The 56320-nt window shown below is 71.2% G+C and carries 57 protein-coding genes (2 of these 57 only partly in view); 51 read left to right on the top strand and 6 right to left on the bottom strand.

Translation table 11 applies throughout. From position 1 onward, the window contains the following. The 3 genes in view from ACK4LS_RS03745 to ACK4LS_RS03735 are tightly spaced (at most 1 nt apart) and all read left to right on the top strand, a layout consistent with a single transcriptional unit that may run on beyond the window. A protein-coding gene (locus tag ACK4LS_RS03745) for a thymidylate synthase (protein ID WP_409713350.1) crosses the window boundary here: on the top strand, positions 1 to 716 show its 3' portion. Its footprint begins 94 nt before the window's first position; the window shows 716 of its 810 coding nt (coding positions 95-810); the start codon falls outside the window, past its left edge; it ends in the stop codon at positions 714 to 716. Beyond that, positions 713 to 1210 (top strand): dihydrofolate reductase, encoded by a 498-nt coding sequence (locus ACK4LS_RS03740; protein WP_409713347.1) that lies wholly within the window; start codon positions 713 to 715, stop codon positions 1208 to 1210. The genes ACK4LS_RS03745 and ACK4LS_RS03740 overlap by 4 nt, the downstream gene beginning before the upstream one ends. Before the next feature lies 1 nt (position 1211). Further along, complete coding sequence (locus ACK4LS_RS03735; RefSeq protein ID WP_409713344.1) at positions 1212 to 1970, top strand: SDR family NAD(P)-dependent oxidoreductase; 759 nt, start codon at positions 1212 to 1214, stop codon at positions 1968 to 1970. Between the two features lie 12 nt (positions 1971 to 1982). Here the strand turns inward: ACK4LS_RS03735 and ACK4LS_RS03730 are convergent, their stop codons facing one another. After that, entirely contained in the window at positions 1983 to 2519 is a 537-nt protein-coding gene (locus ACK4LS_RS03730; RefSeq protein ID WP_409713341.1) for an NUDIX domain-containing protein, read from the bottom strand. Positions 2520 to 2614: 95 nt separating this feature from the next. On the opposite strand from ACK4LS_RS03730, the gene dapA reads away from it, so the two are divergent. The 10 genes from dapA (at position 2615) to ACK4LS_RS03680 (ending at position 12906) form a co-directional block, all read left to right on the top strand. Next, entirely contained in the window at positions 2615 to 3592 is a 978-nt protein-coding gene (gene dapA, locus ACK4LS_RS03725; protein ID WP_409713338.1) for a 4-hydroxy-tetrahydrodipicolinate synthase, read from the top strand. 76 nt (positions 3593 to 3668) lie between these two features. Continuing rightward, the gene (locus ACK4LS_RS03720) at positions 3669 to 5345 is read left to right on the top strand and encodes a ribonuclease J (RefSeq protein ID WP_409713335.1); all 1677 of its coding nucleotides are present in this window, start codon (positions 3669 to 3671) and stop codon (positions 5343 to 5345) included. A 250-nt stretch (positions 5346 to 5595) separates the two neighbouring features. Then, positions 5596 to 6087, top strand: coding sequence for an N-acetyltransferase family protein (locus ACK4LS_RS03715; RefSeq protein ID WP_409713332.1), 492 nt, complete (start codon positions 5596 to 5598; stop codon positions 6085 to 6087). Between the two features lie 50 nt (positions 6088 to 6137). After that, positions 6138 to 8858, top strand: coding sequence for a DNA translocase FtsK (locus ACK4LS_RS03710; RefSeq protein WP_409713329.1), 2721 nt, complete (start codon positions 6138 to 6140; stop codon positions 8856 to 8858). Further along, entirely contained in the window at positions 8858 to 9445 is a 588-nt protein-coding gene (gene pgsA / locus ACK4LS_RS03705) for a CDP-diacylglycerol--glycerol-3-phosphate 3-phosphatidyltransferase (protein WP_409713326.1), read from the top strand. Before ACK4LS_RS03710 ends, pgsA begins: the two co-directional genes overlap by 1 nt. After that, the gene (locus tag ACK4LS_RS03700) at positions 9442 to 9969 is read left to right on the top strand and encodes a CinA family protein (RefSeq protein ID WP_409713323.1); all 528 of its coding nucleotides are present in this window, start codon (positions 9442 to 9444) and stop codon (positions 9967 to 9969) included. The genes pgsA and ACK4LS_RS03700 overlap by 4 nt, the downstream gene beginning before the upstream one ends. Positions 9970 to 10140: 171 nt before the next feature. After that, positions 10141 to 10449: a helix-turn-helix domain-containing protein gene (locus ACK4LS_RS03695; protein ID WP_409713320.1), complete on the top strand. Its 309-nt coding sequence runs from the start codon at positions 10141 to 10143 to the stop codon at positions 10447 to 10449. 12 nt (positions 10450 to 10461) lie between these two features. Continuing rightward, positions 10462 to 10686, top strand: a complete 225-nt coding sequence (locus tag ACK4LS_RS03690; protein ID WP_409713317.1) for a DUF3046 domain-containing protein — start codon at positions 10462 to 10464, stop codon at positions 10684 to 10686. A 286-nt stretch (positions 10687 to 10972) separates the two neighbouring features. Beyond that, a complete protein-coding gene (gene recA / locus ACK4LS_RS03685) occupies positions 10973 to 12178 on the top strand; it encodes a recombinase RecA (protein WP_409713314.1) in 1206 nt (401 codons plus the stop codon). A gap of 284 nt (positions 12179 to 12462) precedes the next feature. Further along, entirely contained in the window at positions 12463 to 12906 is a 444-nt protein-coding gene (locus ACK4LS_RS03680) for a regulatory protein RecX (RefSeq protein ID WP_409713311.1), read from the top strand. Positions 12907 to 13061: 155 nt separating this feature from the next. On the opposite strand, the gene ACK4LS_RS03675 is transcribed toward ACK4LS_RS03680, so the two are convergent. Beyond that, positions 13062 to 15632, bottom strand: coding sequence for a LuxR C-terminal-related transcriptional regulator (locus ACK4LS_RS03675; RefSeq protein ID WP_409713308.1), 2571 nt, complete (start codon positions 15630 to 15632; stop codon positions 13062 to 13064). Between the two features lie 200 nt (positions 15633 to 15832). On the opposite strand from ACK4LS_RS03675, the gene miaB reads away from it, so the two are divergent. The 4 genes from miaB (at position 15833) to dapF (ending at position 19804) form a co-directional block, all read left to right on the top strand. Continuing rightward, a complete protein-coding gene (gene miaB, locus ACK4LS_RS03670) occupies positions 15833 to 17380 on the top strand; it encodes a tRNA (N6-isopentenyl adenosine(37)-C2)-methylthiotransferase MiaB (protein ID WP_409713305.1) in 1548 nt (515 codons plus the stop codon). Beyond that, a complete protein-coding gene (miaA, locus tag ACK4LS_RS03665; RefSeq protein ID WP_409713301.1) occupies positions 17377 to 18306 on the top strand; it encodes a tRNA (adenosine(37)-N6)-dimethylallyltransferase MiaA in 930 nt (309 codons plus the stop codon). The genes miaB and miaA overlap by 4 nt, the downstream gene beginning before the upstream one ends. After that, entirely contained in the window at positions 18303 to 18767 is a 465-nt protein-coding gene (locus tag ACK4LS_RS03660; protein ID WP_409713299.1) for a GNAT family acetyltransferase, read from the top strand. Before miaA ends, ACK4LS_RS03660 begins: the two co-directional genes overlap by 4 nt. A 182-nt stretch (positions 18768 to 18949) precedes the next feature. Further along, positions 18950 to 19804: a diaminopimelate epimerase gene (gene dapF / locus ACK4LS_RS03655; RefSeq protein WP_409713296.1), complete on the top strand. Its 855-nt coding sequence runs from the start codon at positions 18950 to 18952 to the stop codon at positions 19802 to 19804. 93 nt (positions 19805 to 19897) lie between these two features. Here dapF and ACK4LS_RS03650 read toward each other — a convergent pair whose 3' ends face one another. After that, complete coding sequence (locus tag ACK4LS_RS03650) at positions 19898 to 20542, bottom strand: class I SAM-dependent methyltransferase (protein WP_409713293.1); 645 nt, start codon at positions 20540 to 20542, stop codon at positions 19898 to 19900. Between the two features lie 98 nt (positions 20543 to 20640). On the opposite strand from ACK4LS_RS03650, the gene hflX reads away from it, so the two are divergent. Continuing rightward, positions 20641 to 22158 (top strand): GTPase HflX, encoded by a 1518-nt coding sequence (gene hflX, locus ACK4LS_RS03645; protein ID WP_409713291.1) that lies wholly within the window; start codon positions 20641 to 20643, stop codon positions 22156 to 22158. A 141-nt stretch (positions 22159 to 22299) separates the two neighbouring features. Here the strand turns inward: hflX and ACK4LS_RS03640 are convergent, their stop codons facing one another. Together ACK4LS_RS03640 and lexA are read right to left on the bottom strand one after the other, a co-directional pair. After that, a complete protein-coding gene (locus ACK4LS_RS03640; RefSeq protein WP_409713288.1) occupies positions 22300 to 24192 on the bottom strand; it encodes a S9 family peptidase in 1893 nt (630 codons plus the stop codon). Positions 24193 to 24325: 133 nt separating this feature from the next. After that, positions 24326 to 25015 carry a transcriptional repressor LexA gene (gene lexA, locus ACK4LS_RS03635; protein WP_409713285.1) on the bottom strand — a complete coding sequence of 230 codons (690 nt, stop codon included), beginning with the start codon at positions 25013 to 25015 and terminating at the stop codon, positions 24326 to 24328. A 258-nt stretch (positions 25016 to 25273) separates the two neighbouring features. Between lexA and ACK4LS_RS03630 the strand changes: the two genes are divergently transcribed. Genes ACK4LS_RS03630 through ACK4LS_RS03605 form a run of 6 tightly spaced genes read left to right on the top strand, consistent with a single transcriptional unit; the run spans position 25274 to position 29608 of the window. Then, a complete protein-coding gene (locus ACK4LS_RS03630; protein ID WP_409713282.1) occupies positions 25274 to 25624 on the top strand; it encodes a LysM peptidoglycan-binding domain-containing protein in 351 nt (116 codons plus the stop codon). A gap of 45 nt (positions 25625 to 25669) precedes the next feature. Continuing rightward, positions 25670 to 26764, top strand: coding sequence for a histidinol-phosphate transaminase (locus tag ACK4LS_RS03625; protein WP_409713279.1), 1095 nt, complete (start codon positions 25670 to 25672; stop codon positions 26762 to 26764). Continuing rightward, positions 26761 to 27375: an imidazoleglycerol-phosphate dehydratase HisB gene (gene hisB, locus ACK4LS_RS03620; protein WP_409713276.1), complete on the top strand. Its 615-nt coding sequence runs from the start codon at positions 26761 to 26763 to the stop codon at positions 27373 to 27375. The genes ACK4LS_RS03625 and hisB overlap by 4 nt, the downstream gene beginning before the upstream one ends. Continuing rightward, on the top strand, positions 27372 to 28022 hold the full coding sequence (hisH, locus tag ACK4LS_RS03615) for an imidazole glycerol phosphate synthase subunit HisH (RefSeq protein ID WP_409713274.1): 651 nt from the start codon (positions 27372 to 27374) through the stop codon (positions 28020 to 28022). Before hisB ends, hisH begins: the two co-directional genes overlap by 4 nt. Before the next feature lie 46 nt (positions 28023 to 28068). After that, positions 28069 to 28815 carry a bifunctional 1-(5-phosphoribosyl)-5-((5-phosphoribosylamino)methylideneamino)imidazole-4-carboxamide isomerase/phosphoribosylanthranilate isomerase PriA gene (gene priA, locus ACK4LS_RS03610; protein ID WP_409713271.1) on the top strand — a complete coding sequence of 249 codons (747 nt, stop codon included), beginning with the start codon at positions 28069 to 28071 and terminating at the stop codon, positions 28813 to 28815. After that, complete coding sequence (locus ACK4LS_RS03605) at positions 28799 to 29608, top strand: SseB family protein (protein WP_409713268.1); 810 nt, start codon at positions 28799 to 28801, stop codon at positions 29606 to 29608. The genes priA and ACK4LS_RS03605 overlap by 17 nt, the downstream gene beginning before the upstream one ends. Positions 29609 to 29802: 194 nt before the next feature. Here the strand turns inward: ACK4LS_RS03605 and ACK4LS_RS03600 are convergent, their stop codons facing one another. Further along, a complete protein-coding gene (locus ACK4LS_RS03600) occupies positions 29803 to 30228 on the bottom strand; it encodes a DUF1844 domain-containing protein (protein WP_409713265.1) in 426 nt (141 codons plus the stop codon). A gap of 245 nt (positions 30229 to 30473) precedes the next feature. On the opposite strand from ACK4LS_RS03600, the gene infC reads away from it, so the two are divergent. The 27 genes from infC to cmk form a co-directional block, all read left to right on the top strand. Further along, on the top strand, positions 30474 to 31100 hold the full coding sequence (gene infC, locus ACK4LS_RS03595; protein WP_409713386.1) for a translation initiation factor IF-3: 627 nt from the start codon (positions 30474 to 30476) through the stop codon (positions 31098 to 31100). 47 nt (positions 31101 to 31147) lie between these two features. Continuing rightward, positions 31148 to 31342, top strand: a complete 195-nt coding sequence (rpmI, locus tag ACK4LS_RS03590; protein ID WP_013583375.1) for a 50S ribosomal protein L35 — start codon at positions 31148 to 31150, stop codon at positions 31340 to 31342. A 29-nt stretch (positions 31343 to 31371) separates the two neighbouring features. Further along, positions 31372 to 31755, top strand: coding sequence for a 50S ribosomal protein L20 (rplT, locus tag ACK4LS_RS03585; RefSeq protein ID WP_063257942.1), 384 nt, complete (start codon positions 31372 to 31374; stop codon positions 31753 to 31755). A gap of 102 nt (positions 31756 to 31857) precedes the next feature. Beyond that, on the top strand, positions 31858 to 32655 hold the full coding sequence (locus ACK4LS_RS03580; protein WP_409713260.1) for a TrmH family RNA methyltransferase: 798 nt from the start codon (positions 31858 to 31860) through the stop codon (positions 32653 to 32655). A 75-nt stretch (positions 32656 to 32730) separates the two neighbouring features. Continuing rightward, positions 32731 to 33492 carry an amino acid ABC transporter ATP-binding protein gene (locus ACK4LS_RS03575; protein WP_409713257.1) on the top strand — a complete coding sequence of 254 codons (762 nt, stop codon included), beginning with the start codon at positions 32731 to 32733 and terminating at the stop codon, positions 33490 to 33492. Positions 33493 to 33622: 130 nt separating this feature from the next. Then, positions 33623 to 34525: a glutamate ABC transporter substrate-binding protein gene (locus ACK4LS_RS03570; RefSeq protein ID WP_409713254.1), complete on the top strand. Its 903-nt coding sequence runs from the start codon at positions 33623 to 33625 to the stop codon at positions 34523 to 34525. A 63-nt stretch (positions 34526 to 34588) separates the two neighbouring features. Beyond that, positions 34589 to 35245, top strand: coding sequence for an amino acid ABC transporter permease (locus ACK4LS_RS03565; protein WP_409713251.1), 657 nt, complete (start codon positions 34589 to 34591; stop codon positions 35243 to 35245). Next, positions 35242 to 36192, top strand: a complete 951-nt coding sequence (locus tag ACK4LS_RS03560; protein WP_409713248.1) for an amino acid ABC transporter permease — start codon at positions 35242 to 35244, stop codon at positions 36190 to 36192. Before ACK4LS_RS03565 ends, ACK4LS_RS03560 begins: the two co-directional genes overlap by 4 nt. Before the next feature lie 11 nt (positions 36193 to 36203). Then, entirely contained in the window at positions 36204 to 37244 is a 1041-nt protein-coding gene (gene pheS / locus ACK4LS_RS03555) for a phenylalanine--tRNA ligase subunit alpha (protein WP_409713245.1), read from the top strand. Continuing rightward, on the top strand, positions 37244 to 39754 hold the full coding sequence (pheT, locus tag ACK4LS_RS03550; RefSeq protein ID WP_409713242.1) for a phenylalanine--tRNA ligase subunit beta: 2511 nt from the start codon (positions 37244 to 37246) through the stop codon (positions 39752 to 39754). Before pheS ends, pheT begins: the two co-directional genes overlap by 1 nt. Positions 39755 to 40035: 281 nt before the next feature. Then, positions 40036 to 41085, top strand: a complete 1050-nt coding sequence (gene argC / locus ACK4LS_RS03545) for an N-acetyl-gamma-glutamyl-phosphate reductase (RefSeq protein WP_409713239.1) — start codon at positions 40036 to 40038, stop codon at positions 41083 to 41085. After that, on the top strand, positions 41082 to 42239 hold the full coding sequence (gene argJ, locus ACK4LS_RS03540) for a bifunctional glutamate N-acetyltransferase/amino-acid acetyltransferase ArgJ (RefSeq protein WP_409713236.1): 1158 nt from the start codon (positions 41082 to 41084) through the stop codon (positions 42237 to 42239). The genes argC and argJ overlap by 4 nt, the downstream gene beginning before the upstream one ends. Next, positions 42236 to 43138 carry an acetylglutamate kinase gene (argB, locus tag ACK4LS_RS03535; protein ID WP_409713233.1) on the top strand — a complete coding sequence of 301 codons (903 nt, stop codon included), beginning with the start codon at positions 42236 to 42238 and terminating at the stop codon, positions 43136 to 43138. The genes argJ and argB overlap by 4 nt, the downstream gene beginning before the upstream one ends. Beyond that, positions 43135 to 44379 carry an acetylornithine transaminase gene (locus ACK4LS_RS03530; RefSeq protein ID WP_409713230.1) on the top strand — a complete coding sequence of 415 codons (1245 nt, stop codon included), beginning with the start codon at positions 43135 to 43137 and terminating at the stop codon, positions 44377 to 44379. The genes argB and ACK4LS_RS03530 overlap by 4 nt, the downstream gene beginning before the upstream one ends. After that, complete coding sequence (gene argF / locus ACK4LS_RS03525; RefSeq protein WP_409713227.1) at positions 44376 to 45299, top strand: ornithine carbamoyltransferase; 924 nt, start codon at positions 44376 to 44378, stop codon at positions 45297 to 45299. The genes ACK4LS_RS03530 and argF overlap by 4 nt, the downstream gene beginning before the upstream one ends. Positions 45300 to 45358: 59 nt before the next feature. Beyond that, entirely contained in the window at positions 45359 to 46444 is a 1086-nt protein-coding gene (locus ACK4LS_RS03520) for a heparan-alpha-glucosaminide N-acetyltransferase domain-containing protein (RefSeq protein ID WP_409713224.1), read from the top strand. A 9-nt stretch (positions 46445 to 46453) separates the two neighbouring features. Then, positions 46454 to 47884, top strand: coding sequence for an argininosuccinate lyase (gene argH / locus ACK4LS_RS03515; protein WP_409713221.1), 1431 nt, complete (start codon positions 46454 to 46456; stop codon positions 47882 to 47884). A 51-nt stretch (positions 47885 to 47935) separates the two neighbouring features. Continuing rightward, entirely contained in the window at positions 47936 to 48583 is a 648-nt protein-coding gene (locus ACK4LS_RS03510) for a SatD family protein (RefSeq protein WP_409713218.1), read from the top strand. After that, complete coding sequence (locus tag ACK4LS_RS03505; protein ID WP_409713215.1) at positions 48580 to 49287, top strand: hypothetical protein; 708 nt, start codon at positions 48580 to 48582, stop codon at positions 49285 to 49287. The genes ACK4LS_RS03510 and ACK4LS_RS03505 overlap by 4 nt, the downstream gene beginning before the upstream one ends. A gap of 112 nt (positions 49288 to 49399) precedes the next feature. Beyond that, positions 49400 to 50713: a tyrosine--tRNA ligase gene (gene tyrS, locus ACK4LS_RS03500; RefSeq protein ID WP_409713212.1), complete on the top strand. Its 1314-nt coding sequence runs from the start codon at positions 49400 to 49402 to the stop codon at positions 50711 to 50713. 1 nt (position 50714) lies between these two features. Then, positions 50715 to 51515 (top strand): DUF4184 family protein, encoded by an 801-nt coding sequence (locus tag ACK4LS_RS03495; protein ID WP_409713209.1) that lies wholly within the window; start codon positions 50715 to 50717, stop codon positions 51513 to 51515. Positions 51516 to 51842: 327 nt separating this feature from the next. Further along, a complete protein-coding gene (locus tag ACK4LS_RS03490) occupies positions 51843 to 52745 on the top strand; it encodes a ParA family protein (protein WP_409713206.1) in 903 nt (300 codons plus the stop codon). Continuing rightward, complete coding sequence (locus ACK4LS_RS03485) at positions 52729 to 53631, top strand: segregation and condensation protein A (RefSeq protein WP_409713204.1); 903 nt, start codon at positions 52729 to 52731, stop codon at positions 53629 to 53631. The genes ACK4LS_RS03490 and ACK4LS_RS03485 overlap by 17 nt, the downstream gene beginning before the upstream one ends. Then, positions 53621 to 54304: an SMC-Scp complex subunit ScpB gene (gene scpB / locus ACK4LS_RS03480; protein WP_409713201.1), complete on the top strand. Its 684-nt coding sequence runs from the start codon at positions 53621 to 53623 to the stop codon at positions 54302 to 54304. The genes ACK4LS_RS03485 and scpB overlap by 11 nt, the downstream gene beginning before the upstream one ends. After that, positions 54301 to 55107 (top strand): pseudouridine synthase, encoded by an 807-nt coding sequence (locus ACK4LS_RS03475; RefSeq protein WP_409713198.1) that lies wholly within the window; start codon positions 54301 to 54303, stop codon positions 55105 to 55107. Before scpB ends, ACK4LS_RS03475 begins: the two co-directional genes overlap by 4 nt. 55 nt (positions 55108 to 55162) lie before the next feature. After that, a complete protein-coding gene (locus tag ACK4LS_RS03470; RefSeq protein ID WP_409713195.1) occupies positions 55163 to 56296 on the top strand; it encodes a prephenate dehydrogenase in 1134 nt (377 codons plus the stop codon). Further along, positions 56289 to 56320 carry the start of a (d)CMP kinase gene (cmk, locus tag ACK4LS_RS03465; RefSeq protein ID WP_409713192.1) on the top strand. It continues 703 nt past the right edge of the window, so only the first 32 of its 735 coding nucleotides appear in the window; its start codon is at positions 56289 to 56291; its stop codon lies off the right edge, out of view. Before ACK4LS_RS03470 ends, cmk begins: the two co-directional genes overlap by 8 nt.

Here is a 56320-nt window from a genome sequence, read left to right as displayed (position 1 = left end):
CCAGCGTGTTCGGGCGTCAGATCCGCTTCGACCTCGCTCAAGGCTTCCCTCTCGTCACGACCAAGCGCGTGCACATGAAGTCGATCGTCCACGAGCTGCTGTGGTTCCTCCGCGGCGAGTCGAACGTCGCCTCCCTCCGCGACAACGGCGTCACCATCTGGGACGAGTGGGCCGACGCCGACGGCGAGCTCGGCCCGGTCTACGGCGTGCAGTGGCGTTCGTGGCCCACCGCCGACGGCGGCTCCATCGATCAGATCACCCAGGTGGTCGAGCAGATCCGGCGCGACCCCGACTCGCGCCGGCTCATCGTGTCTGCTTGGAACCCGGCCGACATCCCCGACATGGCCCTCGCCCCCTGCCACGCGCTGTTCCAGTTCTACGTGGCCGACGGCAAGCTGTCGTGCCAGCTCTATCAGCGCAGCGCCGACATGTTCCTCGGCGTCCCGTTCAACATCGCCTCGTACGCGTTGCTCACGCTCATGGTCGCGCAGCAGACGGGGCTGGAGCCGGGCAACTTCGTCTGGACGGGCGGCGACTGCCACGTGTACGACAACCACCGCGAACAGGTGTCCGAGCAGCTCTCGCGCGAGCCCTACCCGTACCCCACGCTCCGTTTCGCACGCAAGCCCGCGTCGATCCTCGACTACACCTTCGACGACATCATCGTCGACGATTACCGGCACCACCCCGCGATCCGCGCGGCCGTCGCCGTATGAGCTCGATCGGTCTGGTGTGGGCCGAGGCCCGCGACGGCGTCATCGGCGCCGACGGGGGGATGCCGTGGCACGTGCCGGAAGACATGGCTCACTTCCGCGAGGTCACCGGTGCCCACGACGTCGTCATGGGCCGGCGCACGTGGGAGTCTCTGCCGCCGCGGTTCCGGCCGCTTCCGGGGCGCCGCAACATCGTCGTGACGCGCTCCGCGGACTTCGCCCCCGAGGGGGCCGAACGCGCGTCGTCGCTCGACGAGGCCCTCGCGCTCGCCGGGGAGGGGGACGTCTGGGTGATCGGCGGGGGAATGCTCTACGCCGAGGCCATCCGCCGCGCCGACGTCCTCGAGGTCACGCGCCTCGACTTCGCGGTCGACGGCGACACCGTCGCCCCCTCCACCGACGGCTGGTCACGGGTTGGCTCCGACCCGGAGGAGGGCTGGCACACCTCGCGCGGCGGCATCCGGTACCGGTTCGAGACGTACCGCCGGGGGGAATGACATGGCGCGCACCGCGGTGATCACGGGAGCGAGCTCCGGCCTCGGCGCCGAGTTCGCGCGCCAGCTCGGCGCGCGCGGCGCCGACCTCGTGCTGGTCGCCCGGGATGGGGTGGCTCTCGATTCCGTCGCCGCGTCCGTGCGGGCCGAGCACGGGGTGTCGGTCGAGGTGCTCGTCGCCGATCTGCTGGACGCGCAGGGTCTCGCCGCCGTCGAGGAGCGTCTGGCGGCCGGCGGGATCGACGTGCTCGTGAACAACGCCGGGTTCGGGCTCGACCTCGGCTTCGAGCAGAACGACGTCGATGCCGAGGTGCGCCACCTCCGACTCCACGTGGAAGCGGCGATGCGGCTCATGCGCGCCGCCCTCCCCGCGATGCTCGCGCGGGGCAGCGGCCGGATCATCAACGTCGCCTCGGTCGCCGGGTTCGTCCCACGGGGCACGTACGGGGCCGCGAAGGGATGGCTCATCTCCTTCAGCCGGTGGGCCAACGTCGTCTACCGACCACGCGGCGTCACCGTCACGGCCGTGTGCCCCGGATTCGTTCACACGAGCTTCCACGAGCGCCTCGGGCTCGCCCCGGGGGAGGAGGGCGTCGCCCCCGGACTGTGGCTCGATGCCGCGGTGGTCGTGCGCGAGGGGCTGCGCGACGCCGCGCGGGGGCGTTCCGTCTCGATCCCGTCATGGCGCTACAAGCTCCTGGTCGCCGGCTCCCGGCTGCTCACCGACGCCGTCGTCGTACGGGCCGCCGGGCGGGGGCGCTGACCGGCGTGTTCCTCAGCGGAAGCGCCCGAGGCGGATCCCCGCGAGGGCGAGGGCCCCGATCGTCTCGCCGTCGGTGATCCCGCCCCCCGCCACGAGAGCGAGCGCCTCCGGGAACGGGATCCAGCGCACCGCGTCGATGCCCTCCTCGTGCTGCGAGGCCGTGGCATCCGTCGTCGACAGACCGCGCGCGAGGAAGACGTGCTCGGGCGCGTCGGCGATGCCGTTCAGGGCGTTCATGCGTCCCAGGTCGTGCCACTCGGATGCCGTGACCCCGGTCTCCTCGAGCAACTCGCGCTGCGCGGCCCGCAAGGGATCTTCTCCGTCGGAGCCGCCCGCGGGCACCTCCAGCGAGCGGCCCGTCGTGTAGCGCTCGAGCTCGACGAAGCAGATGCGCTCCTCGTCGTCGAGTGCGACGATGAACACCGCGGGGTGCTGCATGCGCACCACGCCGTAGATCCCCTCGCCGTGCGGACCGGTCACCTCGTCCTCGCGCACGTGAATCCAGCGGTTCTCGTACACGGTGCGCGTCGTGCGCGTCGTCCAGCTCACTCCGCCACCCTAGGCCGGGGCGCGGGTCACGGATTGTTCACATGTCGCGCGCCACCGGCCGGGGTGGAGGCCCACCGAACCGATAACCTGGAACCATGACGCACTCCGGCAATCCCTTCGGTCAGGTGCTCGTCGCGCTCATCACCCCGATGACCGCCGACGGCGAGGTCGACTGGCCCGCCGTCGAGAAGCACATCGACGACGTCATCACCGCCGGCGCCGACGGCATCGTCGTCACAGGCACCACGGGCGAGACCTCGACCCTCACCGACCCCGAGAAGCTCCGCCTCGTCGAGGTCGGCAAAGACGTCTCGGCCGGGCGCGCCAAGATCATCACGGGCGGCGGCTCCAACGAGACCGCGCACGCCATCGAGCTGTACAAGGCCAGCGAGAAGGCCGGCGCCGACGGCATCATGATCGTCACGCCCTACTACAACAAGCCCACTCAGGCCGGCATCCTGACGCACTTCCGCCTCGTCGCCGACGCCACCGACCTGCCGGTCATCCTCTACGACATCCCCGGTCGCACCGGCGTGCCGATCAAGTACGAGACCATCCTGCGACTGGCCAAGCACCCCAACATCCTCGCGATCAAAGACGCCAAGGGCGACTTCAGCGAGGTCAGCCGCGTGCTCAACCAGACCGACCTGCTGTACTTCTCCGGCGACGACGCCAACGTGCTCCCGCACCTCTCGATCGGCGCGTCCGGTCTCATCGGCGTCACGGCGAACATCGCCGCCGCCCCGTACCGCACCATCGTCGACGCCGTGAACGCCGGTGACCTCGCCTCCGCGACCGCGGCGCACAAGAGCCTCGAGCCGCTCGTGCGCGCCGTGATGACCCACGTGCCTGGCACGGTCGCGGCGAAGTACATCCTGCACGGCCTGGGCCGCATCGGCAGCCCGCGCGTGCGCCTGCCCCTGGTCGGCCCCGAAGAGTGGGAGGCCGCCGTGATCGAAGACGAGCTGGCCCTCGTCTCGAACGTCGCGGGCGCCGACTTCTCCAACTTCCGCCCCGACCGCAACGCGGCCGCCGGCGGTGCCCTGCCGAAGGTGCACGGCACCACGAGATAAGCACCGGCGTCCGCCGAACCGCGGCCTGGGACGCCACACGAAGGGATGCCGCGAGGCGGCATCCGAGGAGGCTCATATGCCCACTACCCCGTACGACCCGCCTGCGCTCGCCGCCGGCACCCTCCGCGTCATCCCGCTTGGCGGCCTCGGCGAGGTCGGTCGCAACATGACGGTCTTCGAGTACGAGGGCAAGCTCCTCGTCGTGGACTGCGGTGTGCTCTTCCCGGAGGAGCATCAGCCGGGTGTCGACCTGATCCTGCCCGACTTCGAGCCGATCAAGCACCGTCTCGACGACATCGTCGGCGTCGTGCTCACGCACGGCCACGAAGACCACATCGGAGCCGTCCCCTACCTGCTCAAGCTCAAGGGCGACATCCCCCTCATCGGCTCGGGTCTGACCCTGGCCCTCATCGAGGCCAAGCTCAAAGAGCACCGCATCCGCCCGTACACGCTCACGGTGAAGGAGGGCCAGCGCGAGCAGGTGGGCCCCTTCGACCTCGAGTTCGTCGCGGTCAACCACTCCATCCCCGACGCCCTGGCCGTCGCGATCCGCACGCCCGCGGGTCTCGTGCTCGCGACCGGCGACTTCAAGATGGACCAGCTGCCGCTGGACGGCCGCATCACCGACCTCCGCGCCTTCGCCCGACTGGGCGAAGAGGGCGTCGACCTGTTCCTGGTCGACTCGACCAACGCCGACGTACCGGGCTTCACCCCGACGGAGCGGGCGATCGGCCCCGTGCTCGATCAGGTCATCGCCCGCGCGCCCCGTCGTGTCGTGGTGGCCAGCTTCTCCAGCCACGTCCACCGTGTGCAGCAGGTGCTCGACGCGGCCCACGCGAACGGCCGCCGCGTCGCGCTGCTCGGGCGGAGCATGGTGCGCAACATGGGGATCGCCGCCGACCTGGGCTACCTCGACGTGCCCGACGGCGTGCTCATCGATTACAAGAAGGCGCGCGACCTCCCCGACGACAAGATCGTCTACATGTCGACCGGGTCGCAGGGCGAGCCGATGGCCGTGCTGAGCCGCATGGCCAACCTCGACCACGCGATCGAGCCGGGCGAGGGCGACACCGTGATCCTGGCGTCGAGCCTCATCCCGGGCAACGAAAACGCCGTGTACCGCGTGATCGACGGGTTGACCAAGCTCGGCGCGACCGTGGTGCACAAGGGCAACGCCAAGGTGCACGTCTCCGGTCACGCCGCCGCGGGCGAGCTGCTGTACTGCTACAACATCCTCAAGCCCAAGAACGTGCTCCCCGTCCACGGCGAGTACCGCCACCTGATGGCCAACGCCAAGCTCGCGCGCGAGACGGGCATCCCCGAGAAGAACACCATCCTCGGAGAGAACGGCACCGTCGTCGACCTGCGCGACGGCGTCGCCGAGGTGGTCGGTCAGGTCGACATCGGCTTCGTCTACGTCGACGGCTCCTCGGTGGGCGAGATCACCGACGCCGACCTCAAGGACCGCCGCATCCTCGGGGAGGAGGGCTTCATCTCGGTCATCGTCGTCGTGGACTCCGCCACCGGGAAGATCGTGTCGGGTCCCGAGATCCACGCTCGCGGATTCGCGGAAGACGATGCGGTGTTCAACAGCGTCAAGCCCAAGATCGCGGCGGCCCTCACCGAAGCCGCCACCTCCGGCGTTCGCGACAACCATGCGCTGTCGCAGGTCGTCCGCCGCGTGATCGGTCGGTGGGTCAACCAGTCGCTGCGGCGCCGGCCCATGATCGTCCCGCTGGTCATCGAGGCCTGAGTCGCACGGGAAGCGCCGCGGGTCTGCCCGCGGCGCTTCGTCGTCCAGCGGCGCGTGTTCCTCGACGGTTGGTCCATCGCTCCGCCCGCACGCTCCGCCGATGTGCACGAGGTGGCGCGGATCGCGCCGCGGAGCCTCGTGCGGTGGTTCCGTCGGGTTCCTGTTCGCGCCATCCGGCGAGGTGGGCGGCGGGTCACGGCGCCACGTTCCGCGCTCATCCCCGGTGCGGCGGTGTCGATATCATGCGGGCATGCCCGGTCTCCCGATCCGTGCGGCACTCCGGTCCGACGGCGTCTTCCTCGCCGACATGACCGTCGAGGCCGCCAACTGGCGTGCCGGCGCTGCGCGGCCGCGGCACGAGGTGCTGAGTAGTCCCGAGCACCGTCGCTACCTCGCCGGGTGGCAGCGGCCGGGGGACTCCGGCTTCATCGCCGAGTCGCCGACCGGCGAGGCGGTGGGGGCGGCGTGGTACCGCATGCTGCCGCGTGACGAACCCGGATTCGGGTGGATCGGGACGGGCGTGCCCGAACTGATCATCGGCGTCCGACCCGTGTGGCGTGCGCACGGGACGGGGAGGGCGCTGTTGCAGCGGCTCGTCGATCACGCGCGCGCGGAGGGGTACGCGCGGATCAGCCTGAGCGTCGAGCGCGACAATTTCGCGGTGTCGCTCTATCGCTCGGAGGGTTTCGCCGTGGTGCGGCGTGGGATGGGCCGCGACGTGATGGTCAAGCGCCTGCGTTGAACCCCGCGTCGGTACGGGCGAATGTCGGAGGTCCCGCCTACCGTGGAGGAATGGCCCGTACCTCGTCACCGTCCGGCGGTCGCGCCCCCGCGAAGGGGTCGTCGCGATCGAAAGCCTCGGCCCCCGCGCCGAAGCGTTACGTCGACGAGCCCGAGAAGCCCGCCGCGGCCGTCCGCGCCTGGATGGCGATCGCCCACGGCGTGGGCGGCATGTTCCGCGCCTTCGGCCCCGAAAACCTCGAGCGAGATCAGCGACGAGACGGCTTCCCCTTCTTCCTCGTGGTTCTCGCCGTCATCGGGGCGGTCGTGGAGTGGTTCTTCATCGGCGCCGAGGCCGCTGCGCTGATCAGCGCCTACAGCTTCGGGGCTCTCGTCGGCCGCGTCGCATTCGTGCTACCCGTGCTCCTGCTGCTGCTGGCGGGATGGCTCTTCCGTCATCCCGCTTCGGTGCACGACAACGGACGCGTCGGCATCGGCTTCGGCCTGTTCATCGTGACCCTCGCCGGGTTCTGCCACGTCGCGGGCGGGCGCCCCGTTCCGAACGAGGGCGGACTACCGGCCCTCAGTCCGGCCGGGGGGATCGCGGGTTGGATCGTGGGGGAACCCCTCGCGGTGACGCTGGGGTTCGTCCCGGCCGATGTCGGCGCGTACATCGTCCTGTCGCTGCTGGCCGCGCTCAGCGTGCTCATCCTCACCAAGACGCCGCCGAACCGGATCGGTCGCCGCCTCGGAGACCTCTACGCCTGGATGTTCGGAGTCGAAAGGGTCGAGGGTCCCGACCCGGCGACCAAGGTGCTGCCGGTCGACGACCCCGACGACGAGCCCGCCGAGAAGTCTCTGCCGTGGTGGAGGCGGAACAAGTCGGGCCGCGAAGACGACGCCGATGGCGCCCTCGGCTCCGATGACCTCACGACCCTGCTGACGCCCGGAACCCCGAAGGGGGGCTTCGAGTCCGCAGTGGTCGCTCCCGAACCCGCGACCGCCCCGGTCCCGCCGCCCCCTGTCCCTCCGACCCCTGATGCGCTGACCGAGGTGTTCGACGCGAAAGCGTTCGCCCACGCGTCATCCGGCCGCGGCCTGCTCGACGATTCGCCCCTCGAAGACGCCGTCGACGACGATCTCCCGGGCATCTCCGGGCTGGGGGGCGACCACGCCGGTGCGCCGCCCGCCGCCACCTACCGGCTTCCCGCCGTCACGGCCCTCGCCGCCGGCACGCCCCCCAAGGCGCGTTCGGCCGCCAACGACGCGGTCGTGAAAGCGATCGAGAGCGTGATGGAGCAGTTCAAGGTCGATGCCCGGGTCACGGGCTTCTCACGCGGGCCGACCGTCACGCAGTACGAGATCGAAGTGGGCCCCGGGGTGAAGGTCGAGCGCATCACCGCGCTGACCAACAACATCGCCTACGCCGTCGCGTCGAATGAGGTGCGCATCCTCGCCCCGATCCCGGGTAAGAGCGCGATCGGCGTCGAGATCCCGAACGCCGACCGCGAGATCGTCACCCTCGGAGACATCCTCCGATCGGATGCCGCGACCACCTCGACCCACCCCATGACCATCGGCGTCGGCAAAGACGTGGGCGGTGGCTTCGTCGTGGCCAATCTCGCGAAGATGCCCCACCTCCTGGTCGCCGGCTCCACCGGTTCGGGTAAGTCGAGCTTCGTGAACTCCATGATCACGAGCCTTCTCATGCGGGCGAAGCCCTCCGATGTGCGCATGGTCCTCATCGACCCGAAGCGCGTCGAGCTGACGTCGTACGCCGGGGTCCCGCACCTCATCACCCCCATCATCACGAACCCCAAGAAGGCGGCCGAGGCGCTGCAGTGGGTCGTGAAAGAGATGGACATGCGCTACGACGACCTCGCGTCGTTCGGCTTCCGTCACATCGACGACTTCAACAGGGCCGTCGTCGCCGGCGAGATCACGCTGCCGGCCGGGAGCGAGCGCGTGCTCAAGCCGTACCCCTACCTGCTCGTGGTGGTCGACGAGCTCGCAGACCTCATGATGGTGGCGCCGCGCGACGTCGAAGACTCGATCGTGCGAATTACGCAGCTCGCCCGCGCGAGCGGCATCCACCTGGTACTCGCGACGCAGCGTCCCTCGGTCGACGTGGTGACCGGCCTCATCAAGGCGAACGTGCCGTCGCGCCTCGCCTTCGCGGTGACCAGCGTCACCGATTCGCGCGTCATCCTCGACCAGCCGGGCGCCGACCGCCTCATCGGCCAGGGCGACGGCCTCTTCCTGCCGATGGGGGCGTCCAAGGCCGTCCGGGTGCAGGGAGCGTGGGTCAGCGAGCAGGAGATCGAGAAGGTCGTCGCCCACGTCACGCAGCAGGCTCGGCCCGAGTATCGCGCCGATGTCCAGGCCGCGGCCGAGAAGAAAGAGATCGACGCCGACATCGGAGACGATCTCGAACTCCTGCTGGCGGCCGCCGAGCTCGTCGTCTCGACGCAGTTCGGGTCGACCTCGATGCTGCAGCGCAAGCTTCGCGTGGGCTTCGCGAAGGCGGGCCGTCTCATGGACCTCCTGGAGTCGCGCGAGATCGTCGGACCCTCGGAGGGCTCGAAAGCGCGCGATGTGCTCGTGACCAATGAACAGCTCCCCGGGGTCATGGCGCGCCTTCGGGGCGACGACGCACCGGCGACCACCCCCGCCTCGGGGGCCGGAGACGACCGCTACGGCAGTGACCCGATCGAGGCCCAGTTCGAGGGCCTGCCCGTCGTCGAAGACGACGAGGACTCCGAAGACGCCTGGAAGCTGACGGGACGAGACTGATGGCCGTTCACCCGCAACTCCCCAATGCGATCACGATCGCGCGCATCCTGTGCGCGCCGGTGTTCCTCTGGTTGCTCTTGGCCGATGGGGGAGACGACGGCGGTCTGCGCTGGGCCGCGGCGGTGCTGTTCATCGTCGCGATCGCCACGGACGGGGTCGACGGGTACATCGCGCGCCGCTACAAGATCGTCAGCGACCTGGGTAAGCTCCTCGACCCCATCGCCGACAAGGCGCTCACCGGTGTGGCCTTCGTGGGCCTGTCGATCCTCGGGGAACTGCCCTGGTGGATCACGGTGATCGTGTTGGTGCGGGAGGTCGGCATCACGGTCTACCGCTTCCTCGTGGTCAGTGATCACGTGCTCGCGGCCGCCTGGATGGGCAAGCTGAAGACGGTCTTCCAGGCTCTCGCGCTGTCGATTGCGCTCATTCCCCTCGCGGGGGTCTCGGACGCCGCGGCGTGGCAGGGCGCCGTGTGGTGGGTGTCCGTCGTGACGATGACGCTCGCCGTGGCCCTGACCATCGCCTCGGGCATCGACTACATCGTGACCGAGGTGCGCGCGGCGCGGAAGAACCGGCAGGGCCGATGATCGACGGCGTCCCCGACGACCTCGACGAGACGCTCGTGCGCGACCCGCGAGAGAGCGCCGCGGTGCTGCTTCGCCGACTCGCGGAGCTCGGCTGGACCGTCGCCGTGGCGGAATCCCTCACGGGGGGACTGGTCGTCTCTTCGCTCGTCGACCTGCCGGGCGCATCCCGCGTCGTGCGCGGGGGAGTGGTCGCCTACGCCACCGACGTGAAACACAGCGTGCTGGGGGTCGACCAGGCCCTTCTCGACGCGCACGGCGCCGTGCATCCCCGCGTCGCGCGCCAGATGGCCCGGGGCGTGCGCGACGTCCTGGGTCGCGACGGCGTCGCGGCAGACGTCGGCATCGCCACCACGGGGGTCGCCGGGCCGCAGGAGCAGGACGGCCAGCCCGTCGGCACGGTGCACATCGCCGTGTCGACCCCGCTGGGCACCCGCGTGGACTCGCTCGTGATCGCCGGCGACCGCGATCGCATCCGCCGGGAGACCGCCCACCTGGCCGTCCGTCGGGCTCTCGCGGCGCTCTGATATCTCGACGCCGAGCGATGCCGGAGAAACGGGGAACAAATGATTCCACATCCCGGTTTCCTCCTGCGATTCCCATCCGGTGCACAGCGCGCGGCATTAGGGTGACCACAGACGGTGTTTACAGTCGCCCGCCCGGGCGGCGACGGAATCAGCAGTGAGGAGGGCCCCCAAATGATCCTGGTTCGTCAAGAGATCGGCGAAGTCCTGCGTGACCTCCGCCAGCAGAAGGGGCGCACCCTCCGCCAGGTCGCCAGCCGGGCGAGCGTCGCCCTCGGCTACCTCAGCGAGGTCGAGCGCGGTCAGAAGGAAGCGTCCAGCGAGATCCTGGCCTCCGTCGCCGAGGCCCTCGACGTGCCCATCTCGACCATCATGCGCCAGGTGGGCGATCGTCTCTCGGTCCTCGAGGGCCTGCAGACCTTCCCCGATGTCGTTCCCGACGACCTCGTCGCATCGGTCGAGCCCGAGCTCTCGCTTCGCTGACGCTGTCCCTCGATGCGCCGTAGCGAGTTCGAACGCGCCGTCGCCGACGAGTTCGGTGCGCGCGGCGGCTCGCTGCTGACCGACCTCGTCCTGTCGGCTTGCGGTGGTCGTACGGGCGTCGAGGCTCTCGCCGCCGGCGTGGATCCGCGTGAGGTGTGGTTGGCGCTCTGCGCGGAGACCGACGTGCCGCAGAACCGTCGTTACGGCGTCGGACGACTCGAGCCTCGCCGGTCCTGACCGTCGGTCGCACTCTTCGCGACGGGGCGCGCGGCTTGTTCGGACTTCGTCGCGCATTCAACGGCGTGTCCTCGAACCTACGTTCGATTCGGGCGTAGGCTCCTGCACAACAGAGTTCGTGACGCATCGATCCACAATCGGGCGGCCCTCCGGTGCCAATGTCGGAGGCCCTCCCTACGGTGAGAAACGTCGAACGACACTCTGAACGCCTTGTCGGGCACCCCCACCGTCGGTGGGGGGCGCGACAGCCTATAGGCGACCGGAACGCGAGCAGAAAGAAGACGTCATGCCCTCACCCGCAGAGCGCGAAAAAGCCCTCGAATCGGCCCTGGCCCAGATCGACCGGCAGTTCGGAAAGGGCTCGGTCATGCGACTGGGCAGCGACGATCGCGCGCCCATCGAGACCATCCCCACCGGCTCCGTCGCCCTCGACGTCGCCCTCGGCATCGGCGGCTTGCCGCGCGGCCGCATCATCGAGATCTACGGCCCGGAGTCGTCGGGAAAGACGACGCTGACCCTGCACGCCATCGCCAATGCCCAGCGCGCCGGTGGCATCGCCGCCTTCATCGACGCGGAGCATGCGCTCGACCCCGAGTACGCGAAGAAGCTCGGTGTCGACATCGACGCGCTCCTCGTGTCGCAGCCCGACACCGGTGAGCAGGCTCTCGAGATCGCCGACATGCTGATCCGGTCAGGCGCCATCGACCTCGTCGTCATCGACTCGGTCGCCGCTCTCGTCCCCGAGGCCGAGATCAAGGGGGAGATGGGCGACTCTCACGTCGGTCTGCAGGCGCGCCTGATGTCGCAGGCACTGCGCAAGCTCACCGGTGGTCTGAACACGACCAAGACGACGGCCATCTTCATCAATCAGCTGCGCGAGAAGATCGGTGTGTTCTTCGGCTCGCCCGAGACCACCGCCGGCGGAAAGGCGCTGAAGTTCTATGCGTCGGTCCGCCTCGACATCCGCCGTATCGAGACGTTGAAAGACGGCACCGAGGCCGTGGGCAACCGCACGCGCGTCAAGGTCGTCAAGAACAAGATGGCTCCCCCCTTCAAGCAGGCGGAGTTCGACATCCTCTACGGTGTCGGAATCTCCCGTGAGGGCAGCCTGATCGACTTCGGCGTCGAGCATGCCATCGTGAAGAAGTCGGGCGCCTGGTACACCTACGACGGCGAGCAGCTCGGTCAGGGTAAGGAGAACGCCCGCAACTTCCTCATCAAGAACCCCGATGTCGCCGCCGAGATCGAGTCGAAGATCAAGTCGAAGCTCGGTATTGGTGGGGCTCCGGCCGTCACCGCCGCGCCGGCCGAATCCGACGAGCTGGCCGCCCGGCGCCCGGCCTGTGGACCTCTGACGCCGGTTGGGGTCGCCCCCCGTTCGAGAAAACGGGTGGCGACCTCGGGTCGACGCGAGGTGGGGAACCGGCCGATACGGGTGTTCGCCGACTGCGCGGCATCCCCGCCTCCGTTGACGACTCGCTCGCACCGGTGATCCCCCTCTTCGGCGGCGCGCCGCGCACCGCGTCACCTCAGCAGCCCGCACGGGGGAGTGCTCGCGACGCGGTCGACGTGCGCGAGGATGCGGAGGAAGTTCCCCTCGTCGGCGAGCACGTCCGGCCGCGGCTCCGCGCGATTCGGGACGACGCGCCGGAGCCGGCAGACGACCTTCCGGCCGGGCCCGACGAGAACGAGGTACGCGAACGAGCCGAGGCGGTGCTGCTTCGAAAGTTGCGGTCCCGGTCTCTGTCGTTGTCGGAGGCGCGGACCGTCGCGCGCATGGTCGAGGGAGCCGATGACGTCATCGCAGAGGACGTCGTCGAGCGATTCGTCGATCTGGGCTACCTGGACGACGCGACATTCGCCGAACAACTGGTGATGTCGGCGATCGAAAAACGCGGGGAGGGGCGGCGGGCCGTCGCCGAGACCCTGCGGAAGCGGGGAATCCCCCGCGACATCGCCGACGCCGCTCTCGCGGAACTCCCCGACGACGACGCGGAGCGCGCCCTCGACTTCGCGCGGTCCAAGGTTCGCGGCGTCGAAGGGAAAGACCACGACGCTGCCCTGCGTCGCCTGGCCGGTCAGTTGGCCCGGCGGGGGTACCCGTCGTCTGTCGCTCTCACGGCCGCGCGGGCGGCGCTCGATGAGGTTGGTATGGGTCGTTCGCGGTCGTTCTCGCGTTCGTCACCCCCGTCGGGCGTCCGCTTCACGCCTGACGAGTAGTCGACGACGCGGGCGCGCTGCGACGGTTTCGCACGCATGCGCCGCCGCGCCTTGGCCGCGGCGCGGCGCGGCGCCGCGCTGCCGTGCCCTGGCCGCGGCTCCGGCTCCGGCTCCGGTGCCCTCGGTGTCGGTGCCGGCTCCCGCGCCTCCCGTGGTCAGGAGGGTGGGGCGCCGTCCGCGCCGGCGGTCGGCCCGCCCGGTGCCGCGGAGGTGGCGACCAGGTGACCGAGTTCGCGTCGAGACGCCGCCCCGACTTTCAGGCGTGCCTGGTACACGTGCGACTCGACGGTGCGGATCGACAGGAAGAGCCGTGCAGCGATCTGACGGTTGGTCAGTCCCTCGTCGGCCAGCAGGGCGATCTCGATCTCTCGAGCCGTGAGCTCCTCGGGGGCGTCGGTCGGCGACGTCGGACGGGGGAGCGATGGCAGCGAGGTCGTCGTTTCCGCCGGCGGGGGTGCATCCGCTGACCACAACGCGTGCAGGCGGAGCTCATCGACGGGGAGACACTCCTCCTCCCGCGTGTGCGCGGACGCCCGGCGGACGGCCTCGACGGCGAGGGGCAGATCGGTGGTGGCCGCCAGTTGGACCAGCTCGTCGATCTCGTGCGCTCGCGCTTCCTTGAGAGTCGCCAGCCGGAAGAGATCGCGGATGCGCAGGGCAGCGGCCGAGCTCCCGCGCGTGAACTCGGCCGTGGCACGAGCGGCGGCACGTGCCTCACTCCAACGGCCCTCCACGGCGAGGATGGTGGTTTCGACGTAGAGGAGCCCGCGACACACGATCGGGGCGCCGCGACCATCGATTCGAGCCAGGATCGTGCGAGCCTCCGCCAGCCGGCCCGCCATGGCGAACTCGTCGGCGACCCCGAGCTCGATCATCGTCGCATCGGGCCCGGAGACCGTCGCTCCCTCTCGCGTGAGCGCGGACATCAGCTCACGCTGCGACTCGGTCGGTCGCCCCGCGCCCGCGAAGGAGATGGCCGCGGCCGCTCCGACCAATGTCAGATCCGTCGGTTCCCCTTCGCGAGCCGACGTCGCGATCTCCCGCTCCAGCCGCCGATGCACGGCGGCGCCGTCGGCGCCGGCGATCTGATGCGCGCCGAGCAGGAACATCACCGCCGCGAGGCGGTCGCGGGTCCCGATCCCGTCGGGCCGCTGACGAGCGTCCAGGATCGCCTCGGCGCGGCGGTTGTGGTGCTGCGACGCGCGCCATCGGCCGCGCATCGCCTCCGCGGTCCCGGCGGCGATCAGGGCCTTGAGATGCGCCGCGGTGGATGCCGAGGTCTCGCTGACGGCGCGCGCGGCGGCCTCCGTCGCCCTCGCGGCATCCAACTGAGCGAGGGCGTGCGCCATGTCGGCGAGCAGGGTCTCGACGCGGGCGTCGGCTTCCGCCACGGCGCCCACGTCGTCGCTTGCGCCCGCCCGGCGTGCGAGCGGCCGGGCGAGCCGCCGACGCGCCTGCATGTCGTCGGCGGCTTCCCACGGCGAGCCCTGTCGGCAGGCGAGCGCCGCTTCGAGATGGAGCGCCGGGTCGTCGATCGCCTTGAGCCCGCGCGCGGCGTGCGCGGCCGCGTGCGCGAGGTCGCCGCGGTCGTTCGCGTCGCGGGCTGCGTGGAGAGCGACGCGCGCACGGACGCGGGGCGGGTACGCCGCCTCGCCCGAGGCCTCCGTGCCGAGGCGGTGCCAGCGCTCCGAGACGGCGACGGCGAGGGGGTGGCTCCACCACTCATCGGCCTCGGCGAGCATCCGCGTCGCGGCGGTCTCGATCATCGCGTCCACGTGCTCTCCGCCGAGTTGACGATGAGCTTCCTGCGCGACGAGCTCGTTGGCGGTCAGGCGCCGGTCGGCGGAGGTGTCGGCGTGCAGCAGGCCGCTGACGAGCAGAGCGCCCACGATCTCGGCGTCGAACAACCGTGTCGCGGCGGCGCGTTCGAGGTGACGCAGTCGGCGCACCCCCGCCAGGCACTCCAGATCGGGGCGGGGGATGTCCGAGACGTGCCGTTCGAGCGCGACCGCCAGCCGACTGTGCCGGGGGATCGATCCGAGCGCCGCGAGGGGGTCCTTGCCCGCCCGAGCCGTGGCCGTGGCCTCCAGGATGAGTTGGCGCAGCAGTGTGCGCGACCCGTCGGCACGCCATACCAACCCGGCACGGGTGGCGCTGTCGAGCAGATGCGCATCGGGGAAGAGGTCGATCAGACCCCCTGCGTCGTCGTCGCCCAGCTCTGCCAGGTCGATCCGGCGCAGGAGCCCGTCGAGCCAGAGGTCGAGCACCGTACGTCGCACCTCGCCGGAGTCGTCCGGTCGCTCGCCGGCACGCGCGCGGGCGGTCCGGAGGGCGAGGATCACGGTCACACGGCGCGACGCGACGGCACGCGCGAGCGCGTGCGTCGAGGCGACGTCCAGCGCGTCGACGTCGTCGATCACGACGACTCCGCTCACCGCGGCGGCCAGCGGGCGCCGACTCAGATCCGTCAGTTGCTCGTCGCCGATCGCGTCGAGGGCCCCATACGGCACCGCTGACAGCGAGGTGGCGGGACGGACCAGCGCCCGTAGCGCATCGTGCCGCTCCAGTTCCGCGGCGACGGCCCGCAGCAGGTAGCTCCGACCGCTGCCCCGCGGTCCCGCGATGACGAACGACGTCCCGGCCCGCGCACGATCGGCGAGCAATCCGGCATCCCGGTCCGTTCCGATCAGGCGCTTCGCCCACTCGTTCGACGGCTGTGTCCGCATGTCTTCTCCCCCCGAAGCACCCGCGACGACGCGGGTCACGACATGTCCCCCAAACTACCTACGCGGCACACGGGAACGCGTCTCGGAAACGAAGAATCCAGCCCGATTCGCGCCAAGGGTCCTTCGCCGACCGACGACGCGCACGCGCGGTCGCGTCCCCGTGCCCACGGGGGGAACCGCCGTTTAGACTTGCTCGCATCATGACGACCCCCGTTTTCACCCCGGCGCTCATCGCGCCCTCCGCCGCCGCCCAGGGCGTCGCGGGGGCGCGCACGTACGAAGTCCGCACTTTCGGATGCCAGATGAACGTGCACGATTCGGAGCGACTGTCGGGCTCGCTCGAGAGCGCGGGTTACGTGCGCGCCGAAGCGGGGTCGGAGGCCGACGTCGTCGTCATCAACACGTGCGCCGTGCGCGACAACGCGGCGGGCAAGCTCTACGGCACGCTCGGCCACCTCAAGTCCCGCAAGGACGCACGCGCCGGCATGCAGATCGCCGTCGGCGGCTGCCTGGCGCAGATGGACAAAGAGGCGGTGCAGCAGAAGGCGCCGTGGGTCGACGTGGTCTTCGGCACGCACAACATGGGTTCGCTGCCGGGCATGCTCGAACGAGCGCGTCACAACGGCGAAGCCGAACTCGAGATCCTCGAGTCGCTCGAGATCTTCCCCTCGACGCTGCCGACCAAGCGCGACTCGGTGCACAGCGGCTGGGTGTCGATCTCGGTCGGGTGCAACAACACCTGCACGTTCTGCATCGTCCCCAGCCTCCGCGGCAAGGAGAAGGACCGCCGTCCGGGCGACATCCTGAACGAGATCCGTCTTCTCGTCGACGACGGCGCCATCGAGGTGACCCTGCTCGGTCAGAACGTCAACTCCTACGGGGTCGAGTTCGGCGATCGCCTGGCCTTCGGCAAGCTGCTCCGCGCGGCCGGAGAGATCGACGGCCTCGAGCGCATCCGTTTCACCAGCCCCCATCCCGCGGCGTTCACCGACGACGTCATCGCGGCGATGGCCGAGACGCCCGCCGTCATGCCGCAACTGCACATGCCGTTGCAGTCGGGCTCCGACCGCATCCTCAAGGCGATGCGCCGGTCGTACCGCAGCGAGAAGTTCATCGGCATCCTGGACCGTGTGCGCGCGCGCATCCCGTTCGCCGCGATCACGACCGACATCATCGTCGGGTTCCCCGGCGAGACCGACGAGGACTTCGAAGAGACCATGCGGGTCGTCGAGGCGTCGCGTTTCTCGAGCGCCTTCACCTTCCAGTACTCCGTCCGCGCGGGCACTCCCGCCGCCACCATGGCCGATCAGGTTCCCAAGGCCGTCGTGCAGGAGCGCTACGAGCGCCTGACCGCCCTGCAGGAGCGCATCTCGATCGAGGAGAACCAGAGGCAGCTCGGCCGCACGCTCGAGGTGCTCGTCTCCGCGGGCGAAGGCAAGAAGGATGCCGAGACCCACCGCCTCACGGGCCGCGCCGAAGACAACCGCCTGGTGCACTTCGAGGTGCCCGCCGGCTCCGCCGTCCCCCGCCCGGGCGACGTGGTCTCGGTCACCGTGACGCACGCGGCGCCCTTCCACCTGCTCGCCGACGCCCCGGACGGAGGCGCGCTGCGCATCCGTCGCACGCGAGCCGGCGACGCGTGGGACCGCGCGCAGGCCGAGTCCTGCGCGGTCCCGACTCCCGCGGGGGAGGCGGGTGCTCCCCGCTCCGTCTCGCTGGGTCTGCCCACGCTCCGCGTCGGCGTGTGACCCCGACTCTCTGGGCGGTCGTCGGTGCCACCGGCACCGGCAAGACCGCTCTCTCGCTCGATCTCGCCGACGCTCTCGCCGCGCGCGGACGCCCCGCCGAGATCGTCAACTCCGACGCGATGCAGCTGTACCGCGGCATGGACATCGGAACGGCCAAGGTCCCCGTCGCCGAGCGGCGCGGCATCCCCCATCATCTTTTCGACGCGCTCGCGGTGACCGACGAGGCCGCGGTGGCGTGGTACCAGGATGCCGCCCGCGCGGCCATCGACGAGATCCACGGCCGAGGAGCCCATGCGATCCTCGTCGGCGGGTCGGGGCTGTACGTCTCGGGCGTGCTGTGGGACTTTCGCTTCCCGCCGCGCGACGAGGCGTTGCGTGCCCGGCTCGAGGCGGACCTCGAGCGGGAGGGCAGCGGGGCGCTGTTCGCCCGCCTCCGCGAGGCGGACCCGCAGGCGGCGGAGCGCATCGATCCGCGCAACGGCCGACGTGTCGTGCGCGCGCTCGAGGTGCTCGCTCAGGGGGGTGAGACGCACGGCGGCGCCCTTCCGGAGGCGCCGGTGCTGTGGCATCCCTCCACCCGCATCCTCGCGACCCACGTCGATCGTGAGCAGCTCGTGCCGATGCTCGACGCCCGTGTCGAGAGGATGTGGGCGGCGGGCCTCGTCGACGAGGTCGAGACGCTGCGCGGCGAGGGCCTCGAGCGCGGCGTGACCGCGGGGCGCGCCATCGGCTACGCGCAGGCCCTGGCTCAGTTGCGCGGCGAGATGACACGCGAGGAGGCGGTGGCCGAGACGCAGGCGCTCACGCGTCGCTACGCGCGCCGTCAGGTGTCGTGGTTCCGCCGGTACGGCTCGGCCACGACGGTCGACGCGCGAACGGTGGGTGCCGCCCACCTCGCCCGCGCGGCGGAGGAGGACGGATCGTGACCCTCACCGTGCGCGCTTTCGCGACGGCCGACGAGGACGCCGTCGTGGCGCTCTGGGAGGAGGCGGGACTGACCCGTCCCTGGAACGACCCGCACGCCGACATCCGCCGCAAGCTCGCCGTGCAGCCGGAGCTGTTCCTCGTCGCGGTCGACGGCAGCCGGGGCGGCGATGAGATCGTCGGGAGCGTGATGGCCGGATACGACGGGCATCGCGGGTGGCTCTCCTACCTGGCCTCGGCGCTCTCGCACCGCGGGCGGGGGATCGGGCGAATGCTCGTCACCGAGGCCGAACGCCTGCTGGAGGAGATGGGCTGCCCGAAGGTGCAGCTCATGGTGCGCCCTGACAACGTCGGCGCCCGCGGGTTCTACGAGGCGCTCGGCTACGAGCCGTTCGAGATCTGGGCGACGGGCAAACGGTTGATCGTCGACGGCCCGGGTCCGGCCGCCGGCCCCCTGCCCTGACCCGGGTCGCGGTCGCAGCCCGGACGGCGGGACGCGCTCGCACCCGTCTCCGCGCCGCCGCCGCGGGCCGCCCGCCCCGTCCCCGCGGTCCCGGATCCGAGCCGGCGCCGCGCCCACCGCGCCCGAGCGGGCTCGTGGAACGACCGGCCGGGGCGGCGCACGTCGCTCCCTAGACTGGACATATGGCGACTCTCGCGTTCACCAAGGGCCACGGCACGGGCAACGACTTCGTGGTGGTGGCCGACCCCGACGGCGAACTCGACCTCTCCGACGCCCAGATCGCGGCGCTCTGCGACCGGCACTTCGGTATCGGCGCCGACGGCCTGCTGCGCGTCGTGCGCTCGGCGGCGATCGGCGAGGGCGCCGATGCGGCGGCATCCGGGGCCGAGTGGTTCATGGACTACCGCAACGCCGACGGCTCGAAGGCCGAGATGTGCGGGAACGGGACGCGCGTCTTCGCCCGCTACCTCGACGACACCGGCCTCGCCACGATCGACGGGGGCCTGCGCATCGGCACCCGTGCCGGCGTCAAGACGCTCACCCGCAGCGACCGCGGCTTCGAGGTCGACCTCGGCGCGTTCACGGTGGATGCCGACGAGACCCTCGTCCGCGCGAAGGGACTGCCCGTCGCCCGCCCCGGGGTGGGCATCGACGTGGGGAACCCGCACGTCGTCGTCGCGCTGTCGTCGGAGGCTGAGCTCGAGGGTCTCGACCTCACGTATCAGCCGGTGCTCGACCCCGCTCCGCGCCACGGCGCGAACGTGGAGTTCGTGGTGCCGGCGGATCCGCTCGTGCGCGACGGCGTGGGGGCGATCCGCCTGCGCGTGTTCGAGCGCGGTGTGGGCGAGACGCTCAGCTGCGGCACGGGCGTGGCCGCTGCGGCGCTCGCCGTGCGCCACTGGGCCGGCGTCGCCGCCCCCGACCACTGGATCGTCGACACCCCGGGCGGCACGCTGGGCGTGCGCGTGGCCGAGGGCCGCGTCTTCCTGTCCGGTCCCGCGTCTCTGGTGTTCACGGGCGAGGTCGCGCTCAGCTGAGCCCGCAGCCGCAGCCGCAGCCGCAGCCTGCGGCGGTCGCGGAGCCCGCGGCCGGGCGGACACGGGCGAGCGGGCGGCAACCCGTGGCGCGCGTCAGGGGATGATGTCGATGAGCTCGCTCGGCGGGGAGCCGTGGCGGCGCACCCGGAGCACGCGATACCCGCGACCCGTGGCGGCACGCTGCACGCCGTAGCCGTCGGGGAAGGTCGCGGCGAGCCAGCGCTGCAGGGAGTCGGAGCCGAGGTTGCGCTGCACGACGAACCAGCCGTCGCTGCGTTCGGAGAGACGGGGGATCCAGTGCTCCAGCATGCCGTGCAGCTCGTTCTTGCCCACGCGGATCGGCGGGTTCGAGCGGATCGTGCGGAACGACACGTCGTCGGGAACATCCTCGGGGCGCACGGCGTTGATGTTGGTGAGGCCGAGCGACTCGGCATTGCGCCTCACGAGATCGAGAGCCCGCTCGTTGACGTCGACCGCCCACACGGTCGCGTGCGGTGACGCGAGCGCCAGCGACATCGAGATCGGACCCCACCCGCACCCCAGGTCGAGGAAGTGCCCGCCGGCGGGAGGGGGAGGCGTATGGGCGAACAACACCGACGTGCCGGCATCCAGGCGATCCGGACTGAAGACACCGCCCGCCGTGACGACCTCGAGTTCACGACCGGCGAGCGTCACACGGATGCGGCGGAGCTGTTCGGGACTCGACGGCGACGCGCTGAAATAGTGCTCGCTCCCCATCCCCTCAGGATATCCGACCGCGGCGATGACCGCCGGGCCGGATAAAGTGCCAGAACATCAGCGAACCGCGGGGATCGACCCGCGACCGAAAGGATCCCATGACCGAACAGACCACACCCCCGAGCACCGACGCGTCGCCGGTCGATCCGGTGGACCGCGTGCTCACGCGCGCCGAAGCGCACCGCGGGGTCCGGGTCTTCGGTGCGGCGCAGGCTCTGCAGGACTCCACGACGGCGTACGGCGGCGACTCCGACGGCGACCAGTGGGATCGCGAGGAGCGCGCCGCGCTCCGCCGCGTCGCGGGGCTCTCCACCGAGCTCGAGGATGTCACCGAGGTCGAGTACCGCCAGCTGCGCCTCGAGAACGTCGTGCTCGTCGGCGTGCACCCGCAGGGCGAGCAGGCGGATGCCGAGAACTCGTTGCGCGAACTCTCCGCCCTCGCAGAGACGGCGGGAGCCGTCGTGCTCGACGGCGTGCTGCAGCGTCGACCCCACCCCGATCCGGCCACCTACGTCGGTCGGGGCAAGGCGGCGGAGCTGCGCGACATCGTCGCCGCCGTCGGCGCCGACACCGTGATCGCCGACACCGAGCTCGCCCCGAGCCAGCGTCGAGCGCTCGAGGACGTCGTCAAGGTGAAGGTGATCGACCGCACCACGGTGATCCTCGACATCTTCAGCCAGCACGCGAAGAGCCGCGAGGGCAAGGCCCAGGTCGAGCTCGCCCAGCTCGAGTACCTCCTCCCGCGTCTGCGCGGATGGGGTGACTCGATGTCGCGGCAGGCCGGTGGACAGGTCGGTGCCGGCGGCGCCGGTATGGGCTCGCGCGGCCCCGGTGAGACGAAGATCGAGCTCGATCGCCGTCGCATCCGCACGAAGATGGCGCTGCTGCGCAAGCAGCTGCGTGACTTCGCGCCCGCGCGCGAGGCCAAGCGCGCCGAGCGCAAGCGCCACGTCATCCCCTCGGTGGCGATCGCCGGGTACACGAACGCCGGCAAGTCGAGCCTGCTCAACCGCCTCACCAGCGCGGGCGTGCTCGTCGAGAACGCACTGTTCGCAACCCTGGATGCCACGGTCCGCCGCTCCGAGACCACCGACGGGCGCGTCTACACGCTGACCGACACGGTCGGCTTCGTGCGCAACCTCCCGCACCAGCTCGTGGAGGCGTTCCGCTCGACGCTCGAGGAGGTCGGCGACGCCGACGTCATCCTGCACGTCGTCGACGCCTCGCACCCCGATCCGGCCGCGCAGCTCATGACGGTGCGCGACGTGATGGGCGATGTCGACGCCGACTTCGGACACGAGATCGTCGTCTTCAACAAGGCCGACCTCGTGAGCGAGGACGAGCGGCTCGTGCTGCGCGGGCTGGCCCCCGACGCGAGGTTCGTCTCGTCGCGCACCGGCGAGGGCATCGAGGAGCTGCGCGCGGCCATCGAGGACGCCCTGCCGCTCCCCGCGGTCGAGGTGCAGGCGGTGGTCCCGTACGACCGCGGCGACCTCGTGTCGGCCGTGCACGAGAGCGGCCTCATCGTCGCTCAGGAGCACCGCGAGCAGGGCACGTTCCTGCACGCGCACGTGGGGGCGCGCCTCGCGGCCGAGCTGGCGGCGTTCGCCTCCTGATCCGCGGCTCTCGGGCCCCGTCGACGTCCCGTCGGCGGGGCCCTTCGCTTTCGCGGGGGAGGGGCGGTCGCGCGGGACCGCCGCACCGGGGAAGGCGCCGTTCCCACGTCCACCCGTTGGGGTCGACGCGTGCCCGACCTCTCAGCCGAGGTCGAGTGGGGCGATCCCCGGGGTGTCGAATCCGAAGACCGCGCCGAGGAATCCGAGCTCGCGCTGCAGCGAGTCGATCACCGTGTCGGAGCGGCGGAACCCGTGGCCCTCGCCCTCGTACAGCACGTACGCGTGCGGCACGCCGTGCGCGGTGAGGGCGTCGCGGATGGCCTCGGCCTGCGACGGGGGCACGACGCGGTCCTCCGACCCCTGCAGGATGAGCAGGGGGACGCGGAAACGCTCCGGGTGGGTGAGCGGAGACCTCTCGAGGTAGACCGCCTCGGCCTCGGGCAGGGGCCCGATGAGGCCGTCGAGATACCGGGCCTCGAAGTCGTGCGTGTCTTCCGCCAACGCGCGGGCGTCGCCGACGCCGTAGCGCGAGATCCCGGCCGAGAACACCTCGGTGGTGGTCACTGCCGCGAGGACCGTCCAGCCGCCCGCCGAGCCTCCCGCGATCGCGAGGCGCGCGGGGTCGGCCAGGCCGGCCTCGGCGAGAGCGGATGCCGCGGCGGCGACGTCGTCGACGTCGACCACGCCCCACTGACCCTTCAGACGATCGCGGTACGCGCGACCGTACCCGGTCGAGCCCCCGTAGTTGACGTCGAGGACGCCGATGCCACGACTGGTGAAGAACGCCGCCTTCGCCGTGGGAGCGGGTCCCACGTGCGACGTGGGGCCGCCGTGCACCAGCACCACGTACGGGGGGCGCTCGCCCTCGGGGGCCGTCGCGTCGGGGTTGGTCGGGCCGTACGCGAAGGCGTGCACCGTGCCGTGGGGCCCCTCCGTCTCGAGGGCGCGCGCCGTCGGCATCCATTCATCGCCCCAGGCTCCGGAGCCACCCGTGACGAGCTCGACGGTGCCCGCGTCGAGATCGAGGATCCAGAGGCCGGATCGGCCACCGGCGTCGGTGCCCGAGACGATCACGCGATGACCGCGCACGTCGTCGACGGCGGAACCGGCGACCGTCGGCACGTCGAGCGGTCGTACCCCCGAGGGGGCGATCTCGACGATCTCGTCGCCGCCGTGCGTGCGGACGGCGACGATCCGCCCGTCGTCGGTGGCGGCGAACCAGCGCGTCCCGAGCACCCACAGCCCGCCTCCGGTGTCGGCGTCCGCCGCGGCGACCGGCTGCGGCTCGCCGCCGAGCAGGACGCGGTAGAGGTTCCATCGGCCGTCGGGGTCGTCGGCGTAGAGCAGTTCGTCATCGGCGATCCAGACCGGTTGCAGCGGAGCGCGATGCTCGCCGCCGGCGATCTCACGCACCTCCCGCGTGTCGAGGTCGGCGACGCGGATCGCGGTGGCGTCCCACGGCATGTCGGGGTGGTTCCACGCGACCCAGGCGAGGCGGCGGCCGTCGGGTGACAGAGCGGGCTGAGCGAGGAAGTCGCTGCCGTCGGCGAGGACGTCGACCGCTGCCGAATCGTCGGTCGCGATGCGGACGATCGCCCGCGCCGGCACGCGCGCGGTTCCGTGCGTCTCGCGCACGGCCAGGAGGACGCCGTGCTCCCAGCGCAGGCCGCCGTGGCGCACGGCGTCGTCGGCGGGCGTCAGCGGGCGCGCGGTTCCACCGGGTCGCAGGGCGTAGACGCGCTGATCGGTCTTCTCGACGTAGTAGAGCTCGCCGTCGTCGGACGCCGTCCACGCCCCGCCGCCGTACTCGTGGACGGCCGAGCGGGCGTTGGCCGGGGCGGGCAGCACGGTGTCGACGACGCCATCTGTGCGCCGGCGCTTGACGGCGACGCGCCCCGCCTCGCTCGGCACCGACTCGCCCCACCAGACCTCGCCCCCGACGAAGCGGGCGCCGTCGACGCGCGGAGACGACTGCGACACCGACTCCGCGGTGAGAGGGGAGGGCCAGGAACCGTAGGGGAGCGTGTTCGCCATGCCTCCAGCCTAGGGAGGGGCTCCGACATGCGCCCGGGGCTCGCGGATGCCGTGCGCGCGGCGTACGCCGCCGGAACGACGAAAGCCGGATGCCACCTCGCGGCGGCCATCCGGCTCGAGTCGGCGTGCGGGGTCAGACGGCCCGCAGGACCGCGACCACTCGCCCGAGCACCACGGCGTCGTCGCCGAGGATGGGTTCGAACGCACTGTTGCGGGGCAGAAGCCACGTGTGGCCATCGCGGCGACGGAAGGTCTTGACGGTGGCCTCGCCGTCGAGCATCGCGGCGACGATCTCGCCGTTCTCGGCGTTCGCCTGCGAGCGGATGACGACCCAATCGCCGTCGCAGATGGCGGCGTCGATCATCGAGTCGCCCGACACCTTGAGCATGAACAGCTCACCCTTGCCGACGAGCTGACGGGGGAGGGGGAAGATCTCCTCCACCTGCTGGTCGGCGGTGATGGGCACACCGGCGGCGATGCGACCGACGAGCGGCACCAGGGCGGCGTCGCCGAGGGCGGGGGCGGTGTCCGCGGGGTTCTCGGCGGCCGCGCCGGGCAGGTCGATCAGCACCTCCATCGCGCGCGTCTTGCCGGGGTCGCGACGCAGGTAGCCGCTCAGCTCCAACTGGTTCAGCTGGTGCGTGACGCTCGACAGCGACTTCAGACCCACGGCGTCGCCGATCTCGCGCATGCTCGGCGGATAGCCGTGACGCGCGATGGAGCGCTGGATCACCTCGAGGATCGCGAGCTGCTTGTCGCTGAGGTTCTTGCGCCGCCGGGTCTGCGGCCGTTCGCGGCCGGCGGCGGTCGTCGCGTCGGTCATCTGAGCTCCCCTCGCGCCGCGGAACGTGCGGCGGAAATTCGAATGTCGGAGGTTGGTGATGAGGTCTCCGTGTCGAAACCGTATCCGGTGGACGACCCGAATGACACGGAGCCCCGCGCGTGTCGCGTTCGATTGGTCTCCTACTCCCGCGGTGTTGACACCCGCACAGTATCGAAGATAGATTCGGAATACAGATTCGCACCACCGCCCTCCCGGCCGAGGGTGGGGTGCGAATCTCTCCCCACCAAGGAGCACACCATGAGCAGCATCGCCTTCACCGCCCCGACCACCCGCCTGCGCATCACCGCGCGCGGACGCCGCGTCTTCGCGTTCCTGGTCTCCCTTCCCCTCGTCGCCGCCCTCGCGGTGGCCGTCGTCGGAGGGGGCGCAGCCCTCGCGTCGGGAGAGCTCGGCGCTCCCGCCGGGTCCTTCACCGAGGTCACCGTGATGAGCGGCGACACCCTCTGGTCCATCGCCGAAGATCTGGCGCCCGCCGCCGACCCGCGCGACGTCGTCGCGGAGATCACGCGTCTGAACGCCCTGCCGGGTGGCTCGGTCACCGCGGGTCAGCGCATCGCGATCCCCGCCGAGTACGCGCCCGCGAGCTGATCACGACCCCGTTCGCGTGAGCCGGCGGCCCACTCGCCGCCTACGATGGGTGAGGTGACCGTACGCCTCGACGACCTCCCTCTTCGCGACGATCTGCGGGGTATGACCCCCTACGGAGCCCCGCAGGCCGCGCTGCCCGTGGCGCTCAACGTGAACGAGAACACGCATCCGGTTCCGTCCGAGGTCGCCGATGACATCCTCGATGCCGTCGCCCGAGCGCTGCGCGACGTCAATCGCTACCCCGACCGGGAGTTCACGGGCCTGCGCGAGGCCTTCGCGCAGTACCTCGGGCACGGCTTGAACCCCGAACAGATCTGGGCCGCGAACGGCTCGAACGAGGTTCTGCAGCACATCCTGCAGGCGTTCGGCGGCCCCGGCCGCACCGCCATGGGCTTCGCGCCGACGTACTCGATGTACCCGATCCTCACCCGCGCGACCGGTGCCCGGTGGGTCGCCGGCGCGAGGGATCACGATTTCACGCTCAGCGCGGAGTCGGCCGCTGCGCAGGTACGCGAGCAGCGCCCCGACGTCGTCTTCCTCTGCGCCCCCAACAACCCCACGGGGACGCCCCTGCGCCTCGACGTGATCGAGGCCGTGTACGACGCGACCGACGGGATCGTGATCGTCGACGAGGCCTACGAGGAGTTCGCCCCGCGCGACGAGCCCTCCGCCGTCTCGCTTCTGCCGGGCCGACCCCGCCTGGTCGTCTCGCGCACGATGAGCAAGGCGTTCGCCTTCGCCGGTGCGCGGGTGGGCTACTTGGCCGCCGACCCGGCGTTCGTCGACGCTCTGCGTTTAGTGCGCCTGCCCTACCACCTGAGCGCCCTGACCCAGGCGGCCGCGACGGCGGCCCTCGGCCACGCCGACACGATGCTGTCGATGGTCGACGAGATCGTCGCGCAACGCGACCGCATCTCGGCGACCGTGGCGGCCCTCGGGTACACCGCACACGAGTCCTGGACGAACTTCGTGCTCTTCGGCGGTGTCGACGACCCGGCCGCCACGTGGAAGGCGCTGTACGACCGCGGCGTGCTCATCCGCGACGTCGGCATCCCGCACCACCTTCGCGTCTCGGCAGGAACGGCCGACGAGACCACTGCGTTCCTTGACGCCCTCGCCTCGATAGGATCCCGATCATGACAGGCCCCGCCTCGCCCCGCACCGCCTCGATCACGCGCGAGACGAGCGAATCCCGCGTCGAGCTCGAGCTCGATCTCGACGGTCGCGGCGCCAGCGACATCTCCACCAGCGTGCCCTTCTTCGACCACATGCTGACGGCGTTCGCCAAGCACTCGCTCACCGATCTGCGCGTCCGCTCCACGGGCGACACGCACATCGATGCGCACCACACCGTCGAAGACACCTCGATCGTCCTCGGTCAGGCGATCCGGCAGGCGTTGGGCGACAAGTCGGGGATCGCCCGGTACGGCGACGCGCTGGTCCCGCTCGACGAGGCGCTCGCGCAGGCCGTGGTCGACATCAGCGGTCGCCCCTACCTCGTCCACACCGGCGAGCCGGCGGGCTTCGAGCACCACCTCATCGGCGGCCACTTCACCGGCTCGCTGGTGCGCCACTCGTTCGAGGCCGTCTCGATCCACGCCGGCCTCACCGTGCACGTTCGCGTGCTGGGCGGGCGCGACCCGCACCACATCGCCGAGGCCGAGTACAAGGCGCTCGCTCGCGCCTTCCGTCAGGCCAAGGCCCTCGACCCCCTCGTCGACGGCGTCCCCAGCACCAAGGGTGCGCTGTGACGGCCAAGCCCGTCGTCGCCGTGTTCGACTACGGCTCCGGCAACGTCCATTCGGCCGTGAAGGCGCTCGTCGAGGCCGGAGCGGACGCACGACTGACCTCCGACCGCACCCTGCTGCTCGAGGCCGACGGACTCCTCGTTCCCGGGGTCGGCGCGTTCAGCGCCGTGATGGGCGCCCTGAACACCAGCCGCGGCGGCGAGATCGTCGACCGACGTCTCGCCGGCGGTCGTCCGGTGCTCGGCATCTGCGTCGGCATGCAGGTGATGTTCGAGCGGGGCGTCGAGCGCGGCGCCGACACGCCCGGACTGGGGGAGTGGCCCGGCACGGTGGCCGAACTGGCCGCCCCGGTTCTGCCGCACATGGGCTGGAACACGGTCACGCCGGGACAGGGGTCGCGCCTCTTCGACGGCATCGAGCGGGAGCGCTTCTACTTCGTGCACTCCTACGCGGCGCAGGACTGGTCGCTCGAGGTGACCCCGCCGTTCCCCGAGCCGACGCTGACCTGGTGCACCTACGGCGCCCCCTTCCTCGCCGCCGTCGAGAACGGCCCCCTCTCGGCCACCCAATTCCACCCCGAGAAGTCGGGCGAGGCCGGCATCCGGTTGCTCGCCAATTGGATCGACGGCCTGCGCACGACTACTGTGTGACCTCGTGCCCAGGCACGGCGAGATGCGCCGAGGGGTGCGAGGAGCCATGAACGATTTCGCGTCCACGCCCGAACTTGTGCTGCTTCCCGCGGTCGACGTGGCCGGCGGCAAGGCCGTCCGCCTGACCCAGGGAGAGGCCGGTACCGAGACCAGCTACGGCGACCCCGTCGAGGCGGCCGCCGACTTCGCCCGTCAGGGTGCGCAGTGGATCCACCTCGTCGACCTCGACGCGGCTTTCGGTCGCGGCAGCAACGCCAGCGTCATGCGCAAGGTCATCAAGCAGGTCAAGGGTGTGCAGGTGGAGCTCTCGGGCGGCATCCGCGACGACCGCTCGCTCGAGGCGGCCCTCGAGAGCGGTGCGAGCCGCATCAACCTCGGCACCGCCGCTCTGGAGAACCCCGAGTGGGCGGCCGACGTGATCAACCGCTACGGCGACGCGATCGCCGTCGGCCTCGACGTGCGTGGCACGACCCTCGCCGCCCGGGGCTGGACCCGCGACGGCGGCGACCTGTGGACGGTGCTCGACCGCCTCGAAGACGCCGGGTGCAGTCGTTACGTCGTCACCGATGTGACCAAGGACGGCACGCTCCGCGGCCCCAACATCGACCTGTTGCGCGAGATGACCCAGCGCACTCCGAAGCCGATCGTCGCCTCGGGCGGGGTGTCGAGCCTCGACGACATCGTCGCCCTGCGCGACCTCGTGCCGCTGGGCGTCGAGGGAGCCATCGTCGGCAAGGCACTCTACGCGGGGCAGTTCACCCTCGCCGAGGCGCTGGATGTCGCCGGGCACTGACGGCCCGCACGGGGGTGGCCCTCACGATCACGGGCACCACGCCGACTCGGCCGGCGTCCCCTGGGAGGGGCGACGGTTCGAGTCGAATCCCCACTCCGGCGACGACGGCTCGGCCGACCCGGCCCTGCTGGCCGCGCTCGTCGCATTCCGCACGGACGACGGCGACGCGCGCGCCGTCATCGACGCCTACCGCACGGCGCGCCTGCTGATCCCGCTCGTCGCCGAGAAGGGCGACCACGGCGTCGGAGCCCACGGTCTCGAGGTCGACAAGACGCAGGAGCTGTCGATCGTGACGGTCGCCGCCCCCGACGGCCGCAAGGTGCTGCCCGTGTTCACGTCGGTGGCCGCTCTGCAGACCTGGGATGCCACGGCCCGCCCCGTGCCGGCCGACGGGCGTCGCACGGCACTGGCGGCGGCGTCGGAGGACACCGAGCTCATCGTCATCGATCCCGCGTCGGAGACGGAGTTCGTCATCCGGCGTCCCGCGGTCTGGGCGATCGCCCAGGGGGAGTCGTGGGAGCCCGCGCACACCTCGCCCACGGTCTTCACCGGCCTGCAGGAGAGCATCTCCGGTGAGCTCGCGGTGCTGGACCTCGCCGTCCAGCCCGGTGATCCCACCGGGCGCCTCCGCGGCCCCGAGCTGGTGGTTCACCTCCAGCTGATGTCGGGGCTGGAGCAGGAGGAGCTGGATGCCGTGCTCGCACGCCTCGCGCGCCGGTGGGCCGCAGACGACCGCGTCGCGGTGCTGGTGGATTCCCTGACGGTGAAACTCCACCGCAGCACCGACGCCTGACCCGCCCGCCGCGGCGCCGGGGGCGCGCGACCGTGCCGGGACAGGCGATCGTTCGCGAACAGGACCGCGGCGTGGCGGTACGGCCAGTTCTCGTGGCATCCCCTGTTCTCGTGGGGTGCCGGGGGGGGCGGATGCCGGCGCCTCGCGTCGATCGCGGAAGGGCACCGGGTCGCCGGAGCCCCAGGACGAACGACTCAGGTGACGGGACCCGTCCACTTCTCGCCCGGCCCCTTGCCGATCGGATCGGGGATGACGGAGGCCTCGCGGAATGCGAGCTGCAGCGACCTCAGCCCGTCGCGCAGCGACCGCGCGTGCATGTCGCTGATCTCGGGGGCCCCGGCGGTGATGAGCCCGGCGAGGGCGTTGATGAGCTTGCGGGCCTCGTCGAGGTCGACCTGCTGGCCCGGGTCGTCGGCCAGGCCGGTCTTCACGGCGGCGGCGCTCATGAGGTGCACCGCGGCGGTCGTGATGACTTCGACGGCGGGAACGTCGGCGATGTCGCGGGTCGCGGAGGCGGATGCGCGCTCCTGCTCCTCCCACCGGGCGAGACGCTCGTCCTCGCCTCCGTGGCGGTGCGCGGAGTGGTCGTCGGCGGGCTGGTCGGAGGGGATCGTGTCCACGTGAATCTCTCTGCTAGACTGTGGCGGGCTTCGGAGTGTTTCACTCCGTACGAAAGAGGATCACATCCCACCCGCGCTTGCCGCTCCAGGCTACCGGGTTCCCGCACTCCGCTCCGTGTTCCACGGGGTCGCCAGGGTGCAGAAGCCGGTGCCGACAGCACCGTGCCGGGTGGCGTGTCTCTCCTCTTCGCCCGCGATTCCGATGGATCGCGGCGGCCACCACCCGCATAAAAGAGGAGTTCCGCATCAGCGATCCCCGCACCAACGAGCGCATCCGAGTCCCGGAGGTCCGTCTCGTCGGACCCAACGGCGAGCAGGTCGGCATCGTCCGAATCGAAGCTGCGCTGCGCCTGGCCCAGGAAGCGGACCTCGACCTGGTCGAGGTTGCGCCGAGCTCGAAGCCGCCCGTGGTCAAGATCATGGACTACGGCAAGTTCAAGTACGAGGCCGCTCAGAAGGCCAAGGAGACGCGCCGTAACCAGGCGAACACGGTCCTGAAAGAGGTCCGGTTCCGCCTGAAGATCGAGGCGCACGACTACATCACCAAGCTCAAGCGCGCCGAGGGCTTCCTCCAGGCGGGCGACAAGGTCAAGGCGATGATCCTGTTCCGCGGTCGCGAGCAGTCGCGCCCCGAGCAGGGTGTGCGCCTGCTCCGCAAGTTCGCGGAAGACGTCGCCGAGTTCGGCACCGTCGAGTCCAACCCCACGATCGACGGCCGCAACATGGTGATGGTGGTCGCTCCTCACAAGAACAAGTCCGAGGTCAAGACCGAGCAGAACGCGCAGCGCGCGGCCAACCGCGAGGCAGCGCGCAGCGCTGCCCGTGGCGACTCGGGAGCCGACGACGAAGCTGCTCCGGCGCCCGCCGAGTAAGCCCCCCTGACTCCCGCTCCGCCGGGAACACCAACGAAGGAAGACAGATGCCGAAGCAGAAGACCCACTCGGGCGCCAAGAAGCGTTTCAAGTTGACCGGTAGCGGCAAGCTCATGAAGCAGCAGGCCGGCATGCGGCACAACCTCGAGGGCAAGGCCTCCAAGCGCACCCGTCGCCTGAACCAGGAGCAGGTCCTGGCCAAGGGTGACTCCAAGGTCGCCAAGAAGCTCCTCGGCCTCTGAGCGCCGACGCACGTTAGGAAAGAACAGAAATGGCTAGAGTCAAGCGGGCAGTAAACGCTCACAAGAAGCGTCGCGTCATCCTCGAGCGCGCCTCCGGTTACCGCGGACAGCGTTCGCGCCTGTACCGCAAGGCGAAGGAGCAGGTCACCCACTCGCTCGTCTACGCGTACCGCGACCGTCGCAAGCGCAAGGGCGACTTCCGTCGTCTGTGGATCCAGCGCATCAACGCCGCGAGCCGCCAGAACGGCCTCACGTACAACCGCTTCATCCAGGGCCTCGGCCTCGCGGGTGTGCAGGTCGACCGTCGCATGCTCGCCGAGCTCGCCGTGAACGAGCCGGCCGTGTTCGCTTCGCTCGTCGCGACCGCGAAGGCTGCGCTGCCCAGCGACGTCAACGCCGCGAAGACCGCGTAAGACACGTTCTCGGCGAACGGGCGTCCTCTTCGGAGGGCGCCCGTTTCGTCGTTCCTGCGCGGCATCCCGGGGTGCATGCCGGGGGCGTCATACACTGGGGTCGTGCTGGAGAACCCCCGTTCGCCGCGGGTGCGCGCCGTGGCCAAGCTCAGCAAACGCGCCGCTCGACAGGAGACCGGCCTGTTCCTGCTCGAGGGCCCGCAGGCCGCCCGCGAGGCCTTGGCCTGGGCTCCGGAGACGGTGCGGGAGCTGTACGCGACGCCGACGGCGATGGAGAAGCACACCGACGTGCGCGACGCCGCCGAGGCCGCCGGTGTCGACCTGCGGTACACGACCGAGGCCGTGCTCGACGCGATGGCCGACACCGTCACGCCGCAGGGCATCGTCGCCGTCGCGCGACAGTCGCCGACGGCCCTGAAGGACGTGCTCGCATCGGGGCCGCGTCTCATCGCGATCTGCGAAGAGGTGCGCGACCCCGGCAACCTCGGCACGATCATCCGGGCCGCGGATGCCGCCGGTGCCGACGCCGTGATCCTGACCGGCCGCACGGTCGACCCGTACAACCCCAAGGTCGTGCGCTCCACGACCGGCTCGCTGTTCCACGTGCCCGTGGTGGTCGACCTCGAGCTGGCCGACGTGGTCGGGCGCGTGCACGAGGCGGGCCTGCGCGTGGTCGCCGCCGACGTTGAGGGTGACGACTTCCTGGCCTCCCGCGACCTCCTCGCCGAGCCCACCGCGTGGCTGTTCGGTAACGAGGCGCGGGGTCTCGACGAGCCCGCCCTCGCGCACGCCGACCTGGCGCTGCGCCTGCCGATCTACGGCCGCGCGGAGTCGCTCAACCTCGCCACGGCCGCGAGCGTGTGCCTCTACGAGACGGCGTTCGCGCAGCGCGCGCGCTGAGACCGGCTGTTACAGAACGGTTAAGGCCTGCGCGGGAATGTGGTCGCCCGCCCATCACCCTCATAGGGTGATCACATGGCATCCGTTCCCCCGGCGATTCCCGAGCCCCTGGTCGTCGTGTCCGACGTGCAGAAGCACTACGGCCAGTTCCAGGCCCTGAAAGACATCGACCTGACCGTCGACCGCGGCGAGGTCGTCGTGGTGATCGGCCCCTCGGGGTCGGGGAAGTCCACGCTCTGCCGAACCATCAACCGTCTCGAGACCATCACGAGCGGTTCGATCACCATCGACGGCAAGGAGCTTCCCAAAGAGGGGAAGGGCCTGGCCGAGCTGCGTGCCGACGTCGGCATGGTGTTCCAGTCGTTCAACCTCTTCGCGCACCTGACGATCCTCGAGAACGTCACGCTCGGGCCGATCAAGGTCCGCAAGATGAAGAAGGCGGATGCCGAGAAGGAGGCGCGCGCGCTTCTGGACCGCGTGGGCGTCGGACACCAGGCCGACAAGCTGCCCGCCCAGCTCTCCGGCGGTCAGCAGCAGCGCGTCGCGATCGCGCGCGCGCTCGCGATGAAGCCGAAGGTGATGCTGTTCGACGAGCCCACCTCGGCCCTCGACCCCGAGATGATCAACGAGGTGCTCGACGTGATGGTCGGCCTCGCCGCCGACGGCATGACGATGATCGTCGTCACCCACGAGATGGGCTTCGCCCGGAAGGCCGCCAACCGCGTGGTCTTCATGGCCGACGGCCAGATCGTGGAGCAGGCGGCTCCGGAGCAGTTCTTCACCCACCCCGAGTCCGACCGGGCGAAAGACTTCCTCTCCAAGCTCATCACCCACTGACGCTTCCTCGACGGCGATGAACGAGGAGGTTCTCCCGCCGACCGCATCCCGACCGTTCCCCCCGGTCGATCTCGCGCGCCGTCGTCACCGACCCTTATCCGCACAGCACACGTAACCAAGGAGACATCACATGCGTAAGACACGTTTTCTCGCCGGCGCGAGCATCGTCGCCGCCGGCCTGCTGGCCCTGACGGCCTGCAACAGCGGCACCCCCGGAGCCGCTCCCGGTGCCGAGGGCGACGGAGCCGACACCACTCAGCTGTGGGAGGTCGCCTCCGACGTCTCGCTCGACGGCAGCCCCACGTACGAGCGCATGGTCTCTGCCGACAAGGTCGTCGTCGGCGTGAAGGAGGACCAGCCCGGTCTCGGTTTCAAGGACCCGGTGAGCAACGAGCGCGGTGGCTTCGACGTCGAGATCGCCCAGTGGATCGCAGCTTCGCTCGGCTTCGACGCCGACCAGATCGAGTACAAGACGATCCCCTCCGCCAACCGCGAGCAGGAGCTCGTGAACGGCAACATCGACTACTACGTCGGCACCTACTCCATCACCGACAAGCGCAAGGAGTCGATCGACTTCGCCGGCCCGTACCTGATCACCGGTCAGGGCCTGCTCGTCGCCGCCGACAACGAGGACATCACCAGCCCCGACGACCTCGCGGGCAAGATCGTCTGCTCGGTGACCGGCTCGACGCCGCTCCAGCGCATCCGCGACGAGTACGCCCCGGGCGACACCGTCGAGTACGACACCTACACGCAGTGCCTCGAGCAGCTGCGCGCCGGTTCCGTCGACGCCGTGACCACCGACCAGGCGATCCTCGCCGGGTACGTGGCGCAGGAGCCCGAGGCGTTCAAGATCGCCGGCGACACCTTCAGCGAGGAGCGCTACGGCGTGGGCCTGCCCAAGGGCGACACCGTGCTGAAGGACCACATCAACACCCTCTTCAACGACGGTGGCGACGTGTGGACGGCCCTGTTCGACAAGAACCTGGCTCCCTCCGGCATCAAGGGCGAGCAGCCCACCGCCGACGAGTGATCCGTTCGGGGGCGGCGCGATCGCGTCGCCCCCGAATCCCGTTCTCCGATCTAAGGACCACGCATGGGCGTCATCACCGACAACCTCGACATCTGGAGCCAGGCGCTCGTCGGCACGCTGCTGCTGTTCTTCGCCGGCGGAGCCCTCGCCCTGGTGCTCGGCATCATCGTGGGCGCGATGCGCGTCTCTCCGGTGCCGATCGCGCGCGGTGTGGGGACGTTCTACGTCAGCGTCATCCGCAACACCCCGCTCACCCTGGTGTTCTTCGCCTTCGTGTTCGCCCTGCCCCCGTTGCTGGGTCTGCGCCTCACCGGCGACGTCTCGCTGACGCTCGGCATCTGCGCCCTGGGCATCTACACCGCCACCTACGTCGCCGAGGCGATCCGCTCCGGGGTGAACACGGTCCCGGTGGGGCAGGCGGAGGCCGCACGCGCCCTCGGCCTGGGCTTCGGCCAGGTGATGACGCTCGTGGTCCTGCCGCAGGCGTTCCGTTCGGTCATTCCGCCGATGATGAGCGTGTTGATCGCCCTGCTGAAGAACACCACCGTCGCCGCCGGCTTCTCGATCGTCAACCTGGGCTCGGTGCGCAACTACCTCAGCGAGCGTGGTGAGAACGCGTTCATCGTCATCCTGTGGGTGATGGTCGCCTTCGTCGCGCTCGTCCTGCTGCTGTCGTGGCTGCAGCGAACTCTTGAGAACCGATGGAGGGTCGCCCGATGAGCAGCGTCCTGTACGACGTCCCCGGGCCGAAGGCCGTCGCCCGCAACCGCATCCTCGGTGTGCTGACGATCCTCGTCGTGCTCGCCATCGTCGGGTTCTTCGTCTGGCGCCTCGCCGACACCGGCCAGTTCACCGCGCAGAAGTGGTCGGCGTTCACCTACACGAACGTGTGGGTCCAGATCGGCGAGGCCACGATGCGCACCATAGCGGCCTTCCTCGTGGCCGCCGTCGGCGCGCTCGCGCTGGGGCTGCTGCTCGCGATCGGCCGCCTTTCCGACCACGCCTGGGTGCGCTGGCCGTTCACGGCCGTCATCGAGGTGTTCCGCGCCATCCCGGTGCTGGTGTTCATGTTCCTGCTGTACTACGGCTTCCCCGTGCTCGGCATCCGGATGGAGCCGTACTGGGCCGTGGTCATCGCCCTCGTCTGCTACAACGGCTCGGTGCTGGCAGAGGTCATCCGCGCCGGCGTCGAATCGTTGCCGAGCGGTCAGGCCGAAGCCGGCTACGCCGTGGGCCTGCGCAAGGCCGGGGTGATGCGCCTCGTGCTGCTGCCGCAGGCGATCCGCGCGATGATGCCCGTGATCATCGCCCAGCTCGTCGTGACGCTGAAGGACACCGCGCTCGGCTTCATCATCACCTACCCCGAGCTGCTGTTCTACGCCAAGTACATCGGCGCGCAGCCGACCGTCGGCTCGCCGATCATTCCGGCGACCATCGTCATCGGGGCGATCTACATCGCGCTGTGCCTGCTGCTCTCGCTCGTCGCCACCCTCGTCGAGAAGCGCCTGCGCCGCTCGCCCCGTGGCGCGGTCGCGGGGCCCGTTCCGCTGCTGCCGCAGGGGACGACCGACACGTCGCTGATCGTCGCCCAGCGCGGTCTCGGAAAGCACGACTCGACCCCCATCGGAACGGCCGAGGGGGGGGGGTGTGTCCCCGCCCGTCGGTAGACTCTCATCTCGTGTCCGACGCACCCGAGATCACCCCTGAGGCCGTCGCCTCCGCGGTCGATGAGGCTCTTGCCGCCATCGCCGCCGCCGCGACCACGGCCGAGCTCAAGTCCGCCCGCTCCGCGCACACGGGGGAGCAGTCCTCCCTCGCGCAGCTGAACGCTCAGATGCGCAACGTCGCCCCCGAGCACAAGGCCTCTTTCGGCAAGCTCGTCGGGCAGGCCCGCGGGCAGGTGAACCAGGCTCTCGCGGCCCGTGAGCGCGAGCTGGCGGAAGCCGAGACCGCGGCCCGGCTCGAGGCCGAGCGCATCGACGTCACGGCGCTGCCGCAGCGCGCGCGCGTCGGGGCACGGCATCCGATCTCTCTCCTCCAGGAGCAGGTGTCCGACATCTTCGTCGGCATGGGCTGGGAGATCGCGGAGGGCCCCGAGCTCGAGCACGAGTGGTTCAATTTCGACGCGCTCAACTTCGACGTCGACCACCCCGCGCGCCAGATGCAGGACACCTTCTTCGTCGATCCGGTCGCGCGCCACCTCGTGCTGCGCACCCACACCAGTCCCGTGCAGGTGCGGTCGATGCTCGAGCGCGACCTGCCCATCTACGTGCTGTGCCCGGGTCGGGTCTACCGCACCGACGAGTTCGACGCGACGCACCTGCCCGTGTTCACGCAGTTCGAGGGTCTGGTCATCGACAAGAACATCACGATGGCGCACCTCAAGGGCACGCTCGACCACGCCGCCCGCGTGCTGTTCGGGCCCGAGGCCAAGACGCGCTTCCGCGCCAACTTCTTCCCGTTCACCGAGCCGAGCGCCGAGCTCGACCTGTGGCACCCCACCTTCAAGGGCGGGGCGCGCTGGATCGAATGGGGCGGCTGCGGAATGGTGAACCCCAACGTGCTGCGCGCCGCCGGCATCGACCCCGAGGAGTACTCGGGCTTCGCCTTCGGCATGGGCATCGAGCGCACGCTCATGTTCCGCAGCGACGTGCAAGACATGCGCGACATGGCCGAGGGCGATGTCCGCTTCAGCGAGCAGTTCGGAATGGTGGTCTGATGCGCGTCCCGCTCTCCTGGTTGCGCGAGTACGTCGACGTGCCCGCGGAGGCCACGCCCGACGACGTCCTCGCCGCCCTCGTCTCGGTCGGTTTCGAAGAAGAAGACGTGCACCGCTTCGAGCTGTCCGGCCCCATCGTCGTCGGCGAGGTCAAGGAGTTCACTCCCGAGCCGCAGTCCAACGGCAAGACCATCCGCTGGTGCCAGGTCGACGTCGGCGCCGAGAACGGGGGAGTGCGCGGCATCGTCTGCGGTGCGGGCAACTTCTTCGCCGGCGACAAGGTCGTGGTGACCCTGCCCGGCTCGGTGCTGCCCGGTCCGTTCCCGATCGCCGCCCGCAAGACCTACGGCCACGTCTCCGACGGCATGATCGCCTCGGCCAAGGAGCTGGGTCTCGGCAGCGAGCACTCCGGCATCCTGCGCCTGGTCGACCTCGGGATCGACGCGCCCGTCGGAACGGATGCCATCGCGCTGCTGGGCCTCGACGACCTCGCCGTCGAGATCAACGTCACCCCCGACCGCGGCTACGCCTTGTCGCTGCGCGGGGTCGCCCGCGAGTACTCGCACGCGACGGGAGCCGACTTCCGCGACCCGGGCCTCGGCCACGACGAGGCCGCGGCGCGCACGCCCTCGGGCTTCCCGATCACGGTCGCTGACCAGGCGCCCATCCGCGGACGCCACGGCGCCACCGAGTTCGTCGCCCGCATCGTGCGCGACGTCGACCCCTCGCGTCCGACGCCGCCGTGGATGATCACGCGCCTCTCGCTCGCCGGCATCCGCTCCCTCGGTGTGCTCATCGACATCACCAACTACGTGATGCTGGAGCTCGGCCAGCCCATCCACGGCTACGACCTCGACCGTCTGCAGGGCGGCATCACGGTGCGCCGCGCCGAGCAGGGCGAGAAGCTCGAGACGCTCGACGGCCAGGTGCGCACGCTGAACGCCGAAGACCTGCTGATCACCGACGAGTCGGGCCCCATCGGTCTCGCCGGCGTCATGGGCGGCGGGCCCACCGAGATGAGCGCCACCACCCGCAACGTGCTGATCGAGGCCGCGACCTTCGACCAGGTGTCGATCGCACGCACCGCCCGTCGGCACAAGCTGCCCTCCGAGGCCTCGCGTCGCTTCGAGCGCGGCGTCGACCCGCTCGTGCCGTACGTCGCGGCCGAGCGCGTGGCATCGCTCATGGTCGAGCTCGCCGGTGGCACGCTCGACACCGAGCTCGGCGGTTCGCTGGGTGCGACCTATCGCCGCGACCCCCTCACGCTGCCCGCGGGCTTCGTCCCGGGTCTCATCGGCGTCGCGTACACCGACGAGGAGATCGTCTCGGCGCTGCGCCTCATCGGGTGCACGGTCGAGGAGCGCGAGGGCGGCTGGTCGGTGACCGCGCCGTCGTGGCGCCACGACCTCAGCGACAAGTGGACGCTCGCCGAGGAGGTGGCGCGCATCGAGGGCTACGACCGCATCCCCTCCGTGCTGCCGACGCCTCCGTCGGGTCGCGGCCTGACGCCGGCGCAGCAGGGTCGTCGTCGCGTGGCGAACGCCCTGGCTTCGGCGGGCTTCGTCGAGACCCCGTCGTTCCCCTTCACCACCGAGGAACAGAACGCGCTGCACGGCTCGCCCTCGGGCGACCCGCTCCCGAGCGTGAAGCTCGCGAACCCGCTCGACGGTCTCTCGCCGTTCCTGCGCCGCTCGCTCGTTCCCGCCCTCCTGCAGGTCGCGCACCGCAACGTCTCGCGCGGAATCGTCGACCTCGCGCTGTTCGAGACCGGCACGGTGTTCCTCCCCAAGCCCGGCGTGCAGTACGGCACCCCCTCGGTGCCGCCGCTCGCGGTGCGTCCGGATGCCGCCACCCTCACCGCGCTCGACGCGTCGATCCCGCCGCAGCGGCGTCACGTGGCGGTGCTGCTGACCGGTCACACCGTCGCCAAGCAGCCCGGGCAGGCGGCGCTCGCCGCCGACCTGGCGGATGCCGTCGACGCGGTGCGCGTGCTCAGCGCCGCCGCGGGGCTGGACATCGAACTCGTGCAGGCCCAGCGCGCCGCCCTGCACCCGGGCCGCACCGCCCGCGTGCTCGCGGCGGGTCAGGACATCGGCTACGTCGGGGAGCTGCTTCCCGCCGTGTCGGCCGCGGCGGATCTGCCCGGGCGTGTGCTCGTGGCCGAACTCGACCTCGACGCGATGCTCGAGCTCGCGCACGCGCGCGTGGTCGCGGCATCCCTCTCGGGCTTCCCGGCCGCAACCCAGGACGTGTCGCTCACCGTCGCGGCCGACGTCGCGGCGGGGGCCGTGCGCGCGGCGCTCATCGAGGGCGGGGCGCCCCTGCTCGAGGGGGCTCGCCTGGTCGACGACTACCGCGGCCCCGGTCTGGCCGAGGGCACGAAGAGCCTCACGTTCGCTCTGCGCTTCCGCGCCGACGACCGCACGCTGACAGCGGCCGAGGCGACCGAGGCCAAGCTCTCCGGCGTGGCGGTGGCCGCGGACCGGTTCGGCGCCGCCATCCGCGACTGACGCACCCCGGGAGCGCCGCTCGGCTCACGTCGAGCGGCGCTCCCGGCGTTCGCGGGGTCGCGCGGATTTGCCTCGCCGACGCCGCTGCGGATACCCTCGCCACATGTCGTCGATCACCGTTCGCACCGAGGAGCTCTCCGTGAGCACCGGTGGCGAGCGTCGACGTCGGGTCGCGCGCCGATTCTCGGCGACCTCGTAACCCGCCATCGGTCGGGCATGCGGGCGTCGCCGCCCCGGTTCAGGTTGCATTGTGCACACCCCCCGACTCCTAAGGTGGATATATGACCCTCTCGGTCGCCGTCTCCGGCGCTTCCGGCTACGCGGGTGGCGAGATCCTCCGCCTCCTCGCCGCCCATCCCGACGTCGAGATCCGCACGGTCACCGCGCACGCGAACGCCGGGCAGCGCCTCATCGACCACCAGCCGCACCTGCGTTCGCTCGCACACCTCGAGCTGGAGGCCACCACCCCCGAGGTGCTCGCCGGCCACGACGTGGTGTTCCTCGCCCTTCCGCACGGTCAGTCCGCGCAGTACACCGAGGCCCTCGCCGACACGCCGCTCGTCATCGACGCCGGCGCCGACCATCGCCTCACCTCCGCGGAGGACTGGGCGGCGTTCTACGGCGGAGAGCACCCGGAGCCCTGGGCTTACGGCGTGCCCGAGCTCACCGTCGCCGGGACGAAGCAGCGCGAGCACCTGCGCGGAGCCACGCGCATCGCGGCCCCCGGCTGCAACGCCTCGACCGTCTCCCTCTCGCTCGCTCCGGGCGTGGCGGCGGGCGTCATCGACCCGGCGGACATCGTCTCCGTGCTCGCGGTGGGACCCAGCGGCGCCGGCAAGTCCGCGAAGACGAATCTCCTCGCGAGCGAGATCCTCGGCAGCGCCAATCCATATGCCGTCGGCGGCACGCATCGGCACATCCCCGAGATCCGGCAGGCCCTGGTGGCCGCCGGGGCCCCGCGTGACGGCATCCGCCTGTCGTTCACCCCCGTGCTCGTGCCGATGGCTCGCGGCATCCTGGCGACCTCGTCGGCGCCGATCCGCGACGGGGCGACGGATGCCGAGATCCGTGCCGCGTGGGAGAGCGCCTACGCCGACGAGCCCTTCGTCGAGCTGCTTCCCGCCGGTGTCTTCCCCCGCGTGGCCGACGTGGTCGGCGCCAACGTCGCCTCGCTCGGCCTCGCGATCGACAGGGCGGCGAACCGGGTGACCGTCGTCGCGGCCGTCGACAACCTCGTCAAGGGCACCGCGGGCGCCGCCGTGCAGTCACTGAACATCGCGCTGGGCTTCGCCGAGACCACCGCCCTTCCCCTGAACGGAGTCGCCCCGTGAGCGTGACCGCCCCCGCTGGATTCGAGGCGGCCGGAGTCGCCGTGGGTCTGAAGTCGACCGGCGCCCGCGATGTCGCCGTCGTGGTCAACCGCGGGCCCGACAAGGTGGGCGCGGCCGTCTTCACCTCCAACCGCGCCAAGGCCAATCCGATCCTGTGGTCGGAGCAGGTGGTGAAGGACGGCACCATCGAGGCCGTCGTGCTCAACTCCGGCGGTGCCAACTGCTTCACCGGGTCGTTCGGCTTCCAGACCACGCATCAGACCGCGGAGCGCGCGGCGGAGCTGCTGGGCGTGTCGGCGGGCGACGTGGTCGTGTGCTCGACCGGGCTGATCGGCACCGGCGACGAGGTGTTCCGCGCCAAGGTGCTCGACGGCGTCGAGAAGGGTGTCGCCGCTCTGTCGGCTGACGGCGGCGACGACGCCTCGCTCGCCATCATGACCACCGACTCGCGCCCGAAGCGGGCCGTGCACGTCGGCGACGGCTGGTCGATCGGCGGAATGGCCAAGGGCGCCGGCATGCTGGCTCCGGGCCTGGCCACGATGCTCGTCGTGCTCACCACCGACGTCGTGCTCGACGCGGGCGAGGCCGACGCCGCCCTGCGCGCGGCCACACGCGTGAGTTTCGACCGTCTCGACTCCGACGGGTGCATGTCGACCAACGACCAGGTCACCCTGCTGGCGAGCGGGGCCAGTGGCATCCGTGTCGATGCCGAGGAGTTCACCGCAGCCCTCACCGCGGTGTGCGACGACCTCGCGGCGCAGCTGCAGGGCGACGCCGAGGGCGCCGCCCACGACATCACGATCCGCGTCGTGGGCGCGGCGAGCGAAGACGACGCCGTGGAGGTGGGCCGCTCGGTGGCCCGCAACAACCTGTTCAAGGCCGCGATCTTCGGCAACGACCCGAACTGGGGCCGCGTCCTGGCCGCGATCGGAACGACCGACGCGGCCTTCGACCCCTACGACGTCGACGTGTGGATGAACGGCGTGCGCGTCTGCACGGCCGGTGGTCCGGACCGTCCCCGCGAAGACGTCGACCTCACCCCGCGCGCGACCGACCTGGTCATCGACCTGCGCGTCGGCGACGCGGCGGCGACGATCCGCACCAACGACCTCACGCACGATTACGTCCACGAGAACAGCGCCTATTCCTCATGACCCACGTCGACCTCCAAGACACCGACCCCGCCGAAGCCAGCGAGCGGGCGGTCACGCTCGTCGAGTCGCTGCCGTGGGTGCGCAAGTACCGCGACCAGGTCGTGGTGGTGAAGTACGGCGGCAACGCCATGGTCAGCGACGAGCTGCAGGACGCCTTCGCCGCCGACATCGCCTACCTCCGCTACGTCGGCGTGAAGCCGGTCGTGGTGCACGGCGGCGGGCCGCAGATCTCGTCGATGCTCGACCGCCTCGACATCCCGAGCGAGTTCCGCGGCGGCTACCGCGTCACCTCGACCGAGGCGATCGGGGTGGTGCGCATGGTGCTCACCGGGCAGATCAACCCGCAGCTGGTCGCCAAGGTCAACGCGCACGGGCCTCTCGCGACGGGGCTGAGCGGGGAGGATGCCGGGCTCTTCGGCGGACGCCGGCGTGGCGTCGTGGTCGACGGGATCGAGCACGACCTCGGCCGCGTGGGCGACGTCGTCACCGTCGACCCGCAGCCGGTGCTGGACCACCTCGCCGCCGGACGTGTGCCGATCGTGTCGAGCATCGCCCCCGACCTCGACAACCCCGGCACCTCGCTGAACGTCAACGCGGACGCCGCGGCGGCCGCCCTCGCGGTGGCCCTGAACGCGAAGAAGCTCGTCGTGCTCACCGACGTGCCCGGCCTCTACGCCGACTGGCCCAACCGGGACTCGCTCGTGTCGCACCTGACCTCGACGGAGTTGCGCGAGATGGTGCCGCGTCTGGAGTCGGGCATGATCCCCAAGATGCAGGCGTGCCTCGACGCCGTCGACGGGGGAGTGCCGACGGCGGCCATCATCGACGGACGCGTGCCCCACTCGGTGCTCGTCGAACTGTTCACCAGTAAAGGAATCGGAACGGAGGTGGTCGCGTGAACGCGGACACGACTCAGGAACCCGCGGCGTCGCGCGCCCCCTGGCAGGAAGACGCCGGTCGCGACCTCGTCCGCAGCTTCGGCGACCGCATGGCGCTGTTCGTGCGCGGTGAGGGTGCGTACGTGTGGGACGGCGACGGCAAGAAGTACCTCGACTTCCTCGCGGGCATCGCCGTCAACGCCCTCGGCCACGCGCACCCGGTGTTCGTGGAGGCCATCACGGCGCAGGCGTCGACCCTCTCGCACGTCTCCAACTACTTCGCCACGCCGCCGCAGCTGGCGATGGCCGCGCGCCTCAAGCGCCTCGCCGGCACGGACGAGTCGGGCCGGGTCTACTTCGGCAACTCCGGGGCCGAGGCCAACGAGGCTGCCCTCAAGCTCGCGCGCCTGCACGGCCGCGGCACCGACCGCACGCGCATCCTCACGCTGAAGGGCGGCTTCCACGGCCGCACGATGGGGGCGCTCGCCCTCACCGGCAAGCCCGCCCTGCAGGCGGACTTCCTGCCCATGGTCCCCGGCGTCGAGCACATCGACGCCACGATCGAGGCCCTCGACGCCGCGATGGACGATCGCGTCGCGGCCCTGCTGGTCGAGCCCATCCAGGGCGAGGCCGGTGTCGTCGAGCTGCCCGAGGGCTACCTCCAGGCGGCCCGCGAACTCACCCGCCGGCACGGCGCGCTGCTCATCGTCGACGAGATCCAGACCGGCGCCGGTCGCACCGGGGCATGGTTCGGATTCCAGCACGCCGGTATCGTCCCCGACGCCATCACGGTGGCCAAGGGCATCGGCGGAGGCTTCCCGGTCGGGGCGCTGATCACCTTCGGCGCCGCGAGCGACCTGTTCTTCCCCGGCACGCACGGCTCGACCTTCGGCGGCAACGCTCTGGGAACGGCCGTCGGCGGGGCCGTGCTGCAGGAGATCGAGTCCGCCGGTCTCGTCGCCAACGCCGCCGCGCGCGAGACGCAGCTGCGCGAGGGCATCGCCGCGCTCGGCTCGCCGCTGGTCGCGGGGGTCCGCGGCCGCGGGCTGCTCCTGGGCATCGCGCTGACCAGCCCGGTCGCCAAGGCCGTCGTCGCCGCCGCCCAGCAGCACGGTCTCGTGATCAACGCCGCCAACGACGACACCATCCGCATCGCGCCGCCGCTGACGATCGGGGATGCCGAGGTGGCCGAGTTCCTCGAGCTGTTCGGCGCCGCGCTCGCCACCGTGTCCGACGCCCTCATCGTAGGAGTACCCGCGTGACCCGCCACCTGCTGCGCGACGACGACCTGACCCCGGCCGAGCAGGCCGAGATCCTCGACCTCGCGATCGAACTGAAAAAGGACCGCTGGGCGCAGAAGCCGCTCCAGGGGCCGCAGACGGTCGCGGTGATCTTCGACAAGTCGTCGACCCGCACGCGCGTGTCGTTCGCCGTCGGCATCGCCGACCTCGGCGGCTCGCCGCTGATCATCTCGACGGCGAACAGCCAGCTCGGCGGCAAGGAGACGCCATCGGACACCGCCCGGGTGCTCGAGCGCCAGGTCGCGGCGATCGTCTGGCGCACCTACGCGCAGGCGGGGTTGGAAGAGATGGCCCGCGGTACGCGCGTCCCGGTCGTCAACGCCCTGAGCGACGACTTCCACCCGTGCCAGCTGCTCGCCGACCTGCTCACGATCCGCGAGCACAAGGGCGAGCTGAGGGGCCTCACGCTGTCGTTCTTCGGCGACGGCCGCAGCAACATGGCGCACTCCTACGTGCTCGCGGGCGTGACCGCCGGCATGCACGTGCGTGTCGCTGCGCCCGCCGACTACGCCCCCCGCGCCGACGTCATCGCGGATGCCGAGAAGATCGCCGCGCAGACCGGTGGATCGGTGTCGCTCGTCGCCGACCCGGAGGCGGCGGCATCCGGAGCCGACGTCGTCGTCACCGACACGTGGGTGTCGATGGGCAAGGAGGAGGAGAAGATCGCGCGCATCCGCGACCTCGGCGGCTTCAAGGTCACCAGCGAGCTGATGACCCGCGCCGACGAGAAGGCGATCTTCATCCACTGCCTGCCCGCCGACCGCGGGTACGAGGTCGACGCCGAGGTCATCGACGGTCCGCAGAGCGTGGTGTGGGACGAGGCCGAGAACCGTCTCCACGCGCAGAAGGCGCTGCTGGTGTGGCTTCTGCGCCAGGACTGACCCCCTCGCGGTTCGGCCGGCTCTGGACCCGCTTCGACGGGCCGGGCCGGCTCACCGGCGTGGACCTGGCCCGAGGCCTCGCGGTGCTCGGGATGCTGGCCGCGCACCTGCTCGACACCGAGCGGGTGCTCACCACCGACCCGGCGACGTGGGTCACGGTGGTCAACGGCCGCTCGTCGATCCTGTTCGCGGTGCTCGCGGGGGTGTCGATCGCCCTCGTCACCGGGGGCACGCGCCCCCTCCCGCCCGAGCGTCGCCCGCGGGCCGCAGCGCGCCTCGCCCTGCGCGGCGCACTGCTGTGGGCCATCGGGATGCTGCTGGTGCTGACGGGGGTCCCGGTCTACGTCATCCTGCCCGCTTACGCCCTCCTGTTCCTGCTCGCCCTGCCGTTCCTCGGGATGCGGGCGCGGAACCTGTTCCTCTGGGCGGGGGCGCTCGCCCTCGTCATGCCGTGGCTGCAGCCGCTGCTCGACGCCGCGCCCATCTGGTCCGGCCGCGGGGGAGAGGAGCTCGCCGCCCTGGTGGGCTGGAACTATCCGTTCACGACGTGGATCGCGTTCCTCCTCGCCGGCATGGGCATCGGTCGACTCGACCTCCGCGCGCTCGCGGAGCAAGGTGTGGTCGCGATGAGCGGTGCCGCCCTCGCCCTGGCCGGCTACGGCGCCGCTCTCCTCACCGAGGGTGTGGCCGCAGCCCATCCCTACCTCGCCGCGGTGCTCACCGCCGAGGACCACTCCTCGGGGCTGTGGGAGGTCATCGGTTCGGGCGGGTTCGCGATCGCTGCGATCGGGGTGTGCCTGCTGCTGTGCCGCACGCCGGTGCGCGTCGTCGCCGTCCCGATCCGCGCGGTCGGGTCGATGCCCCTGACCGCCTACGTGCTGCAGCTGGTGGTGTGGGCGGTGGTCGCGCTCGCGCTGCTGGGCGACACGTCCGACCTTCTCGGCATCCGTGAGGCGGGACTGTTCGGGCCCCTGACCCTCGGCCTCACCGTCTTCTGCACGCTGTGGGTGCTGTTCGTCGGCCGCGGCCCCCTCGAGACGGTCGTCGACCGTGTCGTGCGCGTCGTCGTCGGGACGGATGCCGCAGCCCCCGGGGCCGCGCGCGCCTCGTCGACCGGCCCCGGCGGTGTCGGCGGCTCTCGGTAGGCTGGAGCCATGAGCAGCGAGACCGGTCAGACGACGAACGAGGGCGCCCTGTGGGGCGCCCGTTTCTCGGGCGGACCGTCTCCCGAACTCGCGGCCCTGAGCCGCTCGACCCACTTCGACTGGGACCTCGCGCTCTACGACATCCAGGGTTCGCACGCCCACGCCGCCGCGCTCGAGGCCGCCGGGTACCTCGACGCCGACGAGGCGCGGGCCATGCACGCCGGCCTCGACGAGCTCGCCGCGCGCGTGCAAGACGGCTCGTTGGTCGCCGCCCCGGGCGACGAAGACGTGCACGGCGCCCTCGAGCGCGTGCTGATCGAGACCGTGGGCCCGGCCCTCGGCGGCAAGCTGCGCGCCGGCCGCAGCCGCAACGACCAGATCGCCACCCTCGTGCGGCTCTACCTGCTCGACCACTCCCGCACCCTCACGCGTGAGCTCCTGCGCCTGATCGACGCACTCGTCGCGCAGGCCGAGGCCACCGACGGCGCGATCATGCCCGGGCGCACCCACCTGCAGCACGCGCAGCCCGTGCTGCTGGCCCACCACCTGCAGGCCTACGGTTGGGCGTTCGTGCGCGGCATCGAGCGCCTGCGCGACTGGTCGGTGCGCGCGTCGGTGTCCCCGTACGGCGGAGGGGCGCTCGCCGGGGCCACGCTCGGCCTCGACCCGCAGCTCGTCGCCGACCGCCTGGGCCTCGCGCGCCCGTCCGAGAACTCCCTCGACGGCACCGCGTCGCGCGACGTGGTCGCCGAGTTCGCGTTCATCACCGCGATGATCGGCGTCGACCTGTCGCGCCTGTCGGAAGACGTCATCCTGTGGAACACGCGCGAGTTCGGCTTCGTCACGCTCGACGACTCCTATTCGACGGGGTCGAGCATCATGCCCCAGAAGAAGAACCCCGACATCGCGGAGCTCGCCCGCGGCAAAGCGGGGCGTCTCATCGGCAACCTCTCGGGTCTGCTCGCCACGCTCAAGGGCCTGCCGCTGGCCTACAACCGCGACCTGCAGGAAGACAAGGAGCCGGTGTTCGACTCGGTGCGCACGCTCGAGCTCGTGCTGCCGGCGTTCTCGGGCATGATCGCGACCCTGCGTTTCCACACCGACCGCATGGCCGAGCTCGCCCCGCAGGGCTTCTCCCTCGCGACCGACGTCGCCGAGTGGCTCGTGCGCCAGGGCGTGGCCTTCCGCGACGCGCACGAGATCTCCGGTGCGCTGGTGCGGGCGTGCGAGGAGCGCGAGATCGGCCTCGAAGACGCCGACGACGAGGTGCTCGCTTCGGTATCGCCGTCGCTCACCCCGGCGGTGCGTGAGGTGCTCACCATCGAGGGGTCGGTGGCCAGTCGCACCGGTGTCGGGGGAACGGCGCCGGTGCGCGTGGGGGAGCAGCGCGAAGAGCTCGTCGCCCGCGCGCAGGCGGCCGCCCGCCCCCTCCTGCCCTGAGTATCAGTGTTTCGCTTATCAAACTTCGAGAATAAGCGTTAGGCTTATGTCATGACCGTCGCCGTGATCGCCGACATCGTCGCCTCCCGGCTGCTCGACGACCGCGCCGGTGCGCAGCGGGCGATCGCGGAGGCCGTCGCCGACGCGGAGCGGGCGCTGCCCCTGGCCGCCGCGCCCCTCACCGCGGTCGTGGGCGACGAGTTCCAGGGCGAGTACCCCTCGCTGTCGGCCGCCCTGGCCTCGCTCCTGCTCGTGCGCCTCGCGCTGCCCGACGGCGTCGACTGCCGGTTCGGCCTCGGCGTGGGGGAGATCCGCCCGATCGATCTCGGCGAGCGCACCGTGCCCGAGGGGCCGGCGTGGTGGGCGGCCCGCTCCGCGATCGAGCACGTCGAGCGCCTGCAGCAGCGCGCCGCGCCGCTCGCCCGCACCTGGATCGCCCTCGCCGAGGAGGAGGATGCCGCCGTGTCCGAAAGCGTCAGCCTCGCCACCGCCTACGCCCTCAGTCGCGACCAGCTGGTCTCGGCCATGAGCGAGCGCTCCCGGCGGCTCACCCGCGGGCGCTGCCTCGGGCGGTCGCAGCGGGATCTCGCCGAGGCGGAGGGCATCAGCCAGTCCGCGGTGTCGCAGGCGCTCGCCGCGGCCGGATCCGCCGCCCTCGTCGAGGGGTTCGAGGCGCTCGTCATCGGGGTGCGCGCGTGATCGCCGCCGGCCTGCTCCTGCTCGCCGTCGGCGCGGTCGACCTGCTGCGGCAGATGATCCGCTCGCGCCGATGGGTGGCGTTCGCCGTGGCGGCGGTGCTCCTCGTGCTCTTGTCGGCGGGCCTGGATGCCGTGGTCGCGGGCGTCCTCGCCGTCGCCGTCGCTGCGATCTGGACGTGGGTGGTGCCCGAGGACGGACCCGCTCGGGCCGGTCTCTGGCCCGTCGCCCTCCTCGCGCTCGCCGCCGCGGGGTGCGTCATCGTCGCGCCCGGGCGCGAACGCCCGGGGATCATCGGGCAGGCGTGGGCGGCGTACCGGCCCGGCGAGGCCGTCTCGATCGACGTCGTGGTGCTCGTCGTCGGGTGCCTGGTGTTCCTTCTGGAGTCGGGCAACGCGGTCGTGCGCATCGCTCTGCGGGCCGAGATGGGCGGTCGCGACACGGGCGACGAGCAGAAGCCCACGCTGAGGGGCGGGCGGCTCATCGGCCCCCTCGAGCGCATCCTCGTCTTCGTGCTCACCCTTGCCGGCGCCTACACGCTGCTGGCGGCGGTGCTCGCGGCCAAGGGCATCGTGCGCTTCCCCGAGATCTCGCGCGACCGCGACGACGGCGACCGCGCCGAGTACTTCCTCATCGGCAGCCTCGTCAGCTGGGTGAGCTCCCTCGCGGCGGCGTTCCTGGTGTGGTGGGGCGTGCACGCGGGCTGACGCGGTGACCCGGTCTGGGGCGCGGGTCGTCGGGTTCGTTGGGCGGAGGCGGCCCGCACGGCGCGGGGGCGCGGCATCCGGAGCCGTCCGGACCCGCTGGTACCCTGAACCGGTGTCTGCCACCACCGACGCGGCGCCCGTGAGCGCCCTCGAACCCGCCAACGATCCGACGTTCGACAACGTCTGGGACGAGCTGCTCTGGCGCGGCCTCGTCCACGTGTCGACCGACCAGGACGAGCTGCGCGAGCTGCTGTCGGGGGAGCCGGTCGTGTTCTATTGCGGCTTCGACCCGACCGCGCCGAGCCTTCACCTGGGCAACCTTGTGCAGCTGCTGCTCATGCGTCGCCTGCAACTGGCCGGCCACCGCCCACTGGGTCTCGTCGGCGGGTCCACCGGTCTCGTGGGAGACCCGCGACCGACTGCCGAGCGCACGCTGAACACGCCCGAGACCGTCGAGGAGTGGGTCGGCCGACTGCGCGCCCAGGTGGAGCGCTTCCTGAGCTTCGAGGGCGACAATGCCGCGCGCATCGTCAACAATCTCGACTGGACCGCGCCGCTGAGCGCGATCGACTTCCTGCGCGAGATCGGCAAGCACTTCCGCGTCGGCACGATGCTGAAGAAAGACGCCGTCAGCGCGCGCCTGAACTCCGAGGCCGGCATCAGCTACACCGAGTTCAGCTACCAGATCCTGCAGGGCCTGGACTACCTCGAGCTGTACCGCTCGTACGGCTGCGTGCTGCAGACCGGCGGCAGCGACCAGTGGGGCAACCTCACCAGCGGCACCGATCTCGTGCGCCGCGTCGAGGGTGCCTCGGTGCACGCCATCGGCACGCCGCTGATCACCAACAGCGACGGCACCAAGTTCGGCAAGAGCGAGGGCAACGCCATCTGGCTGGATGCCGAGATGTGCAGCCCGTGGGTCATGTACCAGTTCTGGCTGAACACCGATGATCGCGACGTGGTCGAGCGCCTCCGCGTGTTCACGTTCCTCTCGCGCGCCGAGATCGAGGAGTACGCCCGGCTGGTGGAGGAGGAGCCCTTCCGCCGCGCCGCGCAGAAGCGCCTCGCGCGCGAGGTGCTGACGACGGTGCACGGCGCCTCGGCCACGGAGGCCGTGATCGCCGCGACCGAGGCACTGTTCGGCCAGGGCGACGTGAAGGGTCTGGACGCCGCGGTGCTGCGAACCGCGCTCGAGGAGCTGCCGCACGCGACGGTCGCGGCGGGCACCACGGTCGTGGAGGCCCTCACGGCGACGGGCCTGTGCAGCAGCCTGAGCGATGCGCGCCGCGCGATCGCGCAGGGCGGGGTCTCGCTCGACGGCGACAAGGTGACCGCCGACGACGCGATCGTGGCCGGCACGCTCCCCGGTGGGGTCTCGGTGCTGCGTCGCGGCAAGAAGACGCTGGCCGGGCTGTTCCTGAGCTGACATGCCGTTCACGCCGAGCCACGCGGTCGTCGCGCTTCCGTTCCTGCGCACGCGGCTGGTGCCGGCGGCGATCGCGATCGGGGCGATGACCCCCGATCTGCCGCTCTTCCTGCGCGGGATGGCGCCCGACTACGGCATGACGCACGACATCGCGTGGCTGCCGCTCACGGTGGTCGTGGCGTTCGTGCTGCTGCTCGTGTGGCGGTGCGTCCTGCGCCCCGCCACACGCGAGCTGCTGCCGCGCCGGATCGCCGAGCGCCTGCCCGCGGGGTGGGACGCCGGAGCGCGCGTCGCGGCGCGCGAGAGCGTGAGCGGGGGAGTCGTCGGCATCCTGTGGCTCGTGCTGTCGCTCGCGCTCGGGGTGGCCTCCCACATCGCCTGGGATCTCTTCACCCACGAGGGGCGCACGGGCGTGCAGCTGTTCCCGGCGCTCGAGGAGCAGTGGGGACCGCTGCCCGGGATCAAGTGGCTGCAGCACGCCTCGAGCGCGTTCGGGCTCGCGGTGCTCGCCGTGTTCGCGGCGGTGTGGCTGTGGCGACGGCGCGCCGATCCGGTGCAGCGCGTGCTGCCGGATGCCGTGCGCGTGGCGTGGTGGTTGTCGCTGCCGGCGGCGCTGCTGATCGCCACGGTCGCCGCCCTCGCGGTCGCGGGAGGGTTCGACGCCGACTACACCCCGACCCACCTGATCTACGGCGTGCTGGTGAAGGTCGCCGCGGTGTGGGGTGTGGCGACGCTCGCGCTGGCGGTGCTGGTTCCGTGGCGGCGCCGGCCCCGGGTCGGCGATCCGCGCGGGGTCGGCTGAGCCTCGCCGTTCGCACTGAGGTCGTGCGCATCGCGGAGGGTCTGCGTGTGGCGGAGGCGCGTCGCGGTCGGGTCGGCGGGCTCGGGAGCGTGGGCGGGCGGTTCGGAGCGTGCGTGACGTCGGTCATGCGCGCCAGGTCAGCTGGTCTCGATCGTTTCGGGCTGAGGTTGTGCACATCGCGGAGTGTGCGTGCGACGGCGGCGCGTCGTGGGTGCCCTCGGCGGGCTCGAGAACCTGGGCCCGCTGTCTGGTGCGCGCACCGGACGCGGACCTCGCCCGCGGGTCACACGGGCTCCGCGGTGGGCGGCGGTTAGACTCGGGGACGTTATGACGAAGGCGGGAGACTCGGTGTCGGCGAGCACGAAGGGCACGAAGACGGGCGCGGACGAGGTCATCCTCGGACCCACCGGACGCCCCTACCAGGGGTTCCCCACCCCGAAACCGCTCGACGGACACGGTCCCGCGCGCATCATCGCGCTGTGCAATCAGAAGGGCGGCGTCGGCAAGACGACGACGACCATCAACCTGGCCGCCTCGCTCGCGAAGTACGGCCGCCGCGTGCTCGCGATCGACTTCGACCCCCAGGGTGCGCTGTCGGCGGGTCTCGGCATCCAGACGCACGATGCGGCCACCATCTACGACCTGCTGCTGGACACCAAGCGCGACCCGCACGAGATCATCGTGCAGACGCGCGTCGAGGGCCTCGACATCATCCCGGCCAACATCGACCTCTCGGCGGCCGAGGTGCACCTCGTCAACGAGGTGGCGCGCGAGACGATCCTCGCCCGCGTGCTGCGCAAGGTCGCGGCCGACTACGACGTGATCCTCGTCGACTGCCAGCCCTCGCTGGGTCTGCTCACGGTCAACGCCCTCACCGCGGCGCACGGCGTGCTCATCCCGCTCGAGTGCGAGTTCTTCGCGCTGCGCGGTGTGGCGCTGCTGGTCGAGACGATCGACAAGGTGCGCGACCGCCTCAACCCGGCGATCGAGCTCGACGGCGTGCTCGCCACCATGTACGACCCGCGCACGCTGCACTCGCGTGAGGTGCTCGAGCGCGTGGTCGAGGCGTTCGGCGACGACGTGCTCGAGACGGTGATCGGGCGCACGGTGAAGTTCCCCGACGCCTCGGTGTCGGGCATGCCGATCACGGAGTTCGCGCCCGAGCACGCTGCCGCACAGGCCTACCTGCGGCTGGCGCGGGAGCTGGTCGCCCGTGGCGCCGTCGCCTGACGACACCCTCGCCGCGGCCGCGCAGACCGCGGACGCCCCCCAGCCGCGATCGCTCTCCGCGTCGAGGTCGGCCGCAGAGGCTGCGGAAGGGGCTGAGGCCCCCGGCCCCGGCTTCCGCGTGACGCTGCCCGACTTCGACGGCCCGTTCGACCTGTTGCTGACCCTCATCTCGCGCGCCGAGCTCGACGTGACCGAGGTCGCCCTCAGCCGGGTGACCGACGAGTTCATCTCCTACCTGCGCGCGATGGGTCCCGACGGCGACCTCGACGAGGCCTCGGAGTTCCTCGTGGTCGCGGCGACCCTGCTCGACATGAAGATCGCCGGTCTGCTGCCGCAGGGCGAGCTCGTGGATGCCGAGTCGGTGGCGCTGCTCGAAGCGCGCGACCTGCTCTTCGCGCGTTTGCTCCAGTACCGCGCGTTCAAAGAGGTGTCGGCCTGGTTCGCCCGCTGCCTGCAGCGCGAGGACCGCCGGCACACCCGCAGCGTCCGCCTCGACGAGAAGTACCGCAGCGCCGTGCCGGAGTTGGCGTGGACGCTCAGCCTCGACGACTTCGCAGCCCTCGCGGTCGTCGCCCTCGCACCGAAGCAGATTCCGACCGTGGGCCTGGACCACCTGCACGCGCCGCTCGTCAGCATCCGGGAGCAGGCGGCGATCGTGGTGACGCTGCTCCGCTCGGCCGGGACGCTGAACTTCCGCGACCTCGTCGCGGGTGTCACCGAGACGGGGGTCGTCGTGGCGCGCTTCCTGTCGATCCTCGAGCTGTACCGCCACGCCGCCCTGTCGTTCGAACAGCTCGAGCCCCTCGGCGAGCTCAGGCTGCGGTGGACCGCCGAGCGGTGGTCGGAAGAGAACCTCGCCGCCTTGGGAGCCGACTATGACCGCTGACACCACCGGGGCACCCGACGCCGCCATCTCCGCCGACGCGGATGCCGTGCCGGCGGCCGACGCCGCCCGTGTCGCCGCACCGCAGACCGCCGCCCCGGCGCCGGGCCCGGACGATGCGGCAGCCGTCGCCCGCCGCCTCGAGGCGATCCTGCTCGTCGTCGACGAACCGCAGAGCCTCGTGAGCCTCGCCGCCGCGGTCGCCGCGCCCGTGCCCACCGTGCGCCGGGCCGTCGCGGCGCTCGTGGCCGACTACGACGGCGAGGGCGGCGGTCCCCGCCGCGGCTTCGAGCTGCGCGAGGTGGGCGGCGGCTGGCGGCTCTACGTGCGCGAGGAGTACGACGACGTCGTGGGCGACTTCGTCACCACCCAGGCTCCGTCGCGGCTGTCGCAGGCGGCGTTGGAGACCCTGGCCGTGATCGCGTACAAGCAGCCCGTCACGCGCGGGCAGGTGGCATCCATCCGTGCCGTGAACGTCGATTCGGTGGTGCGGACGCTGCTCGCGCGCGGCCTCGTCACCGAGGTGTTCACCGACCCCGACACGGGGGCGATCCACTACGGAACGACCGACCAGCTGCTGGTCAACCTCGGCATCAACTCGCTCGACGAGCTGCCGCACATCTCGCCGTTGCTCGACGACGGCTCGAACGGATTCGACGGAGAGGTACTGAAATGAGCGACGCTTCGACAGGCGCAGCGACCGAGGGCGCGGGCTCCGCGAGCGACGAGGGCATCCGCCTGCAGAAGGTGCTCGCGAATGCGGGCGTGGCCTCGCGGCGCGTGGCCGAGATCATGATCGTCGAGGGGCGCGTGCGGGTGAACGGCGAGACCGTCACCGAGCTCGGCTCGCGCATCCACCCCGAGACCGACCTCGTCGACGTCGACGGCGTGGCCGTTCAGCTCGACGAGTCCAAGCGCTACGTCATCCTGAACAAGCCCACCGGGGTCGTGAGCTCCATGAACGACGACCGCGGTCGCCCCGATCTGCGCCGGTTCACCGAGGACTGGGACGAGCGCCTGTACAACGTGGGACGACTGGATGCCGACACCAGCGGCCTCCTCGTGCTGACCAACGACGGCGCCCTCGCCCACGTGCTCGCCCACCCGTCGTTCGGGGTGACCAAGGTGTACATCGCCAAGGTCGAGGGGCAGGTGCTGCCGCAGACGATCCAGCGCCTCATCAAGGGCGTCGAGCTCGAGGACGGGCGGATCGCGGCCGACAAGGCCCGCCTCCTCGATGCCTCGCGCGGGGAGAGCCTGGTGGAGCTGACGCTGCATTCGGGCCGCAACCGGATCGTCCGGCGCATGATGGCCGAGGTGGGGCACCCGGTGATCGAGCTCGTGCGCCGGCAGTTCGGCCCGCTGCACCTGGGAACACTCCCGGTGGGCAAGGCACGCGAGTTGACTACAGTAGAACGTGGCGCCCTCCTCACGCTGTCCCGTCAAGACGACAGCTCCTCGGCCGATTCGGCGGAGTGACCCCTCCGGGCGTCCCGCGGTGCGAGCGGCGCCGCCCAGGGCAGCAGGAGACCCGATGAGCGAACCGAACGGAACGTCCGCGCGCGCGGCCGGTCCTTTGGCGACCCGCACGAGCGGCACCGTCCGCGTCGTCGGCTCGGGTCTGCTCGGCGCGAGCATCGGCCACGCGTTGAGCGCGCGCGGTGTCGACGTCGTGCTCGTCGACGCCTCGCCCTCGCAGCTGCGCCTCGCGATCGACTACGGTGCCGGGCGCGCCGAACGACCCGACGACGCACCCTCGCTAATCGTCGTGGCGGTTCCGCCCGACGTGACAGCCGACGTCGTCGAGCGCGAACTCGCGGCGTACCCGGATGCCGTGGTCACCGACGTCGCGAGCGTCAAGCTCGAGCCGCTGCGCACGCTGCGCGGGCGCGGCGTCGACCTCACGCACTACATCGGCTCGCACCCCATGGCCGGACGCGAGCGCGGCGGGGCGAGCTCGGCGCGCGCCGACATCTTCGTGGGCCGGCCCTGGGTCGTGTGCCGCGACGGCGAGACCTCCGCCCACGACCTTTCGCTCGTGGAGGGACTCGCCCTCGACCTCGGCGCGACCCTCATCGAGATGACCCCCGAAGAGCACGACGAGTCCGTCGCGCTGATGTCGCACGTGCCGCAGCTGGTGGCGAGCCTGCTCGCCGGCCGCTTCGTCACCGCCCCCGACGGCTCCCTCCGCCTCGCCGGACAGGGCGTGCGCGACACCACCCGCATCGCGGCATCCGCCCCCGAACTGTGGGTGCAGATCCTCGGTGCGAACGCGGCGCCCGTGGTCGAGGTGCTCGAGCAGCTCTCGGCCGATCTCTCCGACGTGGCCGCAGCGCTGCGCGACCCCGACGCGCCGGGTGCCCGTCGCGCGGTCGCCGACACCATCCGTCGCGGCAACGAGGGCGTCGAGCGACTGCCGGGCAAGCACGGGCAGAACCGCCGGTTCGACACCTTCGTCGTCATGGTCGACGACACCTCCGGTCAGCTGGGCCGCCTGTTCGGCGAGCTCGGCGACCTCGACGTCAACGTCGAAGACCTGCGCCTCGAGCACTCGCCCGGCGCCCCGTTCGGCCTCGCTGAGATCAGCGTCGTCCCCGACGCCGTCCGCCGAGCCGTCGACGGGCTCCAGCAGCGCGGATGGCGGATTGCGAGCACCACCCATGACTGACCCCCTCACCAAGCCGGCCGTGGG

The organism is Microbacterium sp., from assembly GCF_046295495.1.
Lineage (GTDB): Bacteria > Actinomycetota > Actinomycetes > Actinomycetales > Microbacteriaceae > Microbacterium.
Note: the sequence above shows the minus strand (reverse complement) of the source record. Positions and strands in the feature narration are given on the sequence as shown.

Coding starts and splice junctions, on each gene's coding strand:
- ACK4LS_RS03510 (WP_409713218.1), top strand. CDS start 47,936: ATGACCGTCGCCGTGATCGCCGACATCGTCGCCTCCCGGCTGCTCGAC.
- recA (WP_409713314.1), top strand. CDS start 10,973: ATGCCCTCACCCGCAGAGCGCGAAAAAGCCCTCGAATCGGCCCTGGCC.
- ACK4LS_RS03640 (WP_409713288.1), bottom strand. CDS start 24,192: ATGGCGAACACGCTCCCCTACGGTTCCTGGCCCTCCCCTCTCACCGCG.
- ACK4LS_RS03650 (WP_409713293.1), bottom strand. CDS start 20,542: ATGGGGAGCGAGCACTATTTCAGCGCGTCGCCGTCGAGTCCCGAACAG.
- ACK4LS_RS03690 (WP_409713317.1), top strand. CDS start 10,462: ATGCGCCGTAGCGAGTTCGAACGCGCCGTCGCCGACGAGTTCGGTGCG.
- ACK4LS_RS03735 (WP_409713344.1), top strand. CDS start 1,212: ATGGCGCGCACCGCGGTGATCACGGGAGCGAGCTCCGGCCTCGGCGCC.
- ACK4LS_RS03675 (WP_409713308.1), bottom strand. CDS start 15,632: ATGCGGACACAGCCGTCGAACGAGTGGGCGAAGCGCCTGATCGGAACG.
- ACK4LS_RS03470 (WP_409713195.1), top strand. CDS start 55,163: ATGAGCGAACCGAACGGAACGTCCGCGCGCGCGGCCGGTCCTTTGGCG.
- lexA (WP_409713285.1), bottom strand. CDS start 25,015: ATGACCGACGCGACGACCGCCGCCGGCCGCGAACGGCCGCAGACCCGG.
- ACK4LS_RS03490 (WP_409713206.1), top strand. CDS start 51,843: ATGACGAAGGCGGGAGACTCGGTGTCGGCGAGCACGAAGGGCACGAAG.
- dapA (WP_409713338.1), top strand. CDS start 2,615: ATGACGCACTCCGGCAATCCCTTCGGTCAGGTGCTCGTCGCGCTCATC.
- rpmI (WP_013583375.1), top strand. CDS start 31,148: ATGCCGAAGCAGAAGACCCACTCGGGCGCCAAGAAGCGTTTCAAGTTG.
- ACK4LS_RS03715 (WP_409713332.1), top strand. CDS start 5,596: ATGCCCGGTCTCCCGATCCGTGCGGCACTCCGGTCCGACGGCGTCTTC.
- argC (WP_409713239.1), top strand. CDS start 40,036: ATGACCCTCTCGGTCGCCGTCTCCGGCGCTTCCGGCTACGCGGGTGGC.
- ACK4LS_RS03475 (WP_409713198.1), top strand. CDS start 54,301: ATGAGCGACGCTTCGACAGGCGCAGCGACCGAGGGCGCGGGCTCCGCG.
- ACK4LS_RS03700 (WP_409713323.1), top strand. CDS start 9,442: ATGATCGACGGCGTCCCCGACGACCTCGACGAGACGCTCGTGCGCGAC.
- hisB (WP_409713276.1), top strand. CDS start 26,761: ATGACAGGCCCCGCCTCGCCCCGCACCGCCTCGATCACGCGCGAGACG.
- ACK4LS_RS03605 (WP_409713268.1), top strand. CDS start 28,799: ATGTCGCCGGGCACTGACGGCCCGCACGGGGGTGGCCCTCACGATCAC.
- argH (WP_409713221.1), top strand. CDS start 46,454: ATGAGCAGCGAGACCGGTCAGACGACGAACGAGGGCGCCCTGTGGGGC.
- pgsA (WP_409713326.1), top strand. CDS start 8,858: ATGGCCGTTCACCCGCAACTCCCCAATGCGATCACGATCGCGCGCATC.
- ACK4LS_RS03710 (WP_409713329.1), top strand. CDS start 6,138: ATGGCCCGTACCTCGTCACCGTCCGGCGGTCGCGCCCCCGCGAAGGGG.
- ACK4LS_RS03570 (WP_409713254.1), top strand. CDS start 33,623: ATGCGTAAGACACGTTTTCTCGCCGGCGCGAGCATCGTCGCCGCCGGC.
- argB (WP_409713233.1), top strand. CDS start 42,236: ATGACCCACGTCGACCTCCAAGACACCGACCCCGCCGAAGCCAGCGAG.
- ACK4LS_RS03565 (WP_409713251.1), top strand. CDS start 34,589: ATGGGCGTCATCACCGACAACCTCGACATCTGGAGCCAGGCGCTCGTC.
- ACK4LS_RS03495 (WP_409713209.1), top strand. CDS start 50,715: ATGCCGTTCACGCCGAGCCACGCGGTCGTCGCGCTTCCGTTCCTGCGC.
- hflX (WP_409713291.1), top strand. CDS start 20,641: ATGACCGAACAGACCACACCCCCGAGCACCGACGCGTCGCCGGTCGAT.
- ACK4LS_RS03575 (WP_409713257.1), top strand. CDS start 32,731: ATGGCATCCGTTCCCCCGGCGATTCCCGAGCCCCTGGTCGTCGTGTCC.
- ACK4LS_RS03740 (WP_409713347.1), top strand. CDS start 713: ATGAGCTCGATCGGTCTGGTGTGGGCCGAGGCCCGCGACGGCGTCATC.
- dapF (WP_409713296.1), top strand. CDS start 18,950: ATGGCGACTCTCGCGTTCACCAAGGGCCACGGCACGGGCAACGACTTC.
- scpB (WP_409713201.1), top strand. CDS start 53,621: ATGACCGCTGACACCACCGGGGCACCCGACGCCGCCATCTCCGCCGAC.
- priA (WP_409713271.1), top strand. CDS start 28,069: ATGAACGATTTCGCGTCCACGCCCGAACTTGTGCTGCTTCCCGCGGTC.
- ACK4LS_RS03560 (WP_409713248.1), top strand. CDS start 35,242: ATGAGCAGCGTCCTGTACGACGTCCCCGGGCCGAAGGCCGTCGCCCGC.
- miaB (WP_409713305.1), top strand. CDS start 15,833: ATGACGACCCCCGTTTTCACCCCGGCGCTCATCGCGCCCTCCGCCGCC.
- ACK4LS_RS03695 (WP_409713320.1), top strand. CDS start 10,141: ATGATCCTGGTTCGTCAAGAGATCGGCGAAGTCCTGCGTGACCTCCGC.
- ACK4LS_RS03630 (WP_409713282.1), top strand. CDS start 25,274: ATGAGCAGCATCGCCTTCACCGCCCCGACCACCCGCCTGCGCATCACC.
- ACK4LS_RS03720 (WP_409713335.1), top strand. CDS start 3,669: ATGCCCACTACCCCGTACGACCCGCCTGCGCTCGCCGCCGGCACCCTC.
- rplT (WP_063257942.1), top strand. CDS start 31,372: ATGGCTAGAGTCAAGCGGGCAGTAAACGCTCACAAGAAGCGTCGCGTC.
- ACK4LS_RS03625 (WP_409713279.1), top strand. CDS start 25,670: ATGGGTGAGGTGACCGTACGCCTCGACGACCTCCCTCTTCGCGACGAT.
- pheT (WP_409713242.1), top strand. CDS start 37,244: ATGCGCGTCCCGCTCTCCTGGTTGCGCGAGTACGTCGACGTGCCCGCG.
- ACK4LS_RS03680 (WP_409713311.1), top strand. CDS start 12,463: ATGGTCGAGGGAGCCGATGACGTCATCGCAGAGGACGTCGTCGAGCGA.